The organism is Bradyrhizobium sp. Ash2021 (assembly GCF_031202265.1).
GTDB lineage: Bacteria > Pseudomonadota > Alphaproteobacteria > Rhizobiales > Xanthobacteraceae > Bradyrhizobium.
Genome location: NZ_CP100604.1, coordinates 1 through 57,671, shown reverse-complemented (window position 1 = coordinate 57,671; position 57,671 = coordinate 1). Strand labels below are relative to the sequence as shown.

Here is a 57,671-nt window from a genome sequence, read left to right as displayed (position 1 = left end):
CGTCAGGCGGCCGCGTTCCTTTTGCGGTCCAGGCTTCTGGGTTGTCTTCGGCGGCACCGCGGGGCGCATCGCGCCGCCGGGGCCACGGCGAACCTGGCGCGGACCTTCATCCTCGTCGGAGGCGTCGGCGGCGACGCCGGGGGCGCGCGCGGGCGGCGTTGCAGCCGTCGTGGCCGGACGGGCCGCGGGGCGAGCCCCGGCGGTCGTCGTGGTGGTGGCCGCCGGCTTGGCCTCGGCCTCGCCAAAGCGCTTCTTGGCCTCGAGTTCGGCCTTGCGTTTGGCTTCCTCTTCCTGGCGGTGACGTTCTTCCTCGGCCTTGCGGCGCGCTTCGGCGGCCTCGCGTTCGGCCTGTTCGATGCCTTCCTTACTCGAGCGGCGCTTGGCTTCTTCCTCCGCCAGCCGCCGTTCCTCGATGTCGCGGACCCTGGCGTCGGCCAGTGCACTGGCGCGCGCAGAACGCTCATCCTCGGTCAGGGTACGCAACACCACGCCCGAACCGCCGCGCGGCGCAGCCGGAGCTGACGGGCGGGCCAGCGGGGCTTTCGGCGGCGCCGCCTTGGCGACCACCGGCTCGGGCGCATGCGCTTCCGTTGCGGGCCCGTCGCCGCCGACGCGGCGCTTGCCGCGCTTTTCGACCACGACCTGCTTGGTCCGGCCATGGCTGAAGCTCTGGCGTACGGTGCCCGTCTCGACGCGCGGCTTGAGCGTCAAGGTCTTGGTCGGGACACTCAAAGTCTTGTCGCCAGGCGTTTTGGTATCAACCATTCAGCAGTCCTAATCTCGTTTGCTTGTGCGTATCCGCACAGTCGTTGAAGCAAGTCTTGTTAGTCAGAATTTCTGGCCGCTACCTTCGGTCTTGTCGTCATCGGCCATCCGGTATCGGACCAGGATCTGGCAGCGCGACAGGAACGTCTTGCTCGCCGGGCCCGCGAGCAGGGCAGCATGTATCACATTTGACCGGCCCAGTGCCAAATCCAATTCTGCCGAGGTCAAAACATTGACGGTCGGAAAATCCGGCGATTCAGCAATATTTCCGGCCTTTTGCCGCACGATCGCGTCCAATTTGCGGATTCCGTCGGCCGCGCCGTCGGAAGCGTGGATCAGGGCCTGGGCCGCCCCTTGCGCAAGCAGGCCCTCGACCTTGGCAAAACCGGCGACGACCTGACCGGCCTTGGCGGCCATGGCCAATGCCTCGGCGACGCTGCGAATCAGCAAAATTTCGGTGTCCGCGGGAAGGCTCGGCGCGGCGCGAACGTCGCGCTTGAAACCCTTGCTAAACTGGTGTCGCCGCACCGCTTCCGCAACGGTCCGGCGCGAGGCCGAAACCCAGAGGCCGCGGCCGGGGAGTTTTCGCTTCAAATCCGGGATCACCTCGCCCGTCGGGGCGACCACGAACCGGATCAGCTCGTCGATTGGGCGCACCTCGCGGGTGACCGCGCACATCCGCATGGTCGCGGACCTGTCGGTCCGCGGTCCATTGTCGAGATCGGGGTCAGCCACGGCAAGCATGCGCGGGTCATCTCCTTACGCCGTCAGGTCTTCGGGGGCTTCCGCCGCCTCGGACTGCTTGGCGAGGTCGGCCTCGGTGATCCAGCCGGCAAGGACGCGGGCCTGCATGATCATGGCTTCCGCGTCGTCGCGCGAGATGTCGTTGGCGTCGAGAATGCCGGGATGCTTGGTCGGCTCGCCGCCTTCCTTGCGCTCGGTCCAGCCGACCAGATCGTCGGTGGCGCAGCCGGCCAGATCCTCGACGGTCTTGATGTCGTTCTCGCCGAACTTCACCAGCATCTTCGAGGTCACGCCGGGCACCGTCTTCAAAGCGTCGTCCACACCGAGCTCCTTACGTTTGTTTTCCAGCTCGGTTTCGAGCTGTTCCAGGTATTCTTTCGCCCTGTTCTGCAGTTCGTTGGCGGTTTCGTCGTCAAAACCCTCGATGCCGGCCAACTCCTTGATGTCGACCAGTGCGAGTTCCTCGACCGAGGTAAAGCCTTCCGACGCCAGCAATTGGCCGACCACCTCGTCGACATTGAGCGCTTCCATGAACACCCGCGTCGAGTTCTCGAAATCGGCCTGGCGGCGCTCGGATTCTTCCTGCTCGGTGAGGATGTCGATGTCCCAGCCGGTCAGCTGCGAGGCAAGACGCACGTTCTGGCCCCGGCGGCCGATCGCCAGCGACAGCTGGTTATTGGTATCGGGCACCACCACCTCGATCCGCTCGCGCTCTTCGTCGATCACGACCTTGGCGACTTCGGCGGGCGCCAGCGCGTTGACGACAAAGGTCGCGATATCGGGCGACCACGGGATGATGTCGATCTTCTCGCCCTGCAATTCATTGACCACGGCCTGCACGCGCGAGCCGCGCATGCCGACGCAGGCGCCGACCGGATCGACCGAGGAATCCCGCGAAATCACCCCGATTTTCGCGCGCGAGCCGGGATCGCGGGCCACCGCCTTGATCTCGACAATGCCGTCATAGATTTCCGGCACCTCCTGCGCAAACAGTTTGGCCATGAATTGCGGATGGGTGCGCGACAGGAAGATCTGCGGCCCGCGGGTTTCACGGCGGACGTCGAAAATATAGGCGCGGACGCGGTCGCCGTTGCGGAACACCTCGCGCGGCAGCATCTCGTCGCGGCGCACGATGGCTTCGCCACGGCCGAGATCGACAATCACGCTGCCATATTCGACGCGCTTGACGATGCCGTTGACGATGTCGCCGATGCGGTCCTTGAATTCCTGGTATTGCCGGTCGCGCTCGGCCTCGCGCACCTTCTGCACGATCACCTGCTTGGCGGATTGCGCGGCGATGCGGCCATATTCCAGCGGCGGCAGCGTATCGGCGATGGTGTCGCCGACCTGGGCGCCCGGATTGGCGCGCTGCGCGTCCGCCAGCGAAATCTGGTTCGACGAGTTCTCGACCACGTCGACCACCAGCATGTGGCGCGACAGCCGGAGCTCGCCCTTCTTGGCGTCGATTTCGGCGTGAACGTCGGTCTCGCTGCCGTAACGGGCGCGGGCCGCCTTGGCGATGGCGTCTTCCATCGCCGCGATCACGATGCCGCGGTCGATCGATTTTTCGCGGGCGACCGCGTCCGCGATCTGCAGCAGTTCAAGTTTGTTGGCGCTGACAGCTGCCATGGCTCAGTCTCCTTCGCTGGGATCGAATTCGCCGCCGGGCAATCCTTGCGCGGCGAGGCGGTGTTTCTTGGTATTCTTCGGCAACGGCTTCTTCGGCAATTTCGGCTTCGGCTTGTTGCTTTTCGCCGGATCGCTTTTCTTCGCATGCGGCGGGGGTGGCGGCGCCAGCCCGAGATTCTGCTTGAGCTCGCGCTCGGCTGCCTTGCCGCGCCGCATCGATTCCGCGACCAGCTCGTCGGTCAGCACCAGTCTCGCATCGGCGATGTCTTCCATCACCAGCAGCACATCGGCATCTTCGTCCGCGCGCGGGTCATCGCGATGCAGCCGCACCGCGTCGCCCTCGACACCTGCGAGGATGCCGCGGAACCGCTTGCGGCCCTGATGGGCGACCGCCATCTCGACCTTCACCAGATGGCCGGCATAGCGCTCGAAATCCGTACGCCGCACCAGCGGGCGATCGATGCCCGGCGACGAGATCTCCAGCCGATAGGCCTTCTCGATCGGATCGGCGACGTCGAGCACTGGCGACAGCGCCCGCGAAATCGCCTCGCAATCCTCGATCTGCATGGTTCCGTCGGGCCGTTCCGCCATGATCTGGACCGTGCAGCCGGATTCGGCGGATATCTTGATCCGCACCAGCCGGTAGCCCATCCCCTGCAGCACCGGACCGGCGACCGCCGACACGCGCGCGGCCAAGCCCGGCTCGACCACGAGACGGGGCTCGGCAAGCAGGTCTAGGTCCACGGAACCAGTCGTTGGATCGGTCATATCCAGGGTCAAAAGCGTCTTACGTGCATAGGTTGAAGCCGGGCCTTCACTGCGATCCGGCCGGTTCCCTGAACCGGGCCTGCCACCCGTTCCGGGCTGGGCTCGTTCAGGTAATAAAAAAGAGCGGGTCCGGGGGGGCCCACTCTCAATACGCGATCGTATGAGAACGATAAGTTGCCGCGGATATAGCGGTTTTCCCGCAATCCGGCAAGGCCCGGGACCCCGTTAAGAGCGATTTTACATCACCTCGGAAGCGATGCAAACCTAACCCTTCATTCACCTACCCCGCCTAGATTGCCGCAAAACCAGCCGATGCGGCCGGTTTAGGTAGGTTTATGACAACAGCGACCACGCTGATCCCCGGACTCGACGAGATCGTCCGAGGAGGCGACCCCAAACGCCGCGCCGAGGCCGCGCGCCGGATCAGCGAGCTGTTCCTGCAGGGCGCAGCGACTTTCCGCGCCGATCACGTCGATCTGTTCGACGGTGTCCTGACCAGTCTGGTCCCGCACGCCGAATTTGCCGCGCGCGCCGATCTGGCCGAGCGGCTGTCGCTGCTTGCCAACGCGCCGCGCGGGCTGGTCGGGCAACTCGCGCATGAAGACGAAATCGCGATCGCGGGGCCGTTGCTGCGCCGATCGCCCGTCATCACTGAGCAGGTGCTGATCGAAATCGCGGCGACAAAGGGCCAAGGCCATCTGCTGGCGATGTCGGAGCGGCCGGCGCTTTCGGCCGATCTCACCGACGTCATCGTGCGCCGCGGCGATCGCGACGTCGTCCGGCGCGCGGCACGCAATGCCGGTGCACAGTTCTCGTCATCGGGCTATTCGACGCTGATCAAGCGCGCCGGCCAGGACGGCGTGCTGACGCTTGCGGTCGGTCAGCGCGACGATCTGTCGGCCGAGCAATTGAAGGATCTGCTGGCCGGTTCGATCGATGTCGTTCGCCGCCGTCTGTTCGATGTGGTCAAGCCCGCAAGACAATCGGCGATCAAGCGGGCGATGAGCGAAATCTCAGGCCTGACCGAGCGGGTCGAGAGCCAGCGCGATTTCGCGCCGGCCCAGCGCACGGTGCTGGCGCTGCACCGGGCCGGCGAACTGAACGAGAGCGCGCTGCTCGGCTTTGCGAAATCCTACAAATACGAGGAATCGGTTGCGGCGCTCTCCGCCATGACCGGCGTGAAAATCGCAACGCTGGACCGTCTGATTGCCGGCGAGCGCTACGATCCGATCCTGATCGCCGGCAAGGCGGTCGGCCTCGAATGGGCGACCGTGCGTGCGCTGATCCTGCTTCGGCTGGGCCCGAACCGGGTGGCGTCGCCGGCCGACATCGAAAGCGCGCGCGTGAATTTCGCGCGCCTGATGCCGTCGACCGCCGAGCGCGTCGTCGGCTTCTGGAAGCTCCGCCCGTCGGGGTGATCCTTCCTCGTCATTGCGAGGAGCGAAGCGACGAAGCAATCCATTCTTTCCTTCCGCTGCCGCATGGATTGCTTCGCTTCGCTCGCAATGACGGCGGTGAGATCTTTTATCCGACTCTCCGAAACCGCAGATACGCCGCTTTCCGCCCCTCGCGCTCGGCTTTGCGTCCGTAGCGCGTCATGGTGTAGCCGGCCCAGGGCGAATGCCAATCGGCGGCGCGCTCTGCCGTCCACAAAAAATCCGGCGAGCGCAACAAATGCGCCAGCGTCCATGCGCAATAGTCGTCGATATCGCTGACGAAACGAAACTCGCCGTGCGGCTTGATGATGCGCGCCATCGCCGCAACCGTCGCGTCCTGCACGAAGCGCCGTTTCCAGTGCCGCCGCTTCGGCCAGGGATCGGGATGGATCAGGTCGATCCGGGCCATCGATCGCGGCGGCGCCCATGCCACCAGTTCGGCGGCGTCGCCGGCGTAAAGCCGGATGTTTCTGATTTGGGCGGCCTCGATCTGCGTCAGGATCTTGGCCATGCCGTTGACATAGGGCTCGCAGCCGATGAACCCGATGGTGGGAAATGCCTGCGCTTCGGCGATCAAATGCTCGCCGCCGCCGAATCCGATTTCGAGCCTGACATCGTCGAGCGGCATTCCGAAGAGATCGGCGAGATTGGCCGGCGCGGGGCTGCCGATGTCGAGCGCCAGCTGCGGCAGCAGATGCGCGATCAGGTCGGCCTGGTGGATGCGCAGTTTGTGGCCCTTGCGGCGGCCGAAGAACGAACCGCGCGCGTGAGCGGCGGCGCCTTCGTCAGACGGGGTTTCGCGATCTTCGGGATCGCCAGGCAACGCGCTCATCGCAGCGTCTGGTACAGCCGATGCAGCAGCCGCGCCCGCGGCTCGATCGATGAAATGTACATCTGTTCGTAATGGGTGTGCGCGCCCTTGCCGTCGACGCCGAGGCCGTCGAGGGTTGCGGTATGAGGTGCGGTGAAATTGCCGTCGGAGCCGCCGCCGGTCGATGTATCCACCAGATCGAAGCCGATTTCGGCCGCGAGCGTTTTTGCATGCTCGTAGAGCGCTGCGCCGGCGTTGCCCTTTTCGTAAGGCGGGCGGTTCAATTCGCCCATCACCTTGACGGTGACGCCGTCGGTGCGTGATTTCAAACCAAGGATTTTCGGTACCAGCTCGTCGGAATCGGCAATGGTCGGCACGCGCATGTCGACCTCGGCATAGGCCTCCTCCGCAATCACGTTCGGCCTGGTGCCGCCCCTGACCACGCCGACATTGACGGTGATGCCGCGCTTGAGATCGTTCATCGCCTCCAGCGTCTGAATGATGTTGCCGAGTTCGCGGATGGCGCTGCGGCCGTCCCCCGGCCGCGTGCCGGCATGGGAAGGCACGCCCCTGATGAAAATCTCGAAGCGGCCGACGCCCTTGCGTCCGGTGACAATTTTTCCGCCGTCCCGCGCGGGTTCGGTCACCAGCACATATTTCGCTTTGCGTCCCTCGGCCTCGATCAGCGCCCGCGAGGTCGGACTGCCGATTTCTTCATCGGAGACGTAGAGCTGGGTCACGCCCAGTGGCGAGCGCGCGCCATTGGCGCAAACCTGCCGGAAGGCGTGGTAGGCGAGATAGGCTCCGCCCTTCATGTCGTAGATGCCGGGGCCGAATGCGACGTCGCCCTCGATCTTGAACGGCAGCCGTTCGATGAATCCCATTGGATGAACCGTATCGAGGTGACTCAGCACCAGGATTCCCGGCTCGCTCTGGCCCCATGCCGAACGCGCGACGAGATGGTCGCCGCATCCGCTTTGGCCCGCGATCCGCTCGACGGTCGCGGGCAGGTCGCGATAGCCCGCAGCGACGAGGTCGGCGAGCTTGTTGACTTGTTCGGGCGCGTCGGTCGGCGTCTCGATTTCAACCCAGCGGCGGATGCCGTCGAGGATCGATCCGGAATCGAAGGAATTGGCTGACGTGGTTGTCATCGGTGCATTTTGCCTAAAAACAATTCAACCCTGATTCTCGTTTGACGCGTTTTCTACCGCAGATAAGTCTACGCAATCTGCGTAAACTTGATTGCTATGCGAACCGGTAGCCACTTCGCTCGAAAACGCTCCAATGTCATGCGCCGACGCCCGCCTGTGCGTCAATTGCCACGTCAGGGGATGACAGCCGATCTCAGCGCTTGTCGGGGCCTTCGCGGGCGGCGATCTGTTCGACCAGTTCGACGATGCTGCGGCGGAGCTTGGCGTCGCCGATGCGCGTGAAGGCGCGCGTCAGAGCCAGGCCTTCCGAGGTTGCGAGAAAATCGGAAACATAGGCCGGCGAGGTGCCCTCGCTGAAGCCTTCGCTGTTGACGGCCCCGCTCGGGCCGCCATCGAACAGAAAGGAAACCGGCACCTGCAATATTTCGGAGATCTGCTGCAGGCGGCTGGCGCCGACCCGGTTGGTGCCCTTTTCGTACTTCTGAACCTGCTGGAAGGTGAGGCCCAATGCTTCGCCGAGCTTTTCCTGGCTCATGCCCAGCATGATGCGCCGCATGCGAACACGGCTGCCGACATATTTGTCAACAGGGTTGGGCGCTTTGGTCGACATCTCCAACACTCCTAGGAGGCGCCCAGAGGATGAGGCATGACGAATGCGAAGTATGCCTCAGGCGCCAGTATCGTCAAATCCTGCTCGGAGGATCGGGAAGCATGCGGATGAGCAATGAACTGACTGGGGTTCTGTTCTTGATTGGAACCCTAGAATGCGAAGTACACGGACAGTCTGTCAACCCGTGGATTAGCGCATGCGGGAATTTCCACATCGGCAACATTCGGCAAAGTGACGGTGTCAGGAATTTCGCCGCGAAATTCTGCGCCGGATGACAAGCAACAAAGCGGCAACCATAATTGTGGCAGCCGGAATATCGCCGGTGCGCGCATAAACCGTCGGCGGAATTGCGGCAGGCAGGCCGGCATCCAGCACCCCTTCGATGCCAAGATCGAGCCGTGCGACAATTCGTCCCTCCGGATCGATGACCGCGGAAATGCCGGTGTTGGCTGCACGAACAACGGGCAACCCTTCTTCGATCGCGCGCAGGCGTGCCTGCTGCAGATGCTGATAGGGCCCCGTTGAAATTCCGAACCAGCCGTCATTGGTCAGGTTGACGATCCAGCCGGGTTGATCGTCGCGCGCCGAAATATTGCCGGGAAAAATCGCTTCGTAACAGATCAACGGCAGCACGCGGGGCGCGTCCGGTATTTCCATCGAGCGGCGGCGCGTGCCTGGAATGAACCCGCCCTGAACTTTCGTGAGCTGCACGAAGCCGAGTTTTTCCATCAAGTCCTGAAACGGCAAGTACTCGCCGAACGGCACCAGATGCAGCTTGTCGTAAACCGACAATACGCTGCCATCATGGTCGATGACATAAATCGAGTTGTAGGCGCGCGTGATGCGGACGCCGGGCGGCACGTCAGGCGCGCGCACCGAGCCGGTGATCAGCACGGTGCCCTTGGGCAGCAAATCGGCGATCTGCGCCATCGCATCGGCTTCGCGCGTCAGGAAGAACGGGAAGGCCGATTCCGGCCAGATCAGGATGTGCGCATCGCGCACGCCGGTGGATTGCGGCCCGGACGCGCGGTCGGACAGCGTCAGGTATTTTTGCATCACGTCCGCCTTGGCGGCGTAGTTGAAACGGACGTCCTGCTGCAGATTGGGCTGCATGATGCGCAGCTTGACCTTCGTCATCGCCGTCGGCAGCAGCGTCAGGCGGACGGCGCCGAAGATCCCCATGACGACGAGCAGCAGCAGCGCCGTCACCGGCGCGATCCAGGGCTTTCGTCCGCGCGAACTGCCGTCGATCAAAACGGCCGGGCTGGCGAAGATCGCAACGGTCAGGAACGTCATGCCCCACAGCCCGATCAGCGAGGCGGTCTGGGCCAGCGCCAGCGGCTCCGTCAGCGCGTAGCCGAATGCATTCCACGGAAATCCGGTCAGCACGTGGCCACGCAGCCACTCAGCTGCCGTCAGGCTGATCGCGAGCGCGAGCAGACGCGACGCGTCGCGGGTCCAGAGCAGGCGCGCCAACGCGAAGCCGAACGCGGTGAATAGAGCGAGATAGGCCGGCAGGCCCAGCACCGCGAACGGCATCAGCCAGGCGAAGGTCGGTGCATCGACCAGGAAGGCGTAGCCGATCCAGTAAAGCCCCGGCACGAAATAGCCGAGCCCGAACCAGAAGCCCGTCATCGCCGCCGCCGGGACGCCGCGCCATCGCCCGGCCGCGGCGCCGTCGATCAGCCAGACCGCGACCGGAAAGGTCAGGAACAATACCGGCCATGCATTGAACGGCGCCATCGCCAGCGCCGACAATGCGCCGGCGACCAGCGCGATGGCGGCGCGCTTCCATCCCCAGGCCAGGATGATCGCGAGACCGGCGGTGCGGAGTTTGTTGGATGACTTCACTGCGAACCGGCTCCATCGCCGGACGGCGGCGCGTTGTCATTGGCCTGCGGCGTGCTGCCGTCGGGGGAAGCTTCGCGGCGACGGCTTTCGCGCTGCGTGCGCGCCGCGGGACGTTCCTTGCGGATGGCGATGCGCAGGCGCTTGACGCGTCTCGGATCGGCATCGAGCACTTCGATCTCGAACTGGCCCGGGCCCGAAATGACCTCGCCGCGCACCGGCAGGCGGCCGACCTGCGACACCAGATAGCCGCCAAGGGTGGCGACCTCATCGCTGGCTTCACCGGTGATGAAATCCTCGCCGATCACCGAACGGGCGTCGTCGAGGCTGGCGCGGGCGTCCGCGATGAAGGAATTGTCGGCCTGCCGCACGATCGCCGGCGGCTCGTCGCTGTCATGCTCGTCGTCGATCTCGCCGACGATCTGCTCGACGATGTCCTCGATCGAGACCAGCCCGTCGGTGCCGCCATATTCGTCGACCACCAGCGCCAGATGGATGCGCGAGGCCTGCATCTGCGCCAGCAAATCGATCGCCCGCATCGACGGCGGCACGAAGAGCAGCTTGCGGATGATGTTGGCCTCAGCGAGCGGCAGCGCCAGATCGACGGCGCGCAGATCGAGCCCGGCCGGGAACGGCTTCTTGCGCCTGGTCTTGCCGGGTTCGCCGACGCGCGCCCGCGCGGTCATGAACACCAGCAAGTCGCGGATGTGAACGATGCCTTCGGGATCGTCGAGGGTTTCGTTGTAGACGACGAGCCGCGAATGCGCCGCGCTCTCGAACAGGCTCATCAGCTCGCCGAGCGGAATGTCGCGCTTGACCGCAACGATGTCGGCCCGATGCACCATCACGTCGGCGATCCGCCGTTCGTGCAGGCCGAGGATATTGCGCAGCATGGTGCGCTCGATCGCCGAAAAGCCCACCTCGTCGGGCTGCGAGGCGTCGAGCACGACCTGAAGATCGTCGCGGACCGATCCCGGCTTCCAGCCGAACAGCGTGCGGATCGCCCGCGTCAGCCAGTTTTCGGCGGTCGGGCGCAGCACCTCGCCTTCCGGCACCACGGCGGGCAGATTGCGCGTGTTGCGCGGGTTGTCATGGATCGGATCGGAGTCTGGCATTTCAGTCCATCCGCTCCCGGTCCGCATAGGGATCGGGAATGCCGAGCTGCGCGAGAATCTCCTGTTCGAGACTTTCCATGGCTTCGGCGTCGTCGTCCTTTTCGTGATCGTAGCCGATCAAATGCAGGAATCCGTGCACAGCGAGGTGGCTCAAATGATGATCGAACGGCTTTTGTTCGTCATCGGCCTCCTTGCGCGTCGTCTCAAAGGCGATGGCGATATCGCCGAGCATGCGCGGCGCATCGTCGGGCGCGCCCGCACCGGTCGGCTGCAGTGCCGGAAACGACAGCACGTTGGTCGGCTTGTCGATGCCGCGCCAATTGCTGTTGAGGGTACGGATGCCGGAATCATCGGTCAGCATGACCGCGAGCTCGGCGTCACCGACGCCGGCATCGGCGATCTCGGCCGCAGCGCTGATGGCGCGATGTATCACCGCTTCGGCGTCGGGCTCGGTCTGCCAGCAGTCGGCGACGACGAGGACTTCGGTGAGGGGGAGAACGGAAGACACGATCGTTCCAGCGGTTTGCGTTCCAGAGTTTGGCGTTCCAGCATTTGGGTTGCGGCCGGAACCTGCGCGCCGCAGGTCCGCGGCCGAATATTTTGCTATCAAGATCTGCCGGTTGCCGGCTTTTGCGGCAATCCTTCGTAAGCGGCAACGATCCGCGCCACCAGTTCATGGCGGATCACGTCCTCGGCGGTGAATTTCACCTGCGCGATGCCCTCAACGCCGTCGAGCAGTTTTGCGGCTTCCGCCAACCCGGAGGTCTGGCCGTGCGGCAGGTCGACCTGGGAGGGATCGCCGGTGATGATCATGCGGCTGTTCTCGCCGAGCCGGGTCAGGAACATCTTCATCTGCATCGAGGTGGTGTTCTGCGCCTCGTCCAGGATGATGACGGCATTGGTCAGCGTGCGGCCGCGCATGAAAGCCAGCGGTGCGATCTCGATCTCGCCGGTCTGCAGCGCCCGCTCCACGATCCGCGAATCCATCAGGTCGTAGAGCGCGTCGTAGATCGGGCGCAGATAGGGATCGACCTTCTCGCGCAAATCGCCGGGCAGGAAGCCGAGCCGTTCGCCGGCTTCGACCGCCGGCCGCGACAGGATGATGCGATCGACTTCCTTGCGCTCGAACAATTGCGCGGCGTGCGCCACCGCGAGCCAGGTCTTGCCGGTGCCGGCGGGACCGACACCGAATACCATCTCGTGGCGCTTCAGCGCGCGGATGTAGGAATCCTGCGCCGCGGTGCGCGCGCGCACCGGGCGCTTGCGCAGATTGATGGTCTCGAACGAGGTTTTGGCGGTCTTGGCGTCGAATTCGAACAGCGACCCCTGTGCGATCACGGCGCGGATTGCGCCTTCGACGTCGCCCTGCGCCAGTTCGTGGCCCTGGGTGGCCTGGGCATAGAGCGCTTCCAGCACGCGCCGCGCGGCGTCGCAGCCATCGCGCGATCCGGCGATCGAGATGTGGTTGCCGCGCGAATCGACGACGACGCCGAGCCGCCGCTCGATCAGCGCCAGATTCTGCCCGTAAGGTCCGACCAGCGCGGACGCGGCACGGTTGTCGTCGAAGTCGATGACGACCTGTGTTTCCGGTGGAATTTGCATGTCGCGGTCAAATTTGCGGCTGGGAGCGAGTGAAGGTGAATCCGATGCGCTTTTGGGCAAGGGTTCAGGCTCCCGTGGTCATTTGAGAAAATGGTGATGGTTGAGGCCGCGCGACAGGCAAGGCGAGTTCGCCGAGCAGGCTATAGCGTTCGAGGCTTTCGATGGTAACCGGCAGCACCTGTCCGATGATATCAGGCGATGCCATCACATGCGCGGGCTGCAGCCAAGCGGTGCGGCCGACAATCTGGCCGGGGTTGCGGGCCGCGCGTTCGAACAGCACATCGACGGTTTTGCCAATCATGGCCTTGTTGAAGGCCGATTGCTGGCTGTCGATCAAATCCTGTAGCCGCACCAATCGCTCGTCCATCTCTGCCGCTGACACCGTCTCCCGCATGTCCGCCGCCGGCGTGCCCGGCCGGGGCGAATATTTGAACGAATAAGCGCCAGCGTATCCGATTTGCATGACAAGCGCGAGGGTGGCTGAGAATTCTTCCTCGGTTTCGCCGGGGAAGCCGACGATAAAATCCGATGAAAAAGCAATATCTTGCCGCGCGGCACGAAATCGGTCGATGACTTCGTGGTAATCGCGTGCGGTATGCCTGCGGTTCATGGCCGCAAGGACCCGGTCGGAACCGGATTGCACGGGCAGATGGACGAACGGCATCAGCGCCGGCAGGTCGCGATGGGCCTCGATCAGGGAATCATCGACGTCGCGGGGATGGCTGGTCGAGTAGCGCAGCCGCGCGATGCCGGGAATTTCGGCCAGCCGCTGCAGCAGCCGGCCGAGCGGCCACACCCGGCCGTCCGGACCTTCGCCGTGATAGGCGTTGACGTTCTGTCCGATCAGGGTGATCTCGCGCACGCCATTGTCGGCGAGCCGCATCACGTCGTCGATGATCTTTCCGACCGGGCGCGACACTTCCGCGCCGCGCGTATAGGGCACCACGCAGAAGGTGCAGAACTTGTCGCAGCCTTCCTGCACGGTGACGAAGGAAGAGATGCCGCGCGCGCGGATCGCCGCCGGCTTCGGCGGGGCCAGAAATTCGAACTTGTCCTCGACCGGAAATTCCGTCTCCAGCGCGCGGCCGTGGGCTTGTGCGCGCGCCAATAGCTGCGGCAGATGGTGGTAGCTTTGCGGACCGACCACGACGTCGACGGTCGGCGCGCGGCGGATGATCTCTTCGCCCTCGGCCTGCGCGACGCAGCCGGCGACCGCGATCTTCATCTCGCGGCCCTGGCGGGCGGCGTCATCCTTCATGACGCGCAGCCGCCCAAGCTCGGAATAGACCTTTTCGGAGGCTTTTTCGCGGATGTGGCAGGTATTGAGGATCACCAGATCCGCATCGTCGACGCTGGCGGTCTCGACAAAGCCTTCGCCTGCCAGGGTGTCCACCATGCGTTGCGCATCGTAGACGTTCATCTGGCAGCCATAGGACTTGATGTGCAGCTTGCGCGGCGGCTTCATGGAACCTGAATGCGGGGCTGGAATGGCGCCAATGCGGCACTGGGGGTCAAATATAGCCTAAAGGGCGGAAAATCCAGCCACATAGCACGTCATTCCGGGGCGGTGCGCCGGCATCGAACCCGGAATCTCGCGATTCCGGGTTCGTGCTTCGCACGCCCCGGAATGACTAATTCTAATTTTCCCCGATTCGCCCGATCAGCCCCGGCAATTGCCGCATGTCGTCAAACGTCACCGCAGCACCGGCGGCGCGAAGCGTGTCAGCGGTGTCCGGACGGCAGTGGCTGCCGCCGTGATAGCCGAGCGCGGCCATCCCGGCCGCCAGCGCTGCGGTGACGCCGGCCACGCTGTCCTCGATCACGAGGCAGCGCGCGGGCATTGCCTGCATCCGTTCGGCGGCGAACAGAAACAGATCCGGCGCCGGCTTGCCGTGGCGTACCTGCACGGCGGAGAAAATGTGCGGCGCGAACCGGTCGTACAATCCGACCCGATTGAGACTGGCGCTGATCTTTTCCGGCGGGCCGCTCGACGCGACGCATTTGGGCAGCGCAATCGCGGCCAGCGCCGCGCCGATATGGGGGGTGGCTTCCAGCGATTCCGCAAACAACCGGAAAATTTCGCCATAGACCTGGGTGTGGAAATCGTCCGGCAGGCTGCGGCCGAGTTCCGCTTCGACCTCGCGCGTCGCCTGCCGCGTCGAGCGGCCGAGGAAACGATCGCACACCTGTTCCGGCGTGATCGGATAGCCGTGACGCGTCAGGGTTTCCGCATGCGCGCGGCAGGAAATGACTTCGCTGTCGACCAGCACGCCATCGCAATCGAAGATGATGAGGTCGAAACTGGCGTTCAAGTCTTGCACGCCATCAGGATTTGTCGTCGTCCAGCGGCACGCAATACAATTCCAGCCGGTGGTCGACCAGCTTGTAGCCGAGCTTGCGGGCGATCTCGGCCTGCAGTTTCTCGATCTCTTCGGAGGTGAATTCGATCACCTTGCCGTCGCGCAGATTGATCAAATGATCGTGGTGGCTCTCGGGCATCTGCTCGTAGCGCGCGCGGCCTTCGCGAAAATCGTGCCGCTCGATGATCCCGGCGTCCTCGAACAGCTTGACGGTCCGGTACACGGTCGAAATCGAGATCTTGTCGTCGACCGCGACGCAGCGCCGGTAGAGCTCCTCGACGTCGGGGTGGTCGACCGAATCCGCCAGCACGCGGGCGATGACGCGGCGCTGCTCGGTCATGCGCATGCCGGTGGCGGCGCAGCGCGCCTCGATACCGGTATTCTTGAGCGCGGACGAAGATTTCAGTGCGGTCATGTATTTAGCCTTGGAGGCAGCCGTTAACCTTGGGGGCAGCCTTGGAGGGCGATGCAGGGCTGTTTTGCCACCGGGCGCATATTACGACAAGTCGCGCCGCATCAGAAGCGCATTCAATTGCTCTCCGCCGGGCTGCTGGTAATAGCGCTCGCGGCGGCCAACGACGCCAAATCCGGCCCGTTCATACAGCCGTCGCGCCGGCCGGTTATTTTCCTCGACCTCCAGAAATATCTTGCGCACGCCGCGGCCGGCGAGATGGCCGAGATGCGTCAGCAACAGCTGGCGCGACAGGCCACGGCCGCGCTGGCCCGGATCGATCGCGATCGACAATATTTCGGCCTCATCGGCGGCCAGCCGCGATACCGCAAAGCCGATCACCTTGCGTCCGAGCCGGAGGCGATGCACCAGCGTATTGCGCTCGGTCAGCATCGCCTCGAATTCGCCCTCGCCCCAGCCGCGGTGAAACGATGCGCCGTGCAACTGCGCCAGGCGCGCCGCATCGCGCAGGCTTGCGGGCTCGACCGCAGCGCTGCCGCCGCCCCACCAATCGGCAAGCCGGGAATCTGCAAACCATGCCATCATGGTGCAACGAACTGCGAGGGATTGGCCAGCGGGTCCTTCGGCGGCTTGGCGTCGGGGGCGCGCAGATAAAACGGCCGCGCCGGCGCCATATCCGGACTGACCGCGGCGCCCAGCCACGCCACCCAGCCGATATCGGGCGCGGCCTGCGGATCGATCCGCAGCGGCGGCGGCGCATCCGCCGGCCAGCGGTCGGCGAGGATGTTGGCGGCGTTGCCGACCAGATGCGGCGCGCCGAATTTCGCTGCCGCCAGCGCCTCGGCAATCGGCGCCACAAGCGGCCGGATCAGCGAACTGCCGTCGCCGCTGACGACCTGGAAATAGACGTGGTCATGCCGCGCATCGATCGCGGAGATGATCGGATGCTCGCCATTGTCGGCCACGATCGGCGCGGCGTAAGCGGCCAGCGTGGTCAGCCCCACTACCGGCTTGCCGGCGGCGAGCGCGATGCCGCGTGCCGCCGAGAGGCCGACGCGCAATCCGGTAAAGCTGCCGGGCCCGGTGGTGACGGCGATGCGATCGAGCGCCGCGAAGCCGATGGTGGAGGCCTTCATCACGCGCGCGATCAGCGGCATCAGGGCTTCGGCATGGCCGCGCTTCATCGGCTGCGATTCCTGCGCGACGATCTTGCTCGCATCGGTGTCGAGCACCGCCGCGGCGCAGGCGTCCAGCGCCGTATCGATAGCCAGGATCAGCATGGGACGACGATATCATTGTCCACGGTGAAATACCCGTGTGTTCCCGTCGTCATGGCCGGGCTTGACCCGGCCATCCACGCCTTTGTTGCAGCCAAAAGGGGGATGCCCGGGAAGAATCACTTCGTAGGGGTCGGCAAAGCCACCGGGCCGCGCGAACTCGCGCCCGATGACAGGCTCCGCGTGCCCACCGTTCGCCATAACGATTTCGTCGATAGACGGTGGGCACGGCGCGAAGCGCGCCTTTGCCCACCCTTACGCGAAAATCACATCGGCCGGACTTCGACCACGTCGGGCACGAAATGCCTGAGCAAATTCTGGATGCCGTGCTGCAGCGTCGCCGTCGATGACGGGCAGCCCGCGCACGAACCCTTCATGTTGAGATAGACGACCCCGTCCTTGAAGCCGCGGAAGGTGATGTCGCCGCCGTCATTGGCGACGGCAGGACGCACCCGCGTCTCGATCAGGTCCTTGATGGTCGCGACCGTTTCCGCATCGGCTTCGCTGAAGAACTCGTCTTGCTCGTCGAGCGCCTCGTCATTGCCGGCACTGCCGTCGGCGAGCAGCGGCGCACCGGACATATAATGTTCCATGATGGCGCCGAGGATCGCGGGCTTCAGATGCTGCCAGTCGCCGTCCGCCTTGGTCACGGTGACGAAATCGGCGCCGTAAAACACCCCGGTGATGCCGGGTACGTCGAACAGCCTTGTCGCCAGCGGCGAGCGCGCCGCGGCTTCGCGGCTGGCGAATTCCATCGTGCCGGTGTCGAGCACCATGCGGCCCGGAATGAATTTGAGGGTGGCGGGATTAGGGGTGGCTTCGGTCTGGATAAACATCTGATATCTCCGGCGTCGCCGGTTCAAGGCCGGCGCGTGAGGTTCCCTTAACAGATGGCGACGGGGAACGCACGGATCAAGGGCGCAGACCAGCGGTTCCAAAGCTGCATTAAAGCCTGCATTAAAGGCCGCGTCGATCACCTGGCTGCTTACGAAAGCCCGTCGATATCGGCGTCGCTGAGGTCGCCCGGCACGATCACGACCGGGATCGGGAACGAGCCGGCGGCCTGGGCCATGATGGTAATCAGCGGGCCGGGGCCTTCGGGGCCGGGATTGGCCGCCAGCACCAGCATCGCGATATCGACGTCCTTGTCGATGACGTCGAGGATCTGTTCGGTCGGTTCGCCCTCGCGGATCGCCCGCTCCGGCGTGATCGCGGCAATGCCGTTGGCGCGGCCGGAGGCGCGATCGAGCGCCTCATTGGCGGCGTCTTCCGCCTCGGCACGCATGATGTCGGCGACGCCCAGCCATTGCTGGTTCTGGTCCTCGATTTCGATGATGCGCAGCATCACCACGCCGCCGCCGACCCGAACCGCCCAGCGGCTGGCGTAATAGACCGCTCGGTCCCATTCCGCGGTGTCGTCAACGATGACCAGACATTTTGGCTTGTGACCCGTCTGGTAGCTTCGTCGCTGGGTGGTCATGCATGTCCCGGTGCTGCGCCAAGCAAGCCGCATGCTGCCACGGCGCGGCCGCCTTCGACAAGCGGCGTCGCTGTGCAGCAATATTGCGGCAACGGAATCTTGCCCTCCCCTGTCCTCCAGGGGAGGGTGATCAGCCCAGCTGCGGAAGTCTTTTCAGCACGCACTTAGCGCGGGCGGATGAAGCCGACGATATCCTTGGCCGCCCGCATGGTTTCGTCCGCAAGCGCCCGGGCGCGGTTGGCGCCGTCGATCAGGATGCTGTCGACATGGCCGGGATCGGCGACCAGCCGCTTCATCTCGGAGGCGATCGGCGAGAGCTTTGCGACGCACAGTTCCACCAGCGCATTCTTGAAGCTGGAAAACTGCCCGCCGCCGAACTCGGCGAGCACCGCGGCCTTGCTCACGTCCGCCAGCGCGGCATAGATCCCGACCAGATTGTCGGCTTCGGGGCGCGGTTCGAGGCCCTTTTCTTCCGACGGCAGCGGCTCCGGATCGGTCTTTGCCTTGCGGATTTTTTGCGCAATCGTGTCGGCATCGTCGGTGAGATTGATCCGCGAATTATCCGACGAATCCGATTTCGACATTTTCTTGGTGCCGTCGCGCAGGCTCATCACCCGCGTCGCAGGGCCCGTGATCAAGGGCTCCGGTTGCGGAAAGAACAGTCCCTCATTGAAGCCGTGGCTGCGGATCGAATCGCCAAAATCGTTGTTGAATTTTTGCGCGATGTCGCGCGACAGTTCGAGGTGCTGCTTCTGGTCCTCGCCGACCGGCACGTGGGTGGCGCGATAGAGCAGAATGTCGGCCGCCATCAGCACCGGATAGTCGTAGAGACCCACCGACGCATTTTCGCGATCCTTGCCAGCCTTCTCCTTGAATTGCGTCATCCGGCTGAGCCAGCCGACGCGGGCGACGCAGTTGAAGATCCAGGCAAGCTCGGCGTGTCCCGAAACCTGGCTCTGGTTGAACACGATGTGCTTCTTCGGGTCGATGCCCGAGGCGATGAAGGCCGCGGTCACCTCGCGGGTGTTGCGCGCAAGCTCCGCCGGGCCGCCCCACACATCGACGCCCTGCGTGATCGCGTGCATGTCGACGACGCAATAGAGACAATTATGCGTCTCCTGCAGTTTGACGAAATTGACGATCGCGCCGAGGTAATTGCCGAGATGCAGATTGCCCGTCGGCTGGACGCCCGAAAAAACCCGTTCAACGAATGCCATTGTCAGCTTCCCGCCGATATCCCCTGGATTAGCGCCGTCGTTTGCCACTTAAGCTCCAGCCGTGCAAGCCTTGACCCTACAAGTCACGCGGCGTGGTTTTGCCGGATCGCGCCGACCGCCTCGCGCCAGCCGGTGACGCCGAAAAGCCCTAGAAACAGGCCGTACATCGCGATCCCGCCGGCAATCACCACCAGCAGGATCAGCGCCTGCACGAGGCCGTGCGCGCTCGCGCCCGCGGGCAGCGCGAAGGCCGTCGCCAGCCAGAGCAAGCCGCCCATCGCCAGCGCCGCAACCACAATGCGCGGCAGCCGCCGCCGCGCCGCGGCGTCGATCGAAAACCCGAAGGTCTCCGCCCCCCTGCGGACCAAGGTGAACGCGTTGCTCCATGCGCCGAGCGCGATCGCGGCGGCGATGCCGGGCGCGCCGAACCAATGGCCGAGCAGGAAGCCCAAGGCGATCGCGAGCACAATGGCTTTCAGCGTCGCCGTCAGCGGCGTCATCGTGTCTTCGCGCGCGAAGAATGCCGGCGACAGCGCCTTGACCAGCACATGCGCGGGCAGGCCGAGTGTCGTCCACATCAGCGCCTGCGCGGTCGCCGCCGTATCGCTTGACGTGAAGGCGCCGTGCTCGAACAGCATCCGCACGATCGGAGTGCTCAGCGCGATCAGGCCGAGCGTTGCCGGCAACGCCAGCCCGACGGCGAGTTCGAGGCCGCGCGATTCCGCATGCGCGGTTGCGGCCGGATCGTCGCCGCGCAACGCGCGCGTCATCTCGGGAATGAGCACGGTGCCCATGGCGACGCCGACGATGCCGAGCGGCAGCTCGATCAGGCGGTTGGCGAAATAGAGCCACGATACCGCCGATGGCGATGACGAGGCGATGATCGCGCCTGCGACAACAAGCCATTGCGGCGCGCTGCTGGCGATCATCCCGGGGATCGCCTGGCCAAGAAAGCGGCGCATTTCGCCGTCGAACGAAATCCGCAAGGGCGTGGCGATGCCGCCGCCGCGCAACACCAGCATGGATAATTGCAAGAGGCCGGCGATGCCGATGGTGGCGGCCAGGATCAGCGCGGCATCGACGGCGTCCTGCCGCCATCCGAGCAGCACGGCCATGACTGCGATCAGCGCGATGTTGAACAGCAGCGGCGAGAACGCCGTCAGCGCAAAGCGGCCCTGCGCGTTCAGCAACGCCATCATGACCGTCACCGGACCGGCGAAGGCGAGATAGGGCAGCATCAGGCGGGCGTCGTTGACGGCGAGCTGCAGGGTTTCGCGCCCGGCAAAGCCCGGCGCCAGCGCGGTGATGACCAGCGGCATCAACAAGCCGATCAGCACGGATGCGGCGATCAGTGCCGCGCTGACGGTGCCGAGCACGCGGCCGGCGAAGGCCGCCGCGGCGACCGCGCCATCGGCGTCGCGCACCCGCAGCCATGCCGGCACCAGCGCCGCGTTCAGCGCGCCTTCAGTCAGCAGCCTTCGCACGACATTGACCAGTTGAAACGCGACCAGAAATGCGTCCGCGACGGGACCGGCGCCGAGCAGTGCCGCGATGATGGAATCGCGCACGAATCCGAGCAGCCGCGAGGCCAGTGTTCCCGTCGATACCGTGAGAAAGGATCGGATCATTTGGGCTTCTATAGAGCATGATCCGGAAATGTGGGCACCGGTTTTCCGTTCAGATCATGCTCAAACAAACAGAGCCTACGCTTGCTGGCGCTAGGCGGGTCGTGATAGGCCGCAGCCTTATCAAAATTGCCGTAAACAGGACGGATAAATGGCTGACACAAAATACGACGTTCTCGGGATCGGCAACGCGATTTTCGACGTGCTGGCGCAGACCGACGAGGGTTTTCTCGGCCGCCACGGCATGACCAAGGGCGGCATGGCGCTGATCGACGAGGCGCGCGCCACCGCGATCTACGCCGACATGGGCCCGGCGACCGAAATGTCCGGCGGCTCGGCGGCCAACACCATCGTCGGCATCGCCAATCTCGGCGCGCGCGCGGCCTATGTCGGCAAGGTCAGGGATGACCAGATCGGCCGGCTCTACAGCCACGATATCCGCGCCGCCGGCGTCGCGTTCGAAACCCCGGCCGCCGCCGGCGGTCCCGCTACCGGCTGTTCCTACATTCTGGTGACGCCGGACGGCGAGCGCACCATGAACACCTATCTCGGCGCGGCGCAGGACCTGACGCCTTCAGATATCGACGCCGCCCAGATCGCGGCAGCGAGCGTGATCTATCTCGAAGGCTATCTGTGGGACCCCAAAAGCGCCAAGGAAGCCTTCGTCAAGGCGGCGACCATCGCGCATGGCGCCGACCGCCAGGTCGCGCTGACCTTGTCGGATTCGTTCTGCGTCGATCGCTATCGCGACGAATTCCTCGACCTGATGCGCAAGGGCACTGTCGACCTCGTGTTCGCCAACGAGGCCGAATTGCATTCGCTGTACCAGACCTCGGATTTCGACACCGCGCTGAAGCAATTGCAGAGCGATACCAAACTCGGGGTCGTCACCCGCAGCGAAAAGGGCTGCGTGGTGGCATCGAAGGACGGCGTGGTCGCGGTGCCGGCCTTCCCGATTCAAAAGCTGGTCGACACCACAGGCGCCGGCGACCTGTTCGCCGCCGGATTTTTGTTCGGCCTGGTGCGCAACGCCGGTTACGAGAATGCCGGGCGATTGGGCGCGCTGGCGGCGGCCGAAGTGATCCAGCACATCGGGGCACGGCCGCAAGTGTCGCTGAAGGAATTGGCGCAGCAGAACGGGTTGCCGGTGTAGGGCGGCCTGGCGATCGGGCACTACCTATCAACCCGTCATGCCCGGGCATAGCCGTCCGAAGGGACGGCGTCGCGTCCGCTCGCCTATGTCCCGGGCATCCACGTCTTTGTTGCTTGGATGGGGTCAAGACGTGGATGGCCGGGACAAGCCCGGCCATGACGAACATTGAGAGCATCACGTCGCTCGCCTGCCCGACGGGCAAATCGCTCGGTCGCGTGATTCCGTTGTCGAGTCATTTTTTTACATCGAAGCGAAATATTTCTATTCATCCCGACGGGCAAATCAAAACTATAACTGCCGCCGTCCCGGCCCGAAGAGGGGCGTATCATGATCGTCACGAACGTTGGGCAGGGATGCGGTGGACGCGGCAGCGTCGGGCGCGATCGTCGTCGCAGGGCGGGTCCTTTGGACTCGTGAGCGAAGAGACGTCGCATCAGACGAACGGCGCTGAGGCGTACGGCGAAATCGTGTGGTTCTGGCACCCGTTGCTGGTGCTAAGTCAGCGGAGGTTTTGTCGGCCCAACCGGGTCCGGCAAAGCCATTAATCCGCCGATGACGGTGGCAAAAGGAATTCGTCGCCGGGGAGAGCGCGCTATAAGCCGTAAAACCATTGCGCAGGGAATGTCGGATTGCCTCCGCTGAACCTGTATGCTCGTGTGCGTTTCTTCGCACAGCTTTTGCACACGAGACCGCGGGTGCAGCGCGCATCCGGCATTCCCCGCGCCCTCTTTTCTTATGGCGCGAAACCAAGGGCATCACCCGGGCGAATCGCGCCGCGGGATCGCGAAGGTGTGTCGGCAGTTACAGCCGTCATTGCGAGGAGCGAAGCGACGACGCAATCCATTCTTTCTTTTTGTGGCGCGATGGATTGCTTCGCTTCGCTCGCAATGACGGCTTCTAGCGAATGTCCTTCACGCCGTCTTCGCCGCCTTCAATCCAAGCTTCGCCTCGACCGCGTCGCGCATCAAAAACTTCTGGATCTTGCCGGTCACGGTCATCGGAAACTCGTCGACGAATTCAATATAGCGCGGGATCTTGTTGTGCGCGATCTTGCCCTGGCAGAAGGCGCGGACCTCGTCGGCCGTCAGCGTCTCGCCCGCGCGTATCCGGATCCAGGCGCAGAGCTCTTCGCCGTAGCGGTCGTCGGCGACACCGAAAATCTGCACGTCCTGGATTTTCGGATGACGATAGAGAAACTCCTCGATCTCGCGCGGGTAAAGGTTCTCGCCGCCGCGGATCACCATGTCCTTGATGCGGCCAGTGATGTTGCAATAACCCTCCGCGTCGATCACAGCGATGTCGCCGGTATGCATCCAGCCATTGGCGTCGAGCACGTCGGCGGTTTTTTCAACCTCATCCCAATAGCCGAGCATGACGCTGTAGCCGCGGGTGCAGAGTTCGCCGCGTTCGCCGCGGGGTACGACGCGGCCTTCGAGATCGACGACCTTGACTTCGACATGGGGGTGAATGCGCCCGACCGTGGACACCCGGCGCTCCAGCAGGTCGTCGGTGGCGCTCTGAAAGCTGACCGGGCTGGTCTCGGTCATGCCGTAGGCGATCGTCACCTCGCGCATGTTCATGGATTCATTGACCCGCCGCATCACCTCGATCGGGCACGGCGCGCCGGCCATGATGCCGGTGCGCAGCGACGACAGGTCGAATTTGGCGAAGTCGGGATGGTCGAGTTCGGCGATGAACATCGTCGGCACGCCGTAGAGCGTCGTGCATTTTTCCTGCGCGATGGTCTGCAGCGTCACCAGCGGATCAAAGCCTTCACCGGGATAGACCATGGCAGCACCCGAGGTGACGGCGGCGAGATTGCCCATCACCATGCCGAAGCAATGATAGAGCGGCACCGGAATGCAGATGCGGTCGGTTTCGGTCAGGCGCATCGCGCGGCCGACGAAATAGCCGTTGTTGAGGATGTTGTGATGCGTCAGCGTGACGCCCTTGGGCGATCCGGTGGTGCCGCTGGTGAACTGGATATTGACGGGATCGTCGAACTGCAGGGTTTTGGCCAATGTCGCCAGCGTGTCGCGGTGGCGCGCGCCGCCCATGCGCGTGACTTCGTCGAACGCGATGGCGCCCGGACAAGCCGGGCCGCCAACCTGGATCACCGCGCGCAGTTGCGGCAAACGCGCGGCGTGCAAATCGCCGGGTTGCGCTTTGGCAAGTTCCGGCATCAGCGTGTTCAGCATCTCCATGTAGTTGGAGGTCTTGAACGCGGTGGCCGTGACGATCGCAGCGCAGCCGACCTTGGCAAGCGCGAATTCCAGTTCGCTGAGGCGATAGGCGGGATTGATGGTGACGAGAATGAGCCCGGCCTTGGCGGCGGCAAACTGGGTCAGCGTCCATTCCGGCCGGTTCAGCGACCAGACGCCGATCCGCTCGCCGCGCTCGAGGCCGAGCGCGAGAAATCCGGCGGCCAGCGCGTCGACCCGCTCGGCCAGTTCCGTCCACGTCCAGCGAACGCCATGGCTTGGCGACACCAGCGCGTCGCGTTTCCCCCAGCGCCGAACTGCCTGGTCGAGGCTGTGCCCGATGGTCTCGCCGAGCAGCGGCGCATCGGCGATGCCGCAAACATAGCTGTCCGCAATTTCTGTCAAGTGCGTCTCTCCAAACGTCAGGCACGCGTGCTACAGGATCGAGACATTATGTCCGCAACGTCATTGCCTGCGACAAACGCGAAGCGTTTGCGCAAGGGAGCGCAAGCGACGAAGCAATCCATTCTTCCTTTTTGGCGCACGATGGATTGCTTCGCGGAGCCTGTCATCGGGCCGGCCAGAGGCCGGACCCGTTGGCTCGCAATGACGGTCTTTAACAGATGCTCCCTAAGCCGCCTTCTGGCCGCTACCGGCATCGAGCCCGGCATAGACGCCGCGCTCGAAGCCCGCATAGGCTTCCAGGCATTTCTTGTCCACGAACGGCAACAACTGCATCAGGATCACGCCGGCGACGTTGCGGGCCGGATCGATCCAGAAATAGGTGTTGGCGAGGCCCGCCCAGGCGAGGCTGCCGGGGCTGCGGCCTTCCGCGGTCTTGGCGGTGTTGATCAGGAAGCTCAGCCCCCATTTCTTCACCTGGTCCGGATAGAGATCGACGTCGTTGGTGTACATCGGCGCCACCGAAATCAACTTGGTGACGCTGAGATCGCCGATGTGGTTCTGGCCCATCAACGCGACGGTCTCGGGCTTCAGCAACTGGTTGCCGTTGGCTTTGCCCTTGTTAAGGATCATCTGGCAGAACTTGATGTAATCGCCCGCGGTGCCGTAAAGGCCGCCGCCACCCATGTGGAATTCCGGATTCTGCTCCAGTTCGAACGGGGTCGGCGCCAGCGAGCCGTCCTCGCCGCGCGCATGCATGCCGACCAGCCGCTTGCGCAGGGAGTCCGTGATCTTGAAGCCGGTGTCGTTCATGCCGAGCGGCGTGAACATGTGGTCGCGCAGATAGGCATCGAGACGCTTGCCGCTCGCGGCTTCCACCGCCTTGCCGACGAAATCGATGTTGATGCCATATTCCCAGCGCGTGCCGGGATCGGACATGATCGGCGTCTTCAGCGCGGCGTTCTGGCAGGTGAAGACGTTTGGGGTTCCGGTCTTCGCCAGATATTGCGCGCCCTCGCCGTTCCACACGTCGTAGCAGAAGCCCGCGGTGTGGGTCATGAGATGGCGCAGCGTGATAGGCTTCTTCGCCGCGCGCAGTTTCGGCTCGCCCTTGGCATCAAAACCTTCCAGCACCTGCGGGGCGGCGAGATCGGGCAGCACCTTGCCGATCGGCTCGTCCAGCGACAGCTTGCCCTGCTCGACCAGCTGCATGCCGGCCGCCGCGGTGATGGCCTTGGTCATGGAGGCGATCCAGAACACGCTGTCGGCGGTCATGGCATCGTCTTTTGCCAGGTCGCGTTTGCCGAACGCACCCTGATAGATGATGTCGTTGCCCGTCGCCGCGATCGCGACGACGCCGGGAATCTCCTTCGCGTCGGTTTTCTGACGCAGAACCTGATCGATCTGAGCTTTGCTTTGCATGGGGGGTCGCCTCCGGTTTATTTTTTGGAGTGGGGCAATCTTCCTCCCGTCCGTCGCGTCCCGCAAGCGCGGGCAAGTGGCCGCGGTCGATGTCGCGATCTCGTGATGGGCACTGCAACGCGAAGGAGAGAAGCAACCCAACCGCAACACTTCGCCACAATTAGCGGTGGACGGAATGCAATGTCGGCGACCGGTCCGGGCATCCACGATAAATTGATCGCATTATAATTTGCGGTGCCGATATTTGGAGTAAGACATTCAGATTCCAGCCCAAAATAGCGCTGCCGGCGCTGAATGATTTGATGCAAATGGTTGTAACTTTGGAAGTTCCGAGGGAGCGGTGATGATCTCAACCTGGAGTGAATGGAAGCGATATCCCCGCGCCGGGCGCGGCGAGAACATCGAAGCCCCGATCAGCCCCGGCCTTTACGAAGTCCGCTATGCCGGTACCGGCGCGCTGCATTCATTCGAGGCGGTCGATAACGTTGCCCAGGCGCTGGCGCTGCTGACGATCAGTTCCAGGTCGTGGTTCGGCCGCCGCGATCCCGCTTCCCTGCCGGACCTCGAATACCGCACCTGCGCGACCTCGTCCCGGTCCGACGCCAAGGCCGCCGCCGAACGCATGATCGGCCGCCGCGAAACCTATATGAGCGGCGCGGCCTGATCCGAGACTGTCATTCCGGGGCGCACGAAGTGCGAACCCGGAATCTCGAGATTCCGGGTCTGGTCCTTCGGACCATCCCGGAATGACGAGCGTAGGTCCTCAAAATTGCTTGAAGCAGCCGCGCGTTTGCGGCCGATGCATTGAGGGCGGCTTCGGCCTATACTCGGGTCCAATAGCCAGGAAATCCGAGGAGTAACGCCATGACCCCGCCCGTCGCCGCACGCGCTTCGCAACCCGCCACACCGTCGCTTCGCGACCGCCTGAAGGATTCCTCACTGCTGCGCGAGCAGTGCTATATCGACGGCGCTTGGACCGGCAAGGCATCGCGGCCGGTGACCAATCCGGTCAACGGCGTGGAGCTTGCGAAAATCCCGGTCATGAGCACGGCCGAGACGACGCAAGCCGTCGAAGCCGCCGAGCGTGCGTTTCCGGCCTGGGCCAAGCTTACCGCCAAGCAGCGTTCCAACATCCTGCGCAAATGGTTCGACCTGATCATCGCCAACCGCGAGGATCTCGCGCTGATCCTGACCTCCGAGCAGGGCAAGCCGCTGGCGGAGGCGCTCGGCGAAGTCGATATCGGCGGCGCCTATGTCGAGTTCTTCGCCGAGGAAGCCCGCCGCGTCTATGGCGAAACCATTCCAACCCAGCGGGCCGATGCGCGCCTGCTGGCGATCAAGCAGCCGATCGGCGTTTGCGGCGCGATCACGCCGTGGAATTTCCCGTGCTCGATGATCACCCGAAAAGTGTCGCCGGCGCTGGCCGCGGGCTGCACCGTGGTGCTCAAGCCCGCCAATGAAACGCCGCTGACCGCGCTGGCGCTGGTGGCGCTGGCCGAGAAGGCCGGCGTACCGAAGGGCGTGTTCAATATCCTGACCGGCAATTCGTCGGCGATCGGCAAGGTGTTGTGCGAGCATCCCGCCGTGCGTTTCGTCGGCTTCACCGGATCGACCGAAGTTGGGAAAATTCTCTATCAGCAGGCCGCGGTCGGCGTGAAGAAGCTCGGCCTCGAACTCGGCGGCAACGCGCCGTTCGTGGTGTTCGATGATGCCGATATCGATGCCGCTGTCGAAGGCGCCATGGTCTCGAAATACCGCAACATGGGCCAGACCTGCGTCTGCGCCAACCGCCTCTATGCGCAGGACAAGATCTACGACCAGTTCGTCGAGAAGCTCTCGAAGAAGGTCGCGGCGATGAAGATCGGCGACGGCACCGAAGCCGGCGTGGTGCAGGGCCCACTGATCAACATGGATGCGATCGACAAGATCGAAAAACACATCGCGGACGCGGTCAAGGGCGGCGCCAAAATCGTCACCGGCGGCAAGCGCCACGCGCTCGGCGGCAGTTTCTTCGAGCCGACAGTGCTGGCCAATGTCGCGCCCGACGCACTGGTCGCGCATGAAGAGACCTTTGGGCCGCTGGCGCCGGTGTTCCGCTTCAAGGACGAAGCCGATGTGATTGCGATGTGCAACAACTCGCCGTTCGGCCTGGCCTCGTATTTCTATTCACGCGACCTCGGCCGGGTCTGGCGGGTGGCGGAAGCGCTGGAATCGGGCATGGTCGGCGTCAACACCGGCCTGATCACGACCGAAGTAGCACCCTTCGGCGGCGTCAAGGAATCAGGCCTCGGGCGCGAAGGCTCGCATCACGGCATGGAAGAATATGTCGAGATCAAATATGTGATGATGGCGGGGGTGTAAGCTTAGCCGTCATTGCGAGCGAAGCGAAGCAATCCATCTTGCGGCGGCAAGAAAGAATGGATTGCTTCGTCGCGGAGCCTGGCATCGGGCGCGCACTCGCGCGACCCGTGGGCTCCTCGCAATGACGGGCTACATTTGCAGGCTCTCCATGAACTCTCGCAGCCGCGGCGCCCATTTGTGGGCGTCGAGGCCGGATGCCGAATGGCCGTACTCGCTGTCGAGCAGGAAATAGTCGGCATCGACGCCGGCGGCCTTCAGTGCCGGCATCACGGAAGCCGCGAGTTCCGGAGGAAACAGTTTGTCGGTCCGGGACAGGACATAGAGGACCTTCGATTTGATCTTGCCGAGTTGCGCCGTGACGTCGAAGCCGCGCAGCGCCCTGGCCAGGGTGATCAACGAATTGGCATCGAAGCTTTCAGCCCATCGCTCTGCTTCCGCGCGGACCGCCGCTTCGATCTGTTCGGGGTCGGATATCGTGGTGCGCAGCCGGGTCTCGATGCCATAGGTCTTCAGCGTCGCGGAGCGGATCTGGATCATGCTCTCCAGCACCCCGCCATGATCGTAATAGTCGCCGCCGTTCCAGTTCGGATCCTGCGACAGGGTTGCGAGCAGGCGCGCCATATTGCCCTCGGCGCGCTCGCGCGGCACCAATGGCGCGGTGACGATGGCGGCGATCCCGCGCATCATGCCGGGATAGTCGACCGCCCATTGAAAGCCCTGGAATCCGCCATAGGAGGGGCCAACGATCGCAACCAATTTCTCGATGCCGAGGTCATCGACCAGCAGACGCTGGGTGGCGACGATGTCGCCGACGGTGATATCGGGAAATCGAGGTCCGTACCGCGTGCCCGTCTTGGGATCGATGCTCGCCGCATTGGTCGATCCGTAGGACGACCCCAGCATGTTCGGACAGATGACGAAGAAACGGTCGGTATCGACCGCCTTGCCGGGACCGACGAGTTCGTTCCAGCTGCCCTCGCCGGTCGATCCGCCGGGATCGATCATCTGCGGGCCGCTGGTGTTGCCATGCGTGACCAGCACCGCGTTGTCGCGCTGCGGTGATAGCTGGCCGAGCGTCTTGTAGGCGATCGTCACGGCCGGCATGACCGTGCCGCTCTGCAGGCGAAAATTCTCGATCTCAAAGGTCTTGATTGTAAAAGCCTTGATCATAAAAGCCCTGGCGTCAGCCGTCGAATTGTGTGCCGTCATGTTCTCGACCCTGGTGGACGCGGTACCTCAGCACGCCAGCGGTCGAAATACAAAGCCCTATCGCCGCAGCACCGCGATGGTGCGGTTGGCGAAGGTCAGTCGCTCGGCCATGACCGAGACGAAATAGGTCAGCAGCTTGTGGCTGAGTTCGGGGGCGGCGGCCTTGATCGCCTCGAACTGATGGGTGTTCAGCACGTAGAGCACGCTCGCGACTTCGGCCTGGATCGTGGCGCTGCGCGGCGCCTGCGAGACGAGGCCCATTTCGCCGATCGTGGTGTAGCGGCCGAGGCTTCGCACCCGCGTGGTGCGGGCCTCATCCGCCGGAACCATGATGCCGACGCGGCCGTCCAGGATGAAGTGCATGGAATCGGCGGCATCGCCGGCGCGAACGATGATTTCACCGGCCTCGACCTCGATGCGATGGCAGCGGCGGACCAGTTCGTCAGCGTCATATTCGTCGCCGAGAATCTGGGCGAACCAGTCGCGCAGGCTGGCTTCCTCCTGTTCCAGCCCCTGATGTTGGGTAATGAGCTCGTTCTCGCACCATTCCAGGGCATGATCCAGTTCGGGAATGACACTCACCTCGCTCGAGATGAACTCGCTCGACCGCAGGACTTTCTCGGCCGCGGCGGAAAGATGCACCAGCACCAGCTTGACACCGAGGTCGTGCGCGCTGCGCTTGATCTGCGCAAAACTGTAGGCGGCCGATGAATCGATGCCGGTGACGAGCTTGAAGTCGAAGATGAGATAGCGGCATTCGGGACAGCGCTGCAACAGCGCCTTGACGTGTTGATAGAGCCGGTTGGCCGAACCGAAGAACAGATAGCTCTGCAGGTTCAGGCCCTGGATCTTGCCGCCATGGGCCAGCAGTACCTCCTGATCGCCGCGCGAGCGATCCAGCGAGCTGCGGTATTCCGAACCGTCAAAGCTGTATTTGATCGATTCGATCCGCGCCGCGCTCAGCGCGAAGGTCGCGCAGCCGATCACGACGCCGATCAGCACGCCGGGGACGAAGCCCCACCCCACGATGATGACGATGATCGCCAGCAGCGACACATATTCGGTCTTCGAGAGCCGTTTCCGCGACTCGACGATCCATTTGTGCAGCTGGTCTGTTCCCAGATAGATCAGGAGGCCGCCGAGAACGAATTTCGGCATATAGCCGAGCAGCTCGGGCGCGACAGCCAGCATCAGCGCGGAAATGGCTGCGGCGGTGAGGCCGGAGAGGCGGCCGGTGCCGCCGCTGCCGAGATTGAGAATCGAGCGGCTGATCGAAATGCAGCCGGGATAGCCCGCCAATGCGCCGGCCAGGATATTGGCGAGGCCGGTGACGTTCAGTTCCCGCTCCAGATCGGCCTCGCGATGGACGGCGACTTCGATGCCGGTGGTGTTGAAAAGCGTGCTTGAAGCGGTGACGAAGACGACGGCAACCAAATTGCCGAGCAGGTCCGGCAGGGCGTACCAGGGATAGTGGCGGAGTTCGCTGGCGTTCCACGGCAGCATGAAGTGGGTCGGTGGTGGCGGCTGAAAGGTCCAGCCCGACGCTTGCGCCTCTTCAGGCGAGATGCCGAAGATCCAGAACGCAAGATGCGCGGCGATCACGCCGCCGATCAGAATGACCGGCAACCCCAACGAACGGCGGGAGCGACGCCAGGTCAAATTCAGGATCAGCGCCATGGCGCAGGCGGCGCACAATTCGGACAGCGTGGTGACGTTGGCGAACCGGTCGAGCGTTCTGAATTGCAGCCGGTGACCGGTGATCACCCGGATCGCGCCCAGAACGATCAGCAGCCCGGTCGCGCCGAGAAATCCGCCGACGACGGGATAGGGGACATAGCGGATGGCCCGGCCCATCCGCGTCACGCCGAAACCGCACAGCACGATGCCGGTTACGATCGTCGAAAAGCCGAGCGTGATCAGGGTAGGCGCGAGCAGCGGCGCTGTGGGGTCGGTCGCAGCCATGCGCTCAACCAGCGAAGCGGCCAATATGCCGGTGATTGCCGCCGTGGAGCTGTCGGGACCTGCAATCGCAAAGGGCAGGGAACTGCCGAGCGCGAGCACGGCGGCCAGCACAGCCGACGTAATGAACGTGGCGGCGACACCATAGGACAGATAGGGCGCCAGCGGCCCGGCGAAGATCAGCAGCGCGTAGGAAAGGCCGAACGTAATGCTCAGAACGCTGGCAGCGCTGCCGCCGAGAACATCACTAAATGCACGGCGCGCCCGCGGACCGAAATTAACAAATCGACTGACCATTTGCCCCTTGCTTCCGCCGTCAGTCCTAGACGACAGCAGAGCAGGACGCCAACAAGATTTTTATGACAACAGAACTCGCCGGGTCGCGTCAGCGCAAATGCTCCGTCAACCATTCCCTGCGTCGCCGCCGAACGCGCCGTGCCGGCCAACGCCGGACGCAAATCGCGTCGCGCCGGACAGCGTCTCGCCTGAGGCGATGACCTTGAGGCCGCCGCGCATCTCATTGGCAATCGCCTCTTCCTCTTCGAGGTCCCATTGCCGCAGCGCCGACAGCCGGTCCGCGCGCAGGCAGGTCTGCGGGAAGCGCGCGATCTCCTTGGCCAACGCGATCGCATGCGCCCGGGTTTCGCCTTTCGGCACCAGGCGATTGGCAAGGCCCATGCGCAAGGCTTCCGTGCCGCCGACCGGGCGCCCGGTCAGGATCAGGTCGATCGCCTGCGAATGGCCGATCAGCCGCGGCAGCCGGATGGTGCCGAGATCGATCAGGGGCACGCCAAAGCGGCGGCAGAAGATGCCGAAAGTGGCGTCCTCTGCGACCACCCGCATGTCCGTCCACAGCGCGAGCTCCATGCCGCCGGCGACCGCAAAACCTTCGACCGCTGCGATCACGGGTTTCGACAGCCGCAGCCGGCTCGGCCCCATCGGCGCGATCGAATCGTGGCCACCGACCTCGCGCTTTTTGTTGGGATCGCCCGACGCCACGGCCTTGAGGTCGGCGCCGGCGCAGAAATAGCCGCCGGTGCCGGTGAACACCGCCACCGAGGCTGCTTCGTCGGCATCGAATGCGCGAAAAATATCGTACAGCTTTCGTGCGGTGGCGCCGTCGACGGCGTTGCGGCAATGCGGACGGTTGATGGAAACGATGGTCACCGGCCCATCGCGTTCGACGAGTACGGCATCGGTCTCGGTCATGTCAGGCGTCCTCCATTTCTTGATTGTCCGGGATCGTCAGACGGACAACCGCCTAAGAGGCAAGCCTAGCGTTCCCTGTTATTCAATACCATCGACAAGATCAGCCCCGGAATTTCCGGCGAGATGCGTCCTCGGCCCGGCACTCAAAAAAATGGCCCCGTTAAGGGGGCCATCCTTCATTAGTCGTCCCAATGACGGTGACGTTTGATGATTATCGTTCGGTCGCCATCATGGTTGTACCAGCCGCGATGCCAACCGCGATCATGTTCGTAGAACCCAACGCGAGGGCCGCGATAGTAGTCATCACGGTCGCGATAGTAATAGTCTCGGTCGCTGCCGACGCGGAAGCTGAAACCCTGCGCGCTCGCGACGGTAGGCGCCGCAACTGCGATGGTCGCTAACGTGGCCAGAACGCAAGAAAGCTTCTTCATATCGCTTCTCCTTTCGTTGTTGCGCAGGGAGAAAACGTGTGAGCAATCGCCACGTTCCTGGAACTACATCGGAACTTTCTTGAATGGATATTCAGCTAGATTGCCTGTTTTTTGGATGTGATCGCACGCTGGATAGGAACTCCGATGAGAGCGCATCGATTGCGCTGGCGTCAGACCTTGAGTTCAGCGCCCGTCACCCGCCGATACGCTTCGAGATAGCGCTTGCTGGTCGCCTCCACCACGCTGGCCGGCAGCGGTGGCGGCGGGGCGTCGCCGTTCCAGCGGCCGGCGCGGCGCTCGGCGTCGAGATAATCGCGCAGCGGCTGCTTGTCGAAACTCGGCTGCGGCTGGCCGGTCTTGTAGACGTCGACCGCCCAGAACCGCGAACTGTCGGGGGTCATCACCTCGTCGATGAGGATGATGCGGCCACTGCCGTCGCGGCCGAATTCGAACTTGGTATCGGCGATGATGATGCCGCGGTCGCGGGTGATCTTTTCGCCGAAATGATAGACCGCGCGCGCCATGCTCTCCAGCGTGTGCGCGACTTCGTCGCCCAGGATCTCGCGCACCCGCGCCACCGTAATGTTCTCGTCATGGCCGGTTTCGGCCTTGGTCGCCGGGCTGAAGATCGCGGGCTCGAGCTTGGCGCTTTCGACGAGGCCCGGCGCCAGCTTCTCGCCGGCCAGCGTGCCGTGTTGCGCGTATTCCTTCCACGCCGAGCCGGAAATATAACCGCGGATCACGCATTCGATCGGGAACACTTCTGTGCGCCGGCACAGCATCGCGCGCCCAAGGATATCGGCGCGATGGGCTTTCAGTGCGGGCACCTGCGCGATGATCTCGTCAGCGTCGGCGCTGATCATGTGATGCGGCACCACGCTTTCGAGTTGCCGGAACCACCAGGCGCTGATCTGGGTCAGCACCGCGCCCTTCATCGGGATGGTCTCGGCCATCACGACGTCGAACGCGCTGATGCGGTCGGTGGTCAACAGCAACACGCGATCGTCGCCGACGGCGTAGATATCGCGGACCTTGCCGCGGCCGATCCGTGGCAAGGGCAAATCGCTGGCGAGCATCGCATTCATTCGGTCAGGCTTTCAAAGGCGATGCGCTCGCGCGAGAGGCGCGAGCGCAGGGAAGGGGATAATGGAGGAGATAGCTTACTCCGGCAGCGGAATGAACTCATGTTCGTTGGGAACATGGGCGAAACGGCCGGTTTTCCAGTCCTGTTTGGCCTGCTCGATACGTTCCTTGCTGGAGGAGACGAAATTCCACCAGATATGGCGCGGGCCTTCCAGCGCGTCGCCGCCGAGGAACATCATCCGGACCGGCTTGATTGCCTTCACCGTGATGCGGTCGCCGGGCCGGAAGACCAAGAGGCGCGGGCCTTCATAGCGCTCGTTCGCAATCTCGACCTCGCCGTCGACCAGATAGATCGCGCGCTCTTCATGGTCGGGATCGAGCGGCACGCTGGTGCCCTGTTCGGCGCTCACCTCGGCATAGAACCACGGCGATACCATCGTAACCGGTGAGGATATGCCGAACGACTGGCCGGCGATCACGCGCGCCGTAAAGCCCCGTTCCGTGATCATCGGCAGATCGCCGGCCGCGTAATGCTGAAACGACGGCGCGACTTCCTCCGATCCTGCCGGCAGCGCGATCCAGCTTTGCAGGCCCAGCATCTTCTGGCCGTCACGGCGCTGCACGTCGGGCGTGCGCTCGGAATGGGCGATGCCGCGGCCGGCGGTCATCAGGTTCATGGCGCCGGGCTGGATTTCCTGGATGTTGCCCTCGCTGTCGCGGTGCATGATGCTGCCGTCGAACAGATAGGTGACGGTGGCGAGGCCAATATGCGGATGCGGGCGGACGTCCATGCCCTTGCCGGCGATGAACTGCACCGGCCCGAAATGATCGAAGAAGATGAAGGGGCCGACCATCTGCCGCTTGCCATGCGGCAGCGCGCGGCGGACCTCAAATCCGTCGCCGAGGTCGCGGGTGCGCGGCACGATGACGAGATCGAGCGCGTCGCAGGATTTGGCATCGCCGAGTACGGGGTCGTTGGAGGGTTGCCAGCTCATGGGGAGACTCCTTTGGTTTTGTCGCGATCATACTCCATCCGTCGTCCCGCGAAAGCCGTGTGTGGGTCTTGCAACGAACACCTCGACGTCATTGCGAGCCAACGGGTCGCGCGAATGCGCGCCCGATGACAGGCTCCGCGAAGCAATCCATCTAGCCGCGCAAGGAAAGAATGGATTGCTTCGTCGCTTGCGCTCCTCGCAATGACGGCGGTAAGCAAATACACATAAGAATAGTTGCAGAAAATAAAGGCAGGAAACGATGATTCCTCCATTGAAGCCGGGTGCCAGGCTGTTGCAGCCCAACGGTCCGGTCATCGAGACCGAGCGCTTGCTGCTGCGGCAATGGCGCGGTGATGACGTCGCGCCCAACACGGCGATGCTGGCCGATCCCGGCACCGCGCGGTTCATTACCGTGGACGGCAAGCCCGTTACAAGCGAGCTCAACGGATGGCGCAATGCCGCCATCATGGCCGGGCACTGGGTGCTGCACGGCGTGGGCATGTTCGTGGTCGAGGAAAAATCGAGCGGAAAATTTGTCGGGAGGGTCGGGCCGTGGTTTCCGCCGGGCTGGCCCGGCTTCGAGGTCGGCTGGGGCATCGCCACGGAATTTCGCGGCAAGGGTTTTGCGGTGGAGGCGGCGCGGGCGTCGATCGATTGGGCATTCGGGACCTTCGACATCGACCGGATCATTCATTGTATCGATCGCGAAAACACCGCGTCACAGGGCGTAGCGCGTCGGCTCGGCGCCAGCAAGGATGGCGAGTTCGATTTGTTCGGCCATGTCGCTGACGTCTGGGTGACGCACCGCAATACCTGGAAAGGCCAGTCCGCCAAAATTGAACGGGCCGGCGATCTGCACTAAAACCATGATGCGCCGATAACCGCGCGGACCGGGTTCACTCGATGCTGCTTCCCACTGTCGATATCGCACTGCGCGCCGGAACCGTGGCGCTGCTGCTGGTGCTGGCGGTGTCGCTGTTTCGCGGCTTCGGGACCGTCCTTGCCGGGCGATTGGCCGCGGCCTTTGCGCTGGGCTCGGCGGCGCACGCCGTGAGCTATTCGATCGGCGCCACCTCGCCGGTGTCTAACTTGCATGCGCCGTTGATCGCGCTGTCGACCGGCAATGTCGTGGTGTTCTGGCTGTTCACCCGCGCGCTGTTCGACGATGGCTTCAAACTGCACGCGTGGCATGGGCTGGTCTGGGCGGCGGTGGCCGCGTTCAGCTTCGTCAATTGCCTGTGGATCGCGCCGGCGCCCGGCGGCAATTTGCGGATATCCATCATTGCGATCAACCTGCTGGCGCTCGGCTTTATTGCGCTTGCGGTCGTGCAGACCATCGCTTCGTGGTCATCCGATCTGGTCGAGGGCCGCCGCCGCATCCGGGCGTTCATCATCGTCGCGGCCGCGCTGTACGGCGGCGTCAACGCCATTCTGCAGATGTTGTGGTCAGCTGGCGAAGCGGCCGGCATCGCCAACACGGTGAATTTAGCCGTTTTGGCCGCCATCGTGGCTACGATTTCCTGGTTGATGATGCGCGTGGACGGCGCCGATCTGTTTCCGGTCGCGGCCGAGATTGCCGCAGCGCCGGATGTTCCGAATCCATCGGCCGCATTTGAGCATTCAAACGACCAAAAACTGGTCGACGCGCTGATGCGGCTGATGGCCGACGAGCGCATCTATCGCCACGACAACGTCACCATTGGCACGCTGGCGAGCCGGCTCAAAATACCCGAATACAGATTGCGGCGGCTGATCAACCAGCGGCTCGGCTACCGCAACTTCAACGTCTTCCTCAACAATCACCGGATCGAGGAAGCCAAGGCAGCACTGGCCGACCCGACCCAGGCCGAAGTCCCCGTTATCACCATTGCGATGGATGCCGGGTTCCAGTCGCTGGGTCCGTTCAACCGGGCGTTCAAGGCGACGACGGGGGTCACGCCGACCGAATACCGCCGCCTGAACGCGACCGCGGCTTGATCGGTAAGTCGTTGTAATTTGATCAAGATTTCGGAATCGGCGAGGCCCTTCCAGGTTCCGGCCACTCTGATTTCCAAATCCGGCGAGCGGTGATCGGATTGTTCGCCATCATGGCCGGCACGCGCTCATGCGTCATGCCGGAGGCCAATGTGACCCGACGAAATCTCATTCTCATTCTCACGACGACCACGGCCCTCAGCGCGCTGGCGCTGACGGCTGCGCGGGCCCGCGACGTGCCAAAGGTCGCCACGGGTTTCGTCGCCAACATCATCTGTTCGGAAACCTTTGTGTCCGGACAGGATCCGCAAAGAATTTTCTCGGAGACGACGGCCGCGATGCCGGGCGCCAGCCTGATCACCTGGGCACTCAATTATAGCGTCGATCGAACGCGCCGCGATGTCACGGTGTCGCTGTTTGGCCTTGGCCGCAGCCATGCCGTCTATCGCGAGGGCATGGGCTGCTATCTCGATCACGGTGGCGCGGTCGCGGACGTTTCGCCGCCGGCGGCCGAAAGCAAGCCGATGCCGGCGTTGTTGCCCGACATCGCGGGACCTGGCGTCGTTACGCCAGCCAACCCCCAACTGGCCGCAGCTCTGGATCGCGCCTTCGCCGAACCTTCAAGCCCGCCGTTCCGCCGCACGCGGGCGGTGGTCGTGGTCAAGGACGGCCACGTCGTGGCCGAGCGCTATGGCGAAGGCTACGGCATCGAGACGCCACTGCTCGGCTTCTCCGCGACCAAGTCGGTAATGTCAGCGCTGACGGGCATTCTGGTGCGCAAGGGCGCTCTTACGCTCGATCAGCCGGTGCCGATCGCGGCGTGGCAGGGCGCCGGCGATCCCAGGCACGCGATCACGGTCAATCATCTGCTGCGCCACACCGCTGGGCTTGCGATCGGCAGCTCGCTCGAGGCCTCGCTTGGCGCAGCCTTCGAGCCGGTCAATCGCATGAAATTCATGGAATCCGACATGGCGGCTTACGCCGAAAGCGTCGGGCTAGCGACACCGCCCGGCAGCACCTGGAATTACAATGACGGCAACTTCATCATTCTCTCGCATCTGATCCGCAATGCGGCGGGCGGCCATGCGTCTGACGTGATCCGGTTCGCGCGGCAGGAATTGTTCGCACCGCTCGGCATGCGCAACGTGACGCTCGAGTTCGATGCTTCCGGTAATCCGGAAGGATCGAGCCAGATGCTGGCGACGGCGCGCGACTGGGCGCGGTTCGGCATGCTTTATCTCAATGACGGCGTGGTCGGCGGTAAGCGCATGCTCCCCGAGGGATGGGTGAAGTATTCGGCCTCGGCGACGCCGAACGCCTGGGTCGGATATGGCGCGGGCTTTTGGACCAACCTCGGCGACAGTTTTGGTGCGACTTACCGGATCGAACACGGCATGCCGCGCGATGCCTTCTTCGCCAAGGGGACCATCGGGCAATATGTCGTCTGCGTTCCCTCGGAACGGCTGGTGATCGTTCGCCTCGGCCGCTCGCCCAACTGGCCGCCGGAGGTCGATGGCGTGTTCGGGCTTGTCAGCGATGTCGTCGCCGCAACCGGCGGCAAGGCCAGGCTGGCAGGCAGCGATGCGGCGCCCGTTTTGGCGTCGCGTCCTCCAAACGAATGATATTTGCCACAGCCAGGACGCGACAATGTGAATTGAACTATTCGGCCGGCGACGGTTGGATGCCGCGCCGCCATCGATCGATGCGCGGCGCCATCCCTGCAAATTTTGCGAACGTCTTCTGCCGGAGGAAATGATGCCGAAAGCCTATTGGATCGTGCACGTCTCGGTCCACGATCCCGAGCACTATCCCGAATATCTGGCAGTTGCGATACCGGTGTTCGAGAAATTCGGCGCCAATTTCATCGTGCGGGGCGGCGCCTATGAGGTGATGGAAGGAACCGAGCGGGAGCGTAATTTCGTCATCGAGTTCAAGGACAGGGCCACCGCGACGGCCTGCTATCAGAGCCCGGAGTATCAGCGGGCGGTCGCGATCCGCAATAAATACTCCGACGCCGACCTCATCATCATCGACGGCCCTGCATGATGCAGGGCCGTATGGCCAAGGTTTATTGCCGGCCCAACTGCGTGGCTTGCTCGACGCGATCAAATCTTTCAAGTGAGAGGATCGCGTCCGCAAGCTGATCGGCGCGGCCGTTCAGCACGGGACGGGCGAGCGTCAAAAACTTCTGCTGCATCGCCTGCGCGTCCGGGAATGAATTCGGCTCGCCGGATGGATCGGCATAGAGCCGCTCGTGGACGCCATCATCGGTCGTGATTGAGACGCGCGCGCCAAAGGGATGGGTGCGGCCGATCTCGAGGCGGTCGTCCTGCACCACGTCGAACTTGTCGGCCAGCGCATTGACCGCGGCATCGCCGAGCCGCTCGTAATCGTCCCAGCCGAAGCGACCCTGGTCGAGCGCCAGCGCGCCGGTGAAGAACATCGAGAATTGTCCGCCGACGATCGAGGTCGGATGCCGCTTGGTGGCGGCATCGCCGGTCAGCGTGATGCCGTTGCGGTGCAGGCCGATCTCGACCCGCCTGATCTGGTCCGGCGTCAGATTGTGCTCCCGGCGCATCGCGATCAGCGCGTCCAGGGCTGCATGGGTATAGCGGCAGCTCGGATAGGGCTTTACGCCGATCTTCAGGGTCTCGTAGATCTTGCCGAGTCCGGCGATCGCCTTGTCCGGATGCGCATCGTCGCTGTAGCCGACCAGAAGCCCATGCTTGCCCTCGACCGATTCGGTCGAGCCGACAAAATCGTTGCGCGCCAGGGTGGCTGCGATCACGCCATTCATCGCGGCCGCGCCGACCTGGTAGCGCTTGTTCCAGGCGCCGTTGACCAAAAATTGCAGCGATCCCGCGGCCTGGCTGCCGGAGACGCCGAAGGCTGCGATGATCTGGTCCTTCGACAGCCCGAACAGCTTTGCCGCCGCCGCAGCGGCGCCATAGGTGCCCGCAGTCGCGGTCGGGTGAAAGCCGCGCGCGTAATGCGAAGTGGGGTCGAGCGCGTTGCCGAGCCGGCAGCACACTTCATAGCCGGCCACGATGGCGGTGAGCACGTCGCGACCGGATGCACCGACCATCTCGCCGACCGCAAACGCCGCCGGCACCACGGGCGCGCTCGGATGCAGCGAGGAATCCGCATGCGTGTCGTCGAAGTCAAGCGAATGGCCGAGCGCGCCATTAAGGAGTGCGGCTACCGCCGGGGTCCAGGTCTTGGCATCGCCGAACACGGTGGAGTGGCCCTTGCCATCCAGCGCTAGCGATTCCAGCATTTTGAGCAGGGAAGGCGTCGATTCCGCGTCGCGCCGGGCCCGGATCGCGCTGCCGAGGAAGTCGAGCGTCAGCACTTTGGCGCGCTCGAGTACCTCCGGCGGGATATCCGCGAATTTCAGGTCGGCGACATAGGCTGCGAGCGTTGCGGTTTCGTTGGCCATCGTGTTTCCTCGTTTTGCCGCGCAGGGTAGGCGGGCTGATTTCGCGTTTCAAGCCGCCTCCGGGGGGCGGGCATCAGCTATGCTCAAAGCCGTCTATTACGGGTACTGTCTGCCGATTCCGGAACGCGACGCATGATGACCTTCTCAAAACGCATATTCGGCCGGTTCTGGGCCCGGAAGACGCAATTGGCGCTCGCGGTCAGGATTGCCGCGGCGGCCGTCGCCGCCTACGCGATCGCGGTCGCGTTGCATCTGTTGCTGCCGCTATGGGCGGTGCTGACGTCCCTGATCGTGACCCAGATGAGCGTCGGCCGGTCGCTGAAAGCGACCCGCGACTATATGCTCGGCACCATCGGCGGCGCGATCTATGGCGGCGCCATCGCGGTGCTGATCCCGCATTCCGGCGAGGGCAGTCTGCTGGCGCTGCTGGTACTGGCGGTGACGCCGCTGGCCTTCATCGCCTCCCTCAACCCCAGCCTCAACTCCGCCACCGTTACGGCCGTGATCGTGCTGCTGCTCCCGACCATGCATCACAGCAATCCACTGGATTCCGCGATTGATCGCGTCATGGAGGTCAGCGTCGGCGCAGTCACGGGATTGGTGGTTTCGTTCCTGGTGCTGCCGTCGCGGGCCGTCAACCAGATCCGCGCCAACGCGGCGCGCTTGCTCGAGCTGCTGGCCGCCGCATTCGCCGAATTGCTGGCCGGCTTGACGCGCGGTCTCGACAACGACGCGCTGCACCGCATCCAGGATGGCATCGGCGTGGCGGTGACCGGCCTGAACGCGACCGGCGCCGAAGCCGAGCGCGAGCGCTCAGCGCATTTGTCGTCGGGCCCGGACACCGGCCCATTGCTGCGGACCATCCAGCGGCTGCGCCACGACGTCGTGATGGTCGGGCGCGCCAGCGTGGTGCCGTTGCCGGCGAACGTGCAGGCCCGGCTGGCACGACCGCTGTCCGAGGTCAGCAACGCGATCGTCAGCTATATGCAGTCGGTTGCGGTGTCGTTGCGAAGCGGCGCCGGCTCCGCGGAAATCCAGCCGGTCGACGCGGCCCTGCAGGCCTATGCGACCGAAGTCGCCGCGTTGCGCAGCGAGGGCTTGATCCGCGGCCTGCCGGTGGATGCGGCGGAGCGATTCTTCGCGTTGGGATTTTCGTTGGAGCAGATGCGGCAGAATTTGAACGATCTCAGCCGCTGCCATGCCGACTGGTGCGAGGCGGCGGCCACGAAACCGGCCGACGCGAAGAGCTAATTAGGCGCCGGCAACCTGTCGCAGCAGGGTGGGCGCGATCAGGCGGTGAAACGGCAGGATGATTGCCAGATAGGTCCGGCCGAGCCGGTTATGCGTCAGTACCAGCGTGGTCAAGGTGACGTTCTGGGTGGTGGCGCCGGAGGCCGCGACATCCACGACGATGCGAAAATCCAGATGGGTGTCGTTGAAGCCGGCGACCAGCCGGTCTGGGGTCGCGCTCAGAACCGGAAATATCCCGATCATTTCGCGCGGCGCGGTCTTGCTGGCGCCTGATGTCTTGAGGCCAAACGGCGTGACGAGAATATTGCGCAGGGTCAACAAGGCTTCGGCCCATCGCGGCTGACGCGCGATCATGCGCTGCGCGGCGTGGCGGGCGTCCAGCGCGGGCCCGGCGGTTTCAAGGCGGAAGGCATCGACGAACTGCGCGCCGGGCAGCAGCGTATCGGTGTCGGTCTCGGGTTTGATCTCGCAGACTTTCATCGCGTGAGCCTGTTCGCCAGCAGCCGGAAACGCAAGACCAGAAGAACGGCATATACCGCGGTTCCGCACGACAGCCCGATCCAGACGCCGACCGCGCCCAATGGCGTCCGGAAACCGAGCACGCAGGCGCAGGTGAATCCGATCAGCCAGTAGCTGACGGTGGCGAACAACAGCGGTATCCGCGTGTCGTTCACGCCGCGCAGCGATCCGGCGACGACGGTCTGGATGCCGTCGGCGATAAACAACGTCGATCCGACCAGCAACAGCGTTGCGGCGAGTTCGGCGGTGGCATCCGTGGTTTCGCCGAGGAAAATCGCGGCAATCGCAAAGCGTCCGAGGATCACGGCAAGCGTCATCGCGGACATGAAGACGATGCCGAGACCAGTCGCGACAAATCCCGCGCGCTTGACCGCCGGCGCGTCACCGCGCCCGACGGCGTGACCGACCCGCACGGTGGCCGCCATCGCGATCCCGAACGGCACCATGAACAGGATGGCCGCGATCTGCAGCGCGATCTGATGCGCCGCGAGCGCTGTAGTGCTGATCAGTCCCATCAAAAGGCCGGCGGCGCCGAATAGGCCGTATTCCAGCAGGAACGAGAGCGAGATCGGCGCGCCGACGCGGACGAGTTGCCGCATCAGATGCCAGTCGATGCGCCAGATGCGCCCCAGCACATGATACTTCCGGAACGGGCGGCGGCGGGCGGTGAACCACAGCCCTGCGAGGAACGTTCCGAGATTGACGATAGAGGTCGCAAGGCCCGCGCCAAACAGCCCGAGCTGCGGCAAGCCCAACGCGCCGTAAAGGAGCAGATAGACCAGCAGCGCATTGGCCGGAATCGCCGCCAGCGTGATCCACAGGATCGGCTCCGGGCGGTTTACCGCGCTCATGAAGCCGCGGATCGCGATGAACCACAGCGCCGGCAGGACGCCCCAGGCGAGGCCGAACAGATATTGCTGGGCGAGATGGGCGGCGATCGGGGCCTGACCGAGCGCGAGCAGGATCTGCTCGCCGCGAAACGGCAACGCCATCAGCGGCAGGGCGATCAGCAGCGCGGCCCACAGGCCGACCCGAAGCGCGCGTCGCACCATGCGCGGATCGCGCGCGCCGAACGCCTGGGCGGCCAGCGGCGCCACCGCCGACACCAGTCCCATGCCAAAGGTAAAGCTGACGAAGAACACGGCATGCGCCAGCGATGCCGCGGCGAGCGCCTCGCTGCCGAGGCGTCCGATGAACGCGATATCGGTGGTCATCATCGCGATCTGCCCGAGCTGCGTCAGCGCAAGCGGTACCGCGAGCTTGAGGGTCTCGGCAAGCTCGAGGCCGAGATGACGGCCGGATGCCGGCGCAGCAGCGCGCGGCGTGATCGATGATAGGTCTACTTTTTCGGAAACGGCCATGGAACGAGACTAGCATTGCGTAAGGCGAAACAATGGAAGTTAAGCGGTGGGGACGTCAATCTGGCCCAAAATCCAACCTTCGCAATTTTTTGAGAACGTCATCGAACCAGGCGCCTCCGCCCGGCGCCCGTCGGAGACTTCGATCATTCCGCAAAGCCCAGCAACGGCGTCGAATGGGTCCTCGCCGTCTTCCCGTTCGCCAAAACCATGCAGTATGGACTGCTCGATAATCGGCAAAAACGTCACTCTGTGCCTAAACGCCCACGCCAACATTGCCTCGCCGCCAGCCCTCCGCCCATCTTGGGAGCGTTTCTTGATCGTACGCCGCATACCAATGTGCTGGTAGGCTTCGCCGGGATAGGTTTCTGCGACCGTCAAGATATTCGAATCAAGCGATGACAGCGGACCATCGAATGGCCAGAGACGGGCTTGGCGCTCGAGTGCCGGTATCAATACTTCCCGCCAGCCGGAAAGCGCTGCTTTGCCCACCTGTTTTGGGCCTACCGTCCAGAAGATCGATTCTGCTCTCGATCGGAGTTTTGTTTTTTTGTCGCATTCTCGTAGCAGGTCGCTGAATGTCTTGCACTTCAGAGCACGGAGCAGATCCGCATGACGTCCACCGCGAGGATGTCTTCGATAGAACGGTTGAGCTGGAGATATGTCGGACAGAGTCTCTGCTGCCGTGAAGAAGAGTCGAGCCGGGTGAGAAGCCGGGTCGGAAAGAAGCTGGTAATATTCCAATCCTGTCTTTTCCAAATAGAATGATGGCAAACCGATTGGAAAGTCGAAGCCCGCCAACGTTTTCCTTCCCCGATCGAAGAGGAAATCTAGAAATTCGTTTAGGGCCGGCGTCTGTCCCAGGCTGTCTATCAGCCAACCGTCTCTCGAACGGAGGGCGACCGCTGTCCAGCGCTTATTCGGTGAAATACTCCAGTCCGAATGAACGAGCCGATCAAAGGCCAGACGGGTACTCATCTGACCTCATGCCTCACACATCGGCTTCGGCGCTGTGAGCTGTCCTGGATACATTCGCGATTCGCTCTGTATCACAAATAAGATGTTGTCGGTCTTGCTAGGCAACGCACGAACCTGATCGTCTTTTCCGCGTCAGGTCCGTTCCGGCACCCGGGTGATCTTCGCGCCGAGCGCGTTGAGCCGTTCCTCGATGCGCTCATAGCCGCGCTCGATCTGGTCGGCATTGTTGATGGTCGAGGTGCCTTCGGCGGCCACCGCGGCCAGCAGCATGGCCATGCCGGCGCGGATGTCGGGGGATGTCATCGGCGCGCCGCGCAGCCGGCTAGGCCCGGCCACGATTGCCCGGTGCGGGTCGCACAGCACGATCCGGGCGCCCATCGAGATCAGCTTGTCGACAAAGAACATCCGCGACTCGAACATCTTCTCGAACATCAGGATCACGCCGTCGCATTGGGTCGCGGTGACGATCGCGATCGACATCAGATCGGCCGGGAAGGCCGGCCAGGGCTGGTCCTCGAGTTTTGGCACATGGCCACCGAAATCGTCGTGGATCTTCATGGCCTGGCCGGACGGCACGACGAGGTCGTCGCCTTCGACCCCGCATACGATGCCGAGCCGCTCAAAGCCCATCCGGATCGAGCGCAAATGCTCGACGCCGGCGCGCGCGATCCGAAGCGGCGACCGCGTCACCGCGGCAAGCCCGATCAGCGAGCCGACCTCGATGTGGTCGGGCTGGATTGCGTAGCGCGCGCCGCCAAGCGTCGACGGTCCATGGATCACGATGGTGTTGGTGCCGATGCCTTCGATCCTGGCGCCGAGGGCGACCAGGAAATGCGCGAGGTCCTGCACATGCGGCTCGGACGCGGCGTTGCGCAAATAGGTGGTGCCGTGGGCGCCAACGGCGGCGACCAGCGCGTTTTCGGTGGCGGTCACGCTGGGCTCGTCGAGGAAGACGTCGGCGCCCTTCAGCCGCGAGGCGCGGAATTCCAGCCGGTGGGTCGCGGTGACGGTGGCGCCTAACTGCTCGAAGGCCAGGAAATGCGTATCGAGCCGCCGTCGACCGATGACGTCGCCGCCGGGCGGCGGCAGCGCCACCTCGCCGCAGCGGGCCAACAGCGGCCCGGCCAGCAGGATCGAGGCGCGGATCCGCGCGCACAGTTCCGGATCGAGATCGGCGGCGCGGATGTCCTTGGCGTGAATGACGAGCGTGTTGCGCTGTTGCCATTCGGCCGATGCGCCGACCGAGCGGACCAGTTCGACCAGGGTTTCGGTGTCGCGAATGCGCGGAACGTTTTCCAGCGTGACCGGGTGTTCGGTCAGCAGGGACGCCGCGATGATCGGCAGCGCGGAATTCTTGTTGCCGGACGGCTCGATCGTGCCCGCGAGCCGGTGGCCGCCTTCAACGATGTATTGAATGGGCGGCACGGGCGCGTCCTGGCCTTACACGTCGACGTTGGCGCTGAGTGAATGTTCCTGGATGAAATCGCGGCGCGGCTCGACCACGTCGCCCATCAGCTTGGTGAAGATGTCGTCGGCCTCGTCGACCTCCTTGATCTTGACCTGCAGCAGCGAGCGCTCGTTGGTATCGAGCGTGGTTTCCCAGAGCTGGGAGGGGTTCATCTCGCCAAGGCCTTTGTAGCGTTGCATCGTCACGCCCTTGCGGCCGGCGTTGGTGACCGCGTCGAACAGGTCGACGGGACCGTGAATGGTGTCCTCGGAGTCCTTCCGACGAAGCTTGCCCCACTTCGCATAGAGCTTCTGCAACTTCGGCGTATATTCGTCGAGTTTGCGCGCGTCGGCCGAGCCCAGGAACGCATCGTCGATGACGGCAACTTCCTTCACGCCGCGCACGGTGCGCTCGAATCGGAAGCCCTGACCCTCGGTGAAATATCCCTGCCAGCCGCGCTCAACCTCTTCAGTAAGATCATCGAGCCGGGTGGCTATGTAAGCTGCCGCAGCATTGGCTCGTTCCAGATCGCCATAAATATCCGACCGCAGCACGCCCGCAATAGTTGCCTGCTCGATCACCTTCCGATTATAGCGGCTGTGCAGGTTGCGCAGCAGGGCGCGGATGACGCGGGCATCCTCGACCAGCGCTCGGAGGTCGCTGCCCGCCCGATCTTCGCCCGTCCCCGATTTATAGACACAGTCGTCCAGCCCGGTATCGATCAGGTAATCTTCCAGCGCGCGCTCGTCCTTCAGGTATTGCTCGGACTTGCCGCGCGAGACCTTGTAGAGCGGCGGCTGCGCGATATAGAGGTAGCCGCCGTCGATGACCTCGCGCATCTGCCGGTAGAAGAAGGTCAGCAGCAGCGTGCGAATGTGGGCGCCGTCGACGTCGGCGTCCGTCATCACGATGATCTTGTGGTACCGCAGCTTGTCGATCGAAAAATCGTCGCTGATGCCGGTGCCGAGCGCGGTAATCAACGTGCCGATTTGTTCGGAAGACAGCATCTTGTCGGGGCGTACGCGCTCGACATTGAGGATCTTGCCGCGCAGCGGCAGCACCGCCTGGAATTCGCGGTTGCGGCCCATCTTGGCGCTGCCGCCTGCGGAATCACCCTCGACGATGAACAGTTCCGACTTGGCAGGGTCCTTTTCCTGGCAGTCGGCGAGCTTGCCGGGCAGCGAGGAGACGCTCAGCGGATTTTTCCGGGTCAGTTCGCGCGCCTTGCGGGCGGCTTCGCGGGCGGCAGCGGCCTGGATCACCTTGCCGACGATCACCCTGGCCTCGGTCGGATGTTCCTCGAACCACGCGGCCAGCGCCTCGTTGAGCACGTTCTCGACCACCGGGCGCACTTCCGAGGACACCAGCTTGTCCTTGGTCTGCGACGAGAATTTCGGATCCGGCACTTTCACCGACAGCACCGCGGTGAGGCCCTCGCGGCAGTCGTCGCCGGTCAGCGCGATCTTTTCCTTTTTCGCGTTGGCCTCGGCATAGCCGTTGACCTGGCGCGTCAGCGCGCCGCGGAAGCCGGCGAGATGGGTGCCGCCGTCGCGCTGCGGGATGTTGTTGGTGAAGCACAGCACGTTCTCATGGTAGCTGTCGTTCCACCACAGGGCGGCCTCGACGCCGATGCCGTTCATCTCCGAGCGGACCATGATCGGGGCGGGCACCATCGCCTTCTTGTTGCGGTCGAGATATTTGACGAACTCCTCGACGCCGCCATCGTAACGCATCGCCTCGCGCTTCTCGACCGCGTGGCGCATGTCGGAGAGCACGATGTTGACGCCGGAATTCAGGAACGCGAGCTCGCGCAGGCGATGCTCCAGCGTCGCAAAATCATATTCGACATTGGTGAAGGTTTCGGTGGAGGCGAGGAACGTGACCTCGGTGCCGCGCTTGCCATTGGCCTCGCCGACCGTCTTGAGCGGCGCCACCGCGTCGCCATGGGCGAATTCGATGAAGTGCTCCTTGCCGTCGCGCCAGACCCGCAATTGCAGCTTGCTCGACAGCGCGTTGACGACGGAGACGCCGACGCCGTGCAGGCCGCCGGAAACCTTGTAGGAATTCTGGTCGAATTTACCGCCGGCGTGCAGCTGGGTCATGATGACCTCGGCCGCCGAAATGCCCTCGCCCTTGTGGATGTCGACCGGAATGCCGCGGCCGTCGTCGCGCACGGTCACCGAGCCGTCGGCGTTGAGCACGACTTCGACGGCGGTGGCATGGCCGGCGAGCGCCTCGTCGATGGCGTTATCGACGACCTCGTAGACCATGTGGTGCAGGCCGGAACCGTCATCGGTATCGCCGATATACATGCCGGGCCGCTTGCGCACGGCGTCGAGGCCTTTCAAAACCCGGATCGATTCCGCGCCATATTCGACGGGAATGGGATGCTCAGTGTCGGCAGGTGTCTGCCGGGCAGGTTCTGTCATGTGAAGCCTTCGAGGATGTCCCGAATCAGCTGCGCAATATGAGGCGCTGATTGATCTATTTGTGCCATGAAAGAGGCATTGCGCCTAGCGCAAAGTCTGTATCCACAAGCTATTGAATAGATGGTATTTTTTGGCTCTCTTTCAAGGTGCCCGAAGGCCGATTCCGGGCGCTTCGAAAAGGCCGATTCGAGGCCCGATTCCAGGCCATCGAAGTCCGCCTTTTTGGGGCCGCTGCGGGAGAAAATGGCAGACCGCCGCGAACCTGCTAGAGATGGCGGCAGTGCAGGTTGGCAACCCGATCTGCCTGCTGTCGCGTTCCCGGATTAGCCGCAATTGTCTTCACCCTCACCGCAATATCGGCCGGATGTCGACGGCCTCCGGGCCATCGCCGTGTTGCTGGTGATGAACTATCACGCGTTCCCGGAAGCGATACCGGGCGGCTTCATCGGCGTCGACATCTTCTTCGTAATCTCGGGTTTTCTGATCACCGGCATCATCGCGCGCGATCTCGACCTCAAGCGGTTCAGCCTTGTAGGCTTCTACGTCAGGCGGATCAGGCGTATTTTTCCGGCCTTGATCGTCGTGCTCTGCGCGGCGCTGGTGCTGGGCTCGTTATGGATGCTGCCGGCGGCCTATGCGCAGCTCGGCAGCGACGTCTTCGCCAGCGCGGCGTTTTTCGCCAACATCGCGCTGCTGCTGCAGTCCGGCTATTTCGATATTGAATCCGCCAAAAAGCCGCTGCTGCATCTGTGGTCGCTGGGCATCGAGGAGCAATTCTATCTGTTCTGGCCGCTGCTGCTGATGCTGGCCGTCCGCTTGCGCCTGAGCATCGTGGCTGTCGCGTCGATCCTCGGCGTCGGGTCGTTCCTGCTTAACGTGGCGCTGATCGGCTCCGACCCGGTCGCGACCTTCTATCTGCCGTTCACGCGGGCCTTTGAACTGCTCGCCGGCGCGGTCCTGGCGCGCGGCTGGAGCGGGATCAGCCAGACCGGCGCGGCCGGCAATCTGCGCGCCTTGATCGGCGTCGGGCTGATCGCGGTTGCCGCCGCAGTGCTCGACCCCCATCGCGCCTTTCCGGGCTGGTGGGCGATCCTGCCGGTCGCGGGAGCCGCACTGCTGTTATCCGCACCCGGCGCATGGTTCTGCCGCGTCGTACTCGCCAGCCGGCCGCTGGTCGGGATCGGGCTGGTCAGTTACCCCCTCTATCTCTGGCATTGGCCGCTGCTGGTGTTTTTCACCATCATCAAGTTCAACCCGCTGACCCTGCTGGAGCGCGAGTTGGTATTGCTCGCCAGCGGGCTCCTGGCCTGGGCGACCTATCAATACGTCGAAAAGCCGTTTCGATTTGGTGCCCCGCGCCCGCGCAGGATTTTTGCGCTGTGTACCGGCATGGTGCTGGTCGCCGTCGCCGGTTCCGCGATCGTTTGGGGACGCGGTTTCGATTTCCGGCTGCCGGCGGAAATGCACGCGATGGCCAATGTGCCGACCCAAAATTCGAAATGGCGGTTTCACCGTTGCCTGCTCGATCTCAGCCACGAGATGTCATTTGCCGATGACTGCGTCGATCGGAGCCGGCGGCCGCTGGTTCTGGTGTGGGGAGATTCGACCGCAGGCGCGCTGATGCCGGGGCTGCTCAAGGCCCAGCAGACGCGAAATTTTGGCATCGGACAGCTCACCTCCAGTTCCTGCATTCCCGCGTTGAACGCCGACATCCCGTCCACGCCCGACTGCCGCGCCATCAACGACAAGGTGCTGTCGCTGGTCCGCGACATCAGGCCCGATATCGTGCTGTTGCACGGAACCTGGGAGAAGCACCTCGACCATGTGGCCGAAACGGTCGTGGCCCTGAAGACGTTGACCACCGCGCGTGTCGTGGTGCTCGGTGGGGTGCCGGCGTGGCGACGCGGGCTTCCGTCCGAGGTGCTTCACTACTTTATGCTGCATCGCCGGCTGATCCCGGCGCGATCGAACGCCGCCGCGCAATCAAACGGCTATGATGCGGTCATGCGCGCGAAACTGGTTCCGCTCGGCGCCGAATTCATCTCCGCGTCAGACGCGCTGTGCGATGAGGACGGTTGTGTGACCCGCATCGGCGATAGCGCCGGGGACATCTCGACCAGCGATCAGGTCCATCTCACCGAAAAAGGCTCGGAATATCTGGTCAATGCGGTGATCGACCGCCTGCTCGGCGGGCCGGCACCCGCGAGCAACCCGTTAAATTAATACATCTGCACAGGCAGCACCTCGCCATTGGGCGCAATCATCAGGCCCCAGGTTTCGTCGGCCGCGATCTCGATCTGGTTGGATCGGGCAGGGCCGCCCGCAATCTTCAGCGAGTACTGGTATTTGCCGGTCGGCAAGTCGAGCGTCGGTCCTTTCGGCGATTGCGGTCCGCCGGCGCCGGCTGCGATCTTGATTGTCTGCTTGTTGATGGTCACGGCGACTTCGCCGTCGCCCATATTGCCGAACATCAGCTTGGCCAGACCGGGCTTCGGCATGACGTCGGCCTTCGCCGCCGCAGCGGGGTTCTTTTGCGCGAGGTTGATCGTCGTCTCGCCATTCTGGCGGCCGAGCTTCAGCAAAGCCGGACCTTCGGGCGAGGTAAACGCCAGTTGGACCTGGTCGGCTTTCACGACGGCGTGCTCTGCCGTCTCCTTCCATCCACGTTTTGTGAGCTCGCTGCGATAGAAGGCGAGCACCGAGCCGAGCTCAGCGGGCACGCTCGCCCCAAGCTCGCGTCGGAACGGGGTCTGGCCGCCGGGCAGATGGGAGGCGCCCATCGAGCTCACGGTATGCCGCTTCGGCACCGGCAGCGCGGAATCGGGCTCGGCTTCGAGGTCTTCGACGGCGGCCTTGCCCGACGACGTATCGGACGGTCCGTTGGCGGCCTGGCTGCCGGCAGAACCCGCCTTGGCGCGGGCTATCACGAGGCCCGATCCATCGGCGCTCACATTCACCTTGGGCCCCATCTGCATGGCCGTGAACGACAGCGCCTTGCCGCCCCTGGAGAACTCCATCACGACCATATTGGATTTGTTGATGACCGACGGCTGTTCTTTCCAACCCTGTGACTTCAGCAGGCCGCGATAGAATGCCGCGATCGCCTTCACGCTTGAGGAAGAATCGAATTCGAGCTTGCCGTCGCCGCCGTCGAATTTCAGGTTCTCGGCGTTTTCCGGCACCGGCACCGGCGTGGATGAATTGGCGAGCGCATTCAGGGGCGCATCGGAAAGGCCGGCCGCCTGGGCTTTCCGCCGCACCTCGTCCGCGGCGATCATCTGCCTTGCCGTCGCCTCGGCATCCTTGAAGAAGTTGTCGTCGGCCTCCTTCTTCGCTTTGGCGCGCGCCGCCAGTGCCGCCTCCTTCACCTGCGTGACGAGAATGACGAGGGTCAGGTCGTATTTGCGGCTGAGCTTCAGCGTCGCGGTCTGGTCGGCGGAAGAAAAGTTCAGCGTGACGTTGTCGGGGGTAACGACGGCGCCCGCCGTCTCTTCGGTCCAGCTCCGCGCGCCAAGTTCGCGGCGATAGAAGCCAAGCACCGGAGCAAGTTCCGCCATCGCAGCCACGTCGATCTTGCGGCGAACCGAGTTGGAATCGCCGACGCTTTGCGAGGCCTTGGCCGGCTTCGGCCGCGGCAGGCCGGCGATCTCGGAATCGGCTTCCAGCGTTTGCGGCAACGCAAAGGGCGCCACCTGGATCTCGACGCCGGTCCTGCCATCGGTCCGGCGCTGCAGCGTCAGCATGATCGGCTTCTGCCGGTAGAAACCCTCGCTGTCGGCATGGGCGTAATAGGCGCGCGCGCCGTTCTCGATCGTTTCGTTCAGCGTCGCGTTGGGCCAGTGCCCGGCGGCGTCGGCCGCGGTGAGTGGCTGCCAGCCGAGGGCGGCAAGCTCCTTGCGGAAGAAATCGAGGGTGGCGTCGAGCGCGGCCGGGGCGACGCAGCCGAGATATGGCCGGTTTTCGTCGAACACGATTTCGGTCGCGTCAGGTGGAAACGGGACGTTCGCGGTGATCCGTTCGGACGAGTAGTACACCACCGATTGATCCGGCCGGCCGAGGCCCTGCGTGAAAGAGACGTAAAGCCCTTGCTGCGCCTTCTTGAAGGTCAGCGCGGCGCTCTTCTCATCGAGCGGCCGCAAATAGGGCACCCAGCCATTGGCGGCGAGCAGTTTTTTGGTCGCGTCGGCCGTGATCGCGACCACGGTCGGAACGCCATATCGCAGGCTATGCGGCTCGGTGCGGGCAACCTCTTCCACACCGCCTTCGAGGCGCGGCAAGGTCCGGACGTCGACCAGGCCGTCGTCGGCCCTGGCGGCGATTGGCGCGCTGGCCGCGATCAGCAAGATCAGGGGCAGCAGGCGTTTTCCGGCCGGGATGATCCCGTGCGACGTTCCGAGCATTTCTTGACTCCGGGATTTGAGAGCACGCGACCACTGACGCACGACCCACGCAGCCGCCAGGCGGCGACGACGTCAGTGGAACCATTGCCGAAAGCTAGTCGCGCGGTCGCAAGATTCGGTTCAAACCGGACCCATCCGCGCCCCTCAGGCGCGGCGGGCGATCTGGCCCGATTCCACGTCGAAAATCTCGCCGGTTGGGCCGATATCGGTGAACGCCGCAGGGTCGGCGCCGGTCATCCAGACCTGGGCGCCGAGTTTTGCCAGTTCCTCGAACAGCGCCTTGCGCCTGTTGGGATCGAGATGCGCCACCACCTCGTCGAGCAGCAGCAGCGGCACGATGCCGGTCATCTCGGCCACCAGCGTGGCATGCGCCAGCACCAGGCCAATCAGCAGCGCCTTTTGTTCGCCGGTGGAGGCGTCGCGGGCCGCCATGCTCTTTGGCGCATACATCACCTGAAGGTCAGTGAGGTGCGGGCCGTCCAGCGTGCGTCCGGCCGCAGCGTCGCGCGCGCGGCTGCCGCGCAGGATCTCGCGGTAGCGATCCTCCACCGCGGTCGCGGGCTCGCTGACCAGCGCATTTTCCATCCAGCCGTCGAGCATGATCTGCGCCGAGGGAAAGGCCGAAGCCTCGCCGCGCTCGCGCAGCATGGCCGCGAGTTTGGTGACGGTCTGGCCGCGGGTGGCTGCGACCGCGACCGCCAGTTCGGCGGTTTCGCGCTCGATCGCGTCACACCAATGGTCGTCGTAATTGCGCACCTCGAGCAGCCGGTTGCGCGAGCGCAACGAGCGCTCCAGTGCCGAAACGCGGCTGGAATGTTCGCTGTCGATCGCCAGCACCAGCCGGTCGAAGAACCGCCGGCGCTCGGACGCGGCGCCGAGGAACAACCCGTCCATCGCGGGCGTCAGCCACACCATGCGCAAATGATCGCCGAAGGCGGTTGCCGAGCTCACCGGCTCGCGGTCGATGCGGCAGCGCCGGCTGGTCGAGGCCGCCTCGCTGCCGGGCGCGTCGATGCCGGTGCCGAGCGTGGCCAGACCCAGCGCGCCCTCGACTTCGGCGGAGACCGCCCAGGAGCCGTCGCCCTGATTGTCGGCGACGTCTTCCAGCGTGGCGCGCCGCAGCCCGCGTCCCGGCGACAGAAACGAGATCGCCTCGAGGCAATTGGTCTTGCCGGCGCCGTTCGGCCCGACCAGCACCACGACATCGCCGCGCGCCTGCAAACTCGCCGCGCGATAATTGCGGAAGTGCGTCAGCGACAGCCGGTGGATGCGTGAGGGGGTCATGTGAGGTTGCGGTGCGATCTTTCTTCCCTCTCCCCTTGTGGGAGAGGGTGGCGCCTCACGAAGTGAGGCGACGGGTGAGGGGTTCTTACGGCTTGGCGAGCTTTGCGAGAATGTCCTCCAGGACAGCAGAGGGTTGCTGCAACACGTCATTGTTCCAGTAACGCGCGATTCGAAATCCTTCAGTCATCAAGATAGTCTCTCGGGCGAGATCGCGCACCGAGGCGGCGTGCTGACTGCCATCGATTTCGAGGATGAGATGCTTTTCGAAGCAAACGAAATCGAGGATAAAGTCCTGAAAGGGGACCTGCCGGCGAAATTTGAAAAGCGAGAGCCTCCGGTCGCGGAGCAACCGCCACATCGCTGCTTCAGCGTCAGTGGGCTCGCGGCGCATCCTTTTTGCGAAGTTGCGGATACGCTTGGCGGTTGGTCGATGGTGTGGCGTCTGCGGCGCGAACCCCTCACCCGTCGCCTCACTTCGTGAGGCTCCACCCTCTCCCACAAGGGGAGAGGGGAAGTCCAGGCGTTGTTTGTTGTTCGTCACACCCGCATCGGCATCAGCACGTAGAGTGCGCCCTTGTTGTCCTTGTCCTGCACCAGCGTCGGCGAACCCGGATCGGCCAGCCTCAAGATCGCGACCTCGCCTTCGATCTGGGCGGCGATGTCGAGCAGGTAGCGCGAATTGAAGCCGATATCGAGCGCGTCGGAGGCGTATTCGACTTCGAGTTCTTCGGTGGCGCTGCCGGAATCCGGATTGGTGACGGACAGCACCAGCTTGCCGGGGGACAGCGCGAGTTTCACCGCGCGGCCGCGCTCGCTCGAAATGGTCGAGACGCGGTCGACCGCGGCCTCGAAATCCTTCTTGTCGACGATCAGTTCCTTGTCGTTGTTCTGCGGAATGACGCGGCCGTAATCCGGAAACGTGCCGTCGATCAGTTTCGAGGTCAGCACCACATTGCCGATGGTGAAGCGGATCTTGCCCTGGGACAGTTCGATCGTGACTTCGGCCTCATTGTCCTCGATCAGCCGCTGCACTTCGCCGACGGTCTTGCGCGGCACGATCACGCCGGGCATGCCGGCAGCGCCCTTGGGCAGGGCCAAATCGATTTGCGCCAGACGATGCCCGTCGGTGGCAACCGCACGGAGCGTCGCCGCCTTGGCGGTGCCGGCCGCGTGCAGATAGATGCCGTTGAGATAATAGCGGGTCTCTTCGGTGGAAATCGCAAACTGCGTGCGATCGATCAGGCGCTTGACGTCGGCCGCGGCCAGCGTGAACGAATGCGTCATGTCGCCGGCGGCGAGATCGGGAAAATCGCTCTCCGGCAAGGTCTGCAGCGTGAAGCGCGAACGGCCGGCGCGGATCGCCAGCACCGAACGGTCGCCGTCGCCCTCCAGCACGATCTGCGCGCCGTCGGGCAATTTGCGGACGATGTCGTAGAACATGTGCGCGGGCACGGTGGTCGAGCCGCCGGTTCCGGCTTCCGCCGCCAGCGTTTCGGTCACCTCCAGATCGAGGTCGGTCGCCTTCAGCGACAGTTTGGCGTTTTCGGCGCGGATCAGCACATTGCCCAGGATCGGGATGGTGTTGCGGCGCTCGACCACGCGGTGGACGTGGCCCAGCGATTTCAGGAGTTGCGCGCGCTCGACGGTGACCTTCATTGCAATACCCGCCTGATCCCTAAGATGGAAAAGCCGGGCGGCCCTGAAGGCGCGCCGCGGCAATTGAAACCCGAAAAGCCGGATCAAAGCTGGATTTGATCAAATTCCCCGGGGGGACCGCAAGGTGGCGCGGATGGGCCCCAAGCGCAAGGGATTGCGGCGCCGTTCCCCACGTTTTGCGAGGAGGAAAGCCTTTTCCCGCCCTGGCTGGGGGCGGGAAAAAGAAGAATTCATTCCTGCAGCTGGCGCTTCAGCGATTCGACCTCTTCGGACAGCGCCGTATCCCTGGCGACCAGTGCCTCGATCTTGCGCACGGCATGCAGCACCGTGGTGTGATCGCGCCCGCCGAACCGGCGGCCGATCTCGGGCAGCGAGCGCAGCGTCAGCGTCTTGGCCAGATACATCGCGACCTGACGGGGCCGGACCACATTCGCGGTACGGCGGGAGGACAGCAGGTCCGAGCGGCTCACATTATATTGCCGGGCCACCACCCGCTGAATGTCCTCGATCTTGATCCGCTTCGGCTCCTGCGGACGGATCAGGTCGCGGACTTCGCGCTCGGCCATTTCCAGCGTCACCGGCTGGGCATTGAGCTTGGAGTGCGCCAGCAGGCGGTTGATGGCGCCTTCGAGGTCACGGCCGTTATGGGTGATGGTCCGCGCCAGATAATCCAGCACCGGTTCCGGCACGTCGAAGCTCGCATGATGGGCGCGGGCCGCGGCGACGCGCGATTTCAGGATTCCGAGCCGCAGCTCTTCTCCGAGCGAGCCCATCTCCACGACGAGGCCGCCGGCCAGCCGCGAGCGGACCCGGTCGTCGAGGCTTTCGAGATCGGACGGCGGACGGTCGGCGGCGATCACCACCTGGCGGCCGGCGTCGATCAGCGCATTCAGCGTGTGGCAGAACTCGGCCTGGGTCGATTTGCCCTGCAGGAACTGCAAATCGTCGATCACGAGCACGTCGATGCCGCGCAGTGCCTCCTTGAACGCCAGCGCTGTCTGCGTTTTGAGCGCGGCGACGAAGCCGTACATGAACTTCTCGGCGGTGAGATAAAGCACCTTGCGTTCGGCGCCCGAGTTGCCGGCCCATGTCACCGCCTGCAACAGATGGGTTTTGCCGAGGCCTACGCCGGCGTGGATGTAGAGCGGATTGAACATCACGGCATCGCCGCGCCGGCCTTCGGCGACCTGACGCGCGGCGGCGTGCGCCAGCGTGTTGGAGCGGCCGATCACGAAACTTGCGAATGTCAGGCGCGGATCGAGCGGCGAGCCGCCCAGCGCATCATGGCTGGCGGACACCGGCGCGGTCGCGGTGGCGCGCAATTCGGACGCGGGACGGCCGTCGGCGCGCTCGGGACGGCGTTGATCGGCCGGCGCAGGGGCTTCCTTGACCGGGGCCGCGCAGCGCATCGCCGTGCGCACGGTGAGATCGACCCGATGCACTTCCGGCATTTCGGCCTGCCAGCAGGTCAGAACGCGGTCGGCGTAATGCGCCTGGATCCAGCTCTTGAGGAACCGGGTCGGCACCGACAGATGGACGCTTTCGTCCTGCACGCTCTCCAGGTCCATGCGCGCAAACCAGCTCGTATAGACGTCTTCGCCGACGCTCGAGCGCAACCGGCCTTTTACCCGCGACCAGCGATCCTGTTCGATATTTGTCAT

The 57,671-nt window shown here is 64.0% G+C and carries 49 protein-coding genes (1 of these 49 running past the window's edge); 10 read left to right on the top strand and 39 right to left on the bottom strand.

Annotation, left to right across the window (positions count from 1 at the left end; genetic code table 11):
- The 4 genes from infB to rimP all read right to left on the bottom strand — a co-directional run.
- On the bottom strand, positions 1 to 765 hold the 5' portion of the coding sequence (infB, locus tag NL528_RS00245) for a translation initiation factor IF-2 (protein ID WP_309180781.1). Its footprint begins 1,875 nt before the window's first position; 765 of the gene's 2,640 nt are visible here — the first part of the coding sequence; it begins with the start codon at positions 763 to 765; the stop codon falls past the left edge of the window.
- Between the two features lie 63 nt (positions 766 to 828).
- Positions 829 to 1,509, bottom strand: a complete 681-nt coding sequence (locus NL528_RS00240; RefSeq protein ID WP_309180780.1) for an RNA-binding protein — start codon at positions 1,507 to 1,509, stop codon at positions 829 to 831.
- A 15-nt stretch (positions 1,510 to 1,524) separates the two neighbouring features.
- Complete coding sequence (gene nusA, locus NL528_RS00235) at positions 1,525 to 3,138, bottom strand: transcription termination factor NusA (protein WP_309180779.1); 1,614 nt, start codon at positions 3,136 to 3,138, stop codon at positions 1,525 to 1,527.
- A gap of 3 nt (positions 3,139 to 3,141) precedes the next feature.
- A complete protein-coding gene (gene rimP / locus NL528_RS00230) occupies positions 3,142 to 3,906 on the bottom strand; it encodes a ribosome maturation factor RimP (RefSeq protein ID WP_309180778.1) in 765 nt (254 codons plus the stop codon).
- A gap of 335 nt (positions 3,907 to 4,241) precedes the next feature.
- Here rimP and NL528_RS00225 point away from each other — a divergent pair, with 335 nt between their 5' ends.
- Positions 4,242 to 5,324 (top strand): DUF2336 domain-containing protein, encoded by a 1,083-nt coding sequence (locus NL528_RS00225; protein WP_309180777.1) that lies wholly within the window; start codon positions 4,242 to 4,244, stop codon positions 5,322 to 5,324.
- Positions 5,325 to 5,430: 106 nt separating this feature from the next.
- On the opposite strand, the gene NL528_RS00220 is transcribed toward NL528_RS00225, so the two are convergent.
- From NL528_RS00220 to murJ, 16 genes are all read right to left on the bottom strand, one after another.
- Complete coding sequence (locus tag NL528_RS00220) at positions 5,431 to 6,174, bottom strand: tRNA (guanine(46)-N(7))-methyltransferase TrmB (protein ID WP_309180776.1); 744 nt, start codon at positions 6,172 to 6,174, stop codon at positions 5,431 to 5,433.
- Complete coding sequence (locus NL528_RS00215; RefSeq protein WP_309180775.1) at positions 6,171 to 7,304, bottom strand: M20 family metallopeptidase; 1,134 nt, start codon at positions 7,302 to 7,304, stop codon at positions 6,171 to 6,173. Before NL528_RS00215 ends, NL528_RS00220 begins: the two co-directional genes overlap by 4 nt.
- Before the next feature lie 193 nt (positions 7,305 to 7,497).
- Positions 7,498 to 7,914: a helix-turn-helix transcriptional regulator gene (locus NL528_RS00210; protein ID WP_309180774.1), complete on the bottom strand. Its 417-nt coding sequence runs from the start codon at positions 7,912 to 7,914 to the stop codon at positions 7,498 to 7,500.
- Between the two features lie 240 nt (positions 7,915 to 8,154).
- Positions 8,155 to 9,765 (bottom strand): apolipoprotein N-acyltransferase, encoded by a 1,611-nt coding sequence (gene lnt / locus NL528_RS00205; protein ID WP_309180773.1) that lies wholly within the window; start codon positions 9,763 to 9,765, stop codon positions 8,155 to 8,157.
- The gene (locus NL528_RS00200; RefSeq protein WP_309180772.1) at positions 9,762 to 10,877 is read right to left on the bottom strand and encodes a hemolysin family protein; all 1,116 of its coding nucleotides are present in this window, start codon (positions 10,875 to 10,877) and stop codon (positions 9,762 to 9,764) included. The genes lnt and NL528_RS00200 overlap by 4 nt, the downstream gene beginning before the upstream one ends.
- A 1-nt stretch (position 10,878) precedes the next feature.
- Complete coding sequence (gene ybeY / locus NL528_RS00195; RefSeq protein WP_375143966.1) at positions 10,879 to 11,385, bottom strand: rRNA maturation RNase YbeY; 507 nt, start codon at positions 11,383 to 11,385, stop codon at positions 10,879 to 10,881.
- A 98-nt stretch (positions 11,386 to 11,483) separates the two neighbouring features.
- Positions 11,484 to 12,539 (bottom strand): PhoH family protein, encoded by a 1,056-nt coding sequence (locus NL528_RS00190; protein WP_309180771.1) that lies wholly within the window; start codon positions 12,537 to 12,539, stop codon positions 11,484 to 11,486.
- A gap of 4 nt (positions 12,540 to 12,543) precedes the next feature.
- Positions 12,544 to 13,944, bottom strand: coding sequence for a tRNA (N6-isopentenyl adenosine(37)-C2)-methylthiotransferase MiaB (gene miaB, locus NL528_RS00185; protein ID WP_309180770.1), 1,401 nt, complete (start codon positions 13,942 to 13,944; stop codon positions 12,544 to 12,546).
- A 172-nt stretch (positions 13,945 to 14,116) separates the two neighbouring features.
- Positions 14,117 to 14,791, bottom strand: a complete 675-nt coding sequence (locus tag NL528_RS00180; RefSeq protein WP_309180769.1) for an HAD family hydrolase — start codon at positions 14,789 to 14,791, stop codon at positions 14,117 to 14,119.
- Between the two features lie 13 nt (positions 14,792 to 14,804).
- Positions 14,805 to 15,254, bottom strand: a complete 450-nt coding sequence (locus NL528_RS00175) for a Fur family transcriptional regulator (protein ID WP_074272257.1) — start codon at positions 15,252 to 15,254, stop codon at positions 14,805 to 14,807.
- A gap of 81 nt (positions 15,255 to 15,335) precedes the next feature.
- The gene (gene rimI / locus NL528_RS00170) at positions 15,336 to 15,836 is read right to left on the bottom strand and encodes a ribosomal protein S18-alanine N-acetyltransferase (protein WP_309180768.1); all 501 of its coding nucleotides are present in this window, start codon (positions 15,834 to 15,836) and stop codon (positions 15,336 to 15,338) included.
- Complete coding sequence (gene tsaB / locus NL528_RS00165) at positions 15,833 to 16,531, bottom strand: tRNA (adenosine(37)-N6)-threonylcarbamoyltransferase complex dimerization subunit type 1 TsaB (protein WP_309180767.1); 699 nt, start codon at positions 16,529 to 16,531, stop codon at positions 15,833 to 15,835. The genes rimI and tsaB overlap by 4 nt, the downstream gene beginning before the upstream one ends.
- A 263-nt stretch (positions 16,532 to 16,794) precedes the next feature.
- Positions 16,795 to 17,364, bottom strand: a complete 570-nt coding sequence (locus tag NL528_RS00160) for a NifU family protein (protein WP_309180766.1) — start codon at positions 17,362 to 17,364, stop codon at positions 16,795 to 16,797.
- Between the two features lie 149 nt (positions 17,365 to 17,513).
- Entirely contained in the window at positions 17,514 to 18,008 is a 495-nt protein-coding gene (locus tag NL528_RS00155) for a universal stress protein (protein ID WP_074277890.1), read from the bottom strand.
- Positions 18,009 to 18,172: 164 nt separating this feature from the next.
- Positions 18,173 to 19,225, bottom strand: a complete 1,053-nt coding sequence (trpS, locus tag NL528_RS00150) for a tryptophan--tRNA ligase (protein WP_309180765.1) — start codon at positions 19,223 to 19,225, stop codon at positions 18,173 to 18,175.
- 83 nt (positions 19,226 to 19,308) lie between these two features.
- Positions 19,309 to 20,853, bottom strand: coding sequence for a murein biosynthesis integral membrane protein MurJ (gene murJ / locus NL528_RS00145; protein WP_309180764.1), 1,545 nt, complete (start codon positions 20,851 to 20,853; stop codon positions 19,309 to 19,311).
- 148 nt (positions 20,854 to 21,001) lie between these two features.
- Here murJ and NL528_RS00140 point away from each other — a divergent pair, with 148 nt between their 5' ends.
- On the top strand, positions 21,002 to 22,003 hold the full coding sequence (locus NL528_RS00140) for an adenosine kinase (protein WP_309180763.1): 1,002 nt from the start codon (positions 21,002 to 21,004) through the stop codon (positions 22,001 to 22,003).
- A gap of 911 nt (positions 22,004 to 22,914) precedes the next feature.
- Here NL528_RS00140 and NL528_RS00135 read toward each other — a convergent pair.
- Complete coding sequence (locus tag NL528_RS00135; protein ID WP_309180762.1) at positions 22,915 to 24,609, bottom strand: AMP-binding protein; 1,695 nt, start codon at positions 24,607 to 24,609, stop codon at positions 22,915 to 22,917.
- A 225-nt stretch (positions 24,610 to 24,834) separates the two neighbouring features.
- The gene (locus NL528_RS00130; protein WP_309180761.1) at positions 24,835 to 26,028 is read right to left on the bottom strand and encodes a serine hydrolase domain-containing protein; all 1,194 of its coding nucleotides are present in this window, start codon (positions 26,026 to 26,028) and stop codon (positions 24,835 to 24,837) included.
- A gap of 343 nt (positions 26,029 to 26,371) precedes the next feature.
- Here NL528_RS00130 and NL528_RS00125 point away from each other — a divergent pair, with 343 nt between their 5' ends.
- Entirely contained in the window at positions 26,372 to 26,692 is a 321-nt protein-coding gene (locus tag NL528_RS00125; protein ID WP_309180760.1) for a hypothetical protein, read from the top strand.
- A gap of 200 nt (positions 26,693 to 26,892) precedes the next feature.
- Positions 26,893 to 28,389 (top strand): NAD-dependent succinate-semialdehyde dehydrogenase, encoded by a 1,497-nt coding sequence (locus NL528_RS00120; protein WP_309180759.1) that lies wholly within the window; start codon positions 26,893 to 26,895, stop codon positions 28,387 to 28,389.
- Between the two features lie 129 nt (positions 28,390 to 28,518).
- Here NL528_RS00120 and NL528_RS00115 read toward each other — a convergent pair whose 3' ends face one another.
- The 6 genes from NL528_RS00115 to NL528_RS00090 all read right to left on the bottom strand — a co-directional run bounded on the left by NL528_RS00115 (position 28,519) and on the right by NL528_RS00090 (position 35,275).
- Positions 28,519 to 29,598, bottom strand: coding sequence for an alpha/beta fold hydrolase (locus tag NL528_RS00115; protein WP_309180758.1), 1,080 nt, complete (start codon positions 29,596 to 29,598; stop codon positions 28,519 to 28,521).
- A 57-nt stretch (positions 29,599 to 29,655) separates the two neighbouring features.
- Positions 29,656 to 31,854, bottom strand: coding sequence for a SulP family inorganic anion transporter (locus NL528_RS00110; protein WP_309180757.1), 2,199 nt, complete (start codon positions 31,852 to 31,854; stop codon positions 29,656 to 29,658).
- A gap of 105 nt (positions 31,855 to 31,959) precedes the next feature.
- Entirely contained in the window at positions 31,960 to 32,766 is an 807-nt protein-coding gene (locus tag NL528_RS00105) for a crotonase/enoyl-CoA hydratase family protein (RefSeq protein ID WP_309180756.1), read from the bottom strand.
- A 179-nt stretch (positions 32,767 to 32,945) separates the two neighbouring features.
- A complete protein-coding gene (locus NL528_RS00100) occupies positions 32,946 to 33,197 on the bottom strand; it encodes a hypothetical protein (RefSeq protein WP_309180755.1) in 252 nt (83 codons plus the stop codon).
- 170 nt (positions 33,198 to 33,367) lie between these two features.
- Entirely contained in the window at positions 33,368 to 34,282 is a 915-nt protein-coding gene (locus tag NL528_RS00095; RefSeq protein WP_309180754.1) for a phosphoribosylaminoimidazolesuccinocarboxamide synthase, read from the bottom strand.
- Between the two features lie 75 nt (positions 34,283 to 34,357).
- Positions 34,358 to 35,275, bottom strand: a complete 918-nt coding sequence (locus tag NL528_RS00090; protein ID WP_309180753.1) for a pirin family protein — start codon at positions 35,273 to 35,275, stop codon at positions 34,358 to 34,360.
- A 259-nt stretch (positions 35,276 to 35,534) separates the two neighbouring features.
- On the opposite strand from NL528_RS00090, the gene NL528_RS00085 reads away from it, so the two are divergent.
- The 4 genes from NL528_RS00085 (at position 35,535) to NL528_RS00070 (ending at position 39,295) form a co-directional block, all read left to right on the top strand.
- On the top strand, positions 35,535 to 36,137 hold the full coding sequence (locus NL528_RS00085; RefSeq protein ID WP_309180752.1) for a GNAT family N-acetyltransferase: 603 nt from the start codon (positions 35,535 to 35,537) through the stop codon (positions 36,135 to 36,137).
- 41 nt (positions 36,138 to 36,178) lie between these two features.
- Complete coding sequence (locus NL528_RS00080; protein WP_309180751.1) at positions 36,179 to 37,252, top strand: helix-turn-helix domain-containing protein; 1,074 nt, start codon at positions 36,179 to 36,181, stop codon at positions 37,250 to 37,252.
- A 149-nt stretch (positions 37,253 to 37,401) separates the two neighbouring features.
- Positions 37,402 to 38,871, top strand: coding sequence for a serine hydrolase (locus NL528_RS00075; protein ID WP_309180750.1), 1,470 nt, complete (start codon positions 37,402 to 37,404; stop codon positions 38,869 to 38,871).
- Positions 38,872 to 39,004: 133 nt separating this feature from the next.
- The gene (locus tag NL528_RS00070) at positions 39,005 to 39,295 is read left to right on the top strand and encodes a DUF1330 domain-containing protein (protein ID WP_309180749.1); all 291 of its coding nucleotides are present in this window, start codon (positions 39,005 to 39,007) and stop codon (positions 39,293 to 39,295) included.
- A gap of 22 nt (positions 39,296 to 39,317) precedes the next feature.
- Here NL528_RS00070 and NL528_RS00065 read toward each other — a convergent pair whose 3' ends face one another.
- Positions 39,318 to 40,688: an MmgE/PrpD family protein gene (locus NL528_RS00065; protein WP_309180748.1), complete on the bottom strand. Its 1,371-nt coding sequence runs from the start codon at positions 40,686 to 40,688 to the stop codon at positions 39,318 to 39,320.
- A 132-nt stretch (positions 40,689 to 40,820) separates the two neighbouring features.
- On the opposite strand from NL528_RS00065, the gene NL528_RS00060 reads away from it, so the two are divergent.
- The gene (locus NL528_RS00060) at positions 40,821 to 41,939 is read left to right on the top strand and encodes an aromatic acid exporter family protein (protein WP_375143965.1); all 1,119 of its coding nucleotides are present in this window, start codon (positions 40,821 to 40,823) and stop codon (positions 41,937 to 41,939) included.
- Here NL528_RS00060 and NL528_RS00055 read toward each other — a convergent pair whose 3' ends face one another.
- The 5 genes from NL528_RS00055 to gyrB all read right to left on the bottom strand — a co-directional run bounded on the left by NL528_RS00055 (position 41,940) and on the right by gyrB (position 48,670).
- Positions 41,940 to 42,419 (bottom strand): DUF2867 domain-containing protein, encoded by a 480-nt coding sequence (locus NL528_RS00055; protein ID WP_309180747.1) that lies wholly within the window; start codon positions 42,417 to 42,419, stop codon positions 41,940 to 41,942.
- Positions 42,416 to 43,819 carry an MATE family efflux transporter gene (locus NL528_RS00050; RefSeq protein ID WP_309180746.1) on the bottom strand — a complete coding sequence of 468 codons (1,404 nt, stop codon included), beginning with the start codon at positions 43,817 to 43,819 and terminating at the stop codon, positions 42,416 to 42,418. Before NL528_RS00050 ends, NL528_RS00055 begins: the two co-directional genes overlap by 4 nt.
- 39 nt (positions 43,820 to 43,858) lie before the next feature.
- Positions 43,859 to 44,794, bottom strand: coding sequence for a DUF429 domain-containing protein (locus NL528_RS00045; protein WP_309180745.1), 936 nt, complete (start codon positions 44,792 to 44,794; stop codon positions 43,859 to 43,861).
- A 132-nt stretch (positions 44,795 to 44,926) separates the two neighbouring features.
- Complete coding sequence (murA, locus tag NL528_RS00040; RefSeq protein ID WP_309180744.1) at positions 44,927 to 46,219, bottom strand: UDP-N-acetylglucosamine 1-carboxyvinyltransferase; 1,293 nt, start codon at positions 46,217 to 46,219, stop codon at positions 44,927 to 44,929.
- 15 nt (positions 46,220 to 46,234) lie between these two features.
- Positions 46,235 to 48,670, bottom strand: coding sequence for a DNA topoisomerase (ATP-hydrolyzing) subunit B (gene gyrB / locus NL528_RS00035; protein ID WP_309180743.1), 2,436 nt, complete (start codon positions 48,668 to 48,670; stop codon positions 46,235 to 46,237).
- A gap of 333 nt (positions 48,671 to 49,003) precedes the next feature.
- On the opposite strand from gyrB, the gene NL528_RS00030 reads away from it, so the two are divergent.
- On the top strand, positions 49,004 to 50,893 hold the full coding sequence (locus tag NL528_RS00030; RefSeq protein WP_309180742.1) for an acyltransferase family protein: 1,890 nt from the start codon (positions 49,004 to 49,006) through the stop codon (positions 50,891 to 50,893).
- Here the strand turns inward: NL528_RS00030 and NL528_RS00025 are convergent.
- From NL528_RS00025 to dnaA, 5 genes are all read right to left on the bottom strand, one after another.
- The gene (locus tag NL528_RS00025) at positions 50,890 to 53,070 is read right to left on the bottom strand and encodes a hypothetical protein (RefSeq protein ID WP_309180741.1); all 2,181 of its coding nucleotides are present in this window, start codon (positions 53,068 to 53,070) and stop codon (positions 50,890 to 50,892) included. The two genes, NL528_RS00030 and NL528_RS00025, sit on opposite strands and share 4 nt — an antisense overlap.
- Before the next feature lie 144 nt (positions 53,071 to 53,214).
- Positions 53,215 to 54,354 carry a DNA replication/repair protein RecF gene (gene recF / locus NL528_RS00020; RefSeq protein WP_309180740.1) on the bottom strand — a complete coding sequence of 380 codons (1,140 nt, stop codon included), beginning with the start codon at positions 54,352 to 54,354 and terminating at the stop codon, positions 53,215 to 53,217.
- An 85-nt stretch (positions 54,355 to 54,439) separates the two neighbouring features.
- Positions 54,440 to 54,745, bottom strand: a complete 306-nt coding sequence (locus tag NL528_RS00015; protein ID WP_309185282.1) for an endonuclease domain-containing protein — start codon at positions 54,743 to 54,745, stop codon at positions 54,440 to 54,442.
- Between the two features lie 146 nt (positions 54,746 to 54,891).
- Positions 54,892 to 56,010: a DNA polymerase III subunit beta gene (gene dnaN / locus NL528_RS00010; protein ID WP_309180739.1), complete on the bottom strand. Its 1,119-nt coding sequence runs from the start codon at positions 56,008 to 56,010 to the stop codon at positions 54,892 to 54,894.
- Positions 56,011 to 56,240: 230 nt separating this feature from the next.
- On the bottom strand, positions 56,241 to 57,671 hold the full coding sequence (dnaA, locus tag NL528_RS00005; protein WP_309180738.1) for a chromosomal replication initiator protein DnaA: 1,431 nt from the start codon (positions 57,669 to 57,671) through the stop codon (positions 56,241 to 56,243).

Bases quoted from the DNA above. Each gene is read 5' to 3' on its own strand.
- NL528_RS00025 (WP_309180741.1), bottom strand. From the start codon at position 53,070: ATGCTCGGAACGTCGCACGGGATCATCCCGGCCGGAAAACGCCTGCTG.
- NL528_RS00065 (WP_309180748.1), bottom strand. From the start codon at position 40,688: ATGGCCAACGAAACCGCAACGCTCGCAGCCTATGTCGCCGACCTGAAA.
- NL528_RS00220 (WP_309180776.1), bottom strand. From the start codon at position 6,174: ATGAGCGCGTTGCCTGGCGATCCCGAAGATCGCGAAACCCCGTCTGAC.
- NL528_RS00105 (WP_309180756.1), bottom strand. From the start codon at position 32,766: ATGACCGAGACCGATGCCGTACTCGTCGAACGCGATGGGCCGGTGACC.
- NL528_RS00045 (WP_309180745.1), bottom strand. From the start codon at position 44,794: ATGAGTACCCGTCTGGCCTTTGATCGGCTCGTTCATTCGGACTGGAGT.
- tsaB (WP_309180767.1), bottom strand. From the start codon at position 16,531: ATGCTGATCCTGGCTATCGATACGGCGCTGGACGCCTGCGCCGCGGCG.
- NL528_RS00140 (WP_309180763.1), top strand. From the start codon at position 21,002: ATGGCTGACACAAAATACGACGTTCTCGGGATCGGCAACGCGATTTTC.
- NL528_RS00160 (WP_309180766.1), bottom strand. From the start codon at position 17,364: ATGTTTATCCAGACCGAAGCCACCCCTAATCCCGCCACCCTCAAATTC.
- rimI (WP_309180768.1), bottom strand. From the start codon at position 15,836: ATGATGGCATGGTTTGCAGATTCCCGGCTTGCCGATTGGTGGGGCGGC.
- gyrB (WP_309180743.1), bottom strand. From the start codon at position 48,670: ATGACAGAACCTGCCCGGCAGACACCTGCCGACACTGAGCATCCCATT.
- recF (WP_309180740.1), bottom strand. From the start codon at position 54,354: ATGACCCCCTCACGCATCCACCGGCTGTCGCTGACGCACTTCCGCAAT.
- NL528_RS00120 (WP_309180759.1), top strand. From the start codon at position 26,893: ATGACCCCGCCCGTCGCCGCACGCGCTTCGCAACCCGCCACACCGTCG.
- NL528_RS00085 (WP_309180752.1), top strand. From the start codon at position 35,535: ATGATTCCTCCATTGAAGCCGGGTGCCAGGCTGTTGCAGCCCAACGGT.
- NL528_RS00115 (WP_309180758.1), bottom strand. From the start codon at position 29,598: ATGACGGCACACAATTCGACGGCTGACGCCAGGGCTTTTATGATCAAG.
- rimP (WP_309180778.1), bottom strand. From the start codon at position 3,906: ATGACCGATCCAACGACTGGTTCCGTGGACCTAGACCTGCTTGCCGAG.
- NL528_RS00100 (WP_309180755.1), bottom strand. From the start codon at position 33,197: ATGAAGAAGCTTTCTTGCGTTCTGGCCACGTTAGCGACCATCGCAGTT.
- trpS (WP_309180765.1), bottom strand. From the start codon at position 19,225: ATGGCATTCGTTGAACGGGTTTTTTCGGGCGTCCAGCCGACGGGCAAT.
- NL528_RS00055 (WP_309180747.1), bottom strand. From the start codon at position 42,419: ATGAAAGTCTGCGAGATCAAACCCGAGACCGACACCGATACGCTGCTG.
- NL528_RS00155 (WP_074277890.1), bottom strand. From the start codon at position 18,008: ATGACCACCCAGCGACGAAGCTACCAGACGGGTCACAAGCCAAAATGT.
- dnaA (WP_309180738.1), bottom strand. From the start codon at position 57,671: ATGACAAATATCGAACAGGATCGCTGGTCGCGGGTAAAAGGCCGGTTG.
- NL528_RS00050 (WP_309180746.1), bottom strand. From the start codon at position 43,819: ATGGCCGTTTCCGAAAAAGTAGACCTATCATCGATCACGCCGCGCGCT.
- NL528_RS00210 (WP_309180774.1), bottom strand. From the start codon at position 7,914: ATGTCGACCAAAGCGCCCAACCCTGTTGACAAATATGTCGGCAGCCGT.
- NL528_RS00175 (WP_074272257.1), bottom strand. From the start codon at position 15,254: ATGACCGCACTGAAATCTTCGTCCGCGCTCAAGAATACCGGTATCGAG.
- NL528_RS00015 (WP_309185282.1), bottom strand. From the start codon at position 54,745: ATGCGCCGCGAGCCCACTGACGCTGAAGCAGCGATGTGGCGGTTGCTC.
- NL528_RS00060 (WP_375143965.1), top strand. From the start codon at position 40,821: ATGATGACCTTCTCAAAACGCATATTCGGCCGGTTCTGGGCCCGGAAG.
- NL528_RS00080 (WP_309180751.1), top strand. From the start codon at position 36,179: ATGCTGCTTCCCACTGTCGATATCGCACTGCGCGCCGGAACCGTGGCG.
- dnaN (WP_309180739.1), bottom strand. From the start codon at position 56,010: ATGAAGGTCACCGTCGAGCGCGCGCAACTCCTGAAATCGCTGGGCCAC.
- nusA (WP_309180779.1), bottom strand. From the start codon at position 3,138: ATGGCAGCTGTCAGCGCCAACAAACTTGAACTGCTGCAGATCGCGGAC.
- NL528_RS00240 (WP_309180780.1), bottom strand. From the start codon at position 1,509: ATGCTTGCCGTGGCTGACCCCGATCTCGACAATGGACCGCGGACCGAC.
- NL528_RS00095 (WP_309180754.1), bottom strand. From the start codon at position 34,282: ATGAATGCGATGCTCGCCAGCGATTTGCCCTTGCCACGGATCGGCCGC.
- miaB (WP_309180770.1), bottom strand. From the start codon at position 13,944: ATGAAGCCGCCGCGCAAGCTGCACATCAAGTCCTATGGCTGCCAGATG.
- NL528_RS00130 (WP_309180761.1), bottom strand. From the start codon at position 26,028: ATGCAAAGCAAAGCTCAGATCGATCAGGTTCTGCGTCAGAAAACCGAC.
- NL528_RS00200 (WP_309180772.1), bottom strand. From the start codon at position 10,877: ATGCCAGACTCCGATCCGATCCATGACAACCCGCGCAACACGCGCAAT.
- NL528_RS00215 (WP_309180775.1), bottom strand. From the start codon at position 7,304: ATGACAACCACGTCAGCCAATTCCTTCGATTCCGGATCGATCCTCGAC.
- murJ (WP_309180764.1), bottom strand. From the start codon at position 20,853: ATGATCCGATCCTTTCTCACGGTATCGACGGGAACACTGGCCTCGCGG.
- NL528_RS00225 (WP_309180777.1), top strand. From the start codon at position 4,242: ATGACAACAGCGACCACGCTGATCCCCGGACTCGACGAGATCGTCCGA.
- NL528_RS00110 (WP_309180757.1), bottom strand. From the start codon at position 31,854: ATGGTCAGTCGATTTGTTAATTTCGGTCCGCGGGCGCGCCGTGCATTT.
- NL528_RS00090 (WP_309180753.1), bottom strand. From the start codon at position 35,275: ATGAGCTGGCAACCCTCCAACGACCCCGTACTCGGCGATGCCAAATCC.
- NL528_RS00070 (WP_309180749.1), top strand. From the start codon at position 39,005: ATGCCGAAAGCCTATTGGATCGTGCACGTCTCGGTCCACGATCCCGAG.
- NL528_RS00125 (WP_309180760.1), top strand. From the start codon at position 26,372: ATGATCTCAACCTGGAGTGAATGGAAGCGATATCCCCGCGCCGGGCGC.